This is a genomic window from Agrobacterium leguminum, assembly GCF_015704895.1.
Taxonomy (GTDB): domain Bacteria; phylum Pseudomonadota; class Alphaproteobacteria; order Rhizobiales; family Rhizobiaceae; genus Agrobacterium; species Agrobacterium leguminum.
Genome location: NZ_JADQWB010000002.1, coordinates 341,850 through 396,903, shown reverse-complemented (window position 1 = coordinate 396,903; position 55,054 = coordinate 341,850). Strand labels below are relative to the sequence as shown.

59 protein-coding genes and 2 pseudogenes (1 of these 61 running past the window's edge) are annotated in these 55,054 nt (G+C 59.6%); 25 read left to right on the top strand and 36 right to left on the bottom strand.

The genetic code is table 11. The annotated features are described in order from the left end of the window. Window positions 1–858: the 3' portion of an iron exporter MbfA gene (mbfA, locus tag I3J13_RS04850; protein ID WP_196378145.1), read on the top strand. It extends 126 nt beyond the left edge of the window; 858 of the gene's 984 nt are visible here — the last part of the coding sequence; its start codon lies beyond the left edge, outside the window; it ends in the stop codon at window positions 856–858. 56 nt (window positions 859–914) lie between these two features. Here mbfA and I3J13_RS04845 read toward each other — a convergent pair whose 3' ends face one another. Both I3J13_RS04845 and I3J13_RS04840 read right to left on the bottom strand, forming a co-directional pair. Beyond that, complete coding sequence (locus tag I3J13_RS04845) at window positions 915–1,529, bottom strand: transglutaminase-like cysteine peptidase (RefSeq protein WP_003524508.1); 615 nt, start codon at window positions 1,527–1,529, stop codon at window positions 915–917. A 118-nt stretch (window positions 1,530–1,647) separates the two neighbouring features. Further along, on the bottom strand, window positions 1,648–2,436 hold the full coding sequence (locus I3J13_RS04840; protein ID WP_142780041.1) for an alpha/beta hydrolase: 789 nt from the start codon (window positions 2,434–2,436) through the stop codon (window positions 1,648–1,650). Between the two features lie 187 nt (window positions 2,437–2,623). On the opposite strand from I3J13_RS04840, the gene infC reads away from it, so the two are divergent. The 6 genes from infC (at window position 2,624) to pheT (ending at window position 8,576) form a co-directional block, all read left to right on the top strand. After that, window positions 2,624–3,160, top strand: a complete 537-nt coding sequence (infC, locus tag I3J13_RS04835; protein WP_078051391.1) for a translation initiation factor IF-3 — start codon at window positions 2,624–2,626, stop codon at window positions 3,158–3,160. A gap of 190 nt (window positions 3,161–3,350) precedes the next feature. Continuing rightward, the gene (rpmI, locus tag I3J13_RS04830) at window positions 3,351–3,554 is read left to right on the top strand and encodes a 50S ribosomal protein L35 (protein WP_035264590.1); all 204 of its coding nucleotides are present in this window, start codon (window positions 3,351–3,353) and stop codon (window positions 3,552–3,554) included. Window positions 3,555–3,594: 40 nt separating this feature from the next. Next, window positions 3,595–3,999, top strand: a complete 405-nt coding sequence (gene rplT / locus I3J13_RS04825) for a 50S ribosomal protein L20 (RefSeq protein ID WP_003493358.1) — start codon at window positions 3,595–3,597, stop codon at window positions 3,997–3,999. A 175-nt stretch (window positions 4,000–4,174) separates the two neighbouring features. Continuing rightward, window positions 4,175–5,053, top strand: coding sequence for a phosphotransferase (locus I3J13_RS04820; protein WP_035264593.1), 879 nt, complete (start codon window positions 4,175–4,177; stop codon window positions 5,051–5,053). Next, complete coding sequence (pheS, locus tag I3J13_RS04815; RefSeq protein ID WP_003507467.1) at window positions 5,046–6,128, top strand: phenylalanine--tRNA ligase subunit alpha; 1,083 nt, start codon at window positions 5,046–5,048, stop codon at window positions 6,126–6,128. Before I3J13_RS04820 ends, pheS begins: the two co-directional genes overlap by 8 nt. 24 nt (window positions 6,129–6,152) lie before the next feature. Next, window positions 6,153–8,576 (top strand): phenylalanine--tRNA ligase subunit beta, encoded by a 2,424-nt coding sequence (pheT, locus tag I3J13_RS04810; protein WP_196378144.1) that lies wholly within the window; start codon window positions 6,153–6,155, stop codon window positions 8,574–8,576. A 58-nt stretch (window positions 8,577–8,634) separates the two neighbouring features. On the opposite strand, the gene I3J13_RS04805 is transcribed toward pheT, so the two are convergent. Next, a complete protein-coding gene (locus tag I3J13_RS04805; protein WP_196378143.1) occupies window positions 8,635–9,636 on the bottom strand; it encodes an aldo/keto reductase in 1,002 nt (333 codons plus the stop codon). A 117-nt stretch (window positions 9,637–9,753) separates the two neighbouring features. Between I3J13_RS04805 and I3J13_RS04800 the strand changes: the two genes are divergently transcribed. After that, window positions 9,754–10,644, top strand: a complete 891-nt coding sequence (locus I3J13_RS04800) for a LysR family transcriptional regulator (RefSeq protein WP_196378142.1) — start codon at window positions 9,754–9,756, stop codon at window positions 10,642–10,644. Here I3J13_RS04800 and I3J13_RS04795 read toward each other — a convergent pair whose 3' ends face one another. From I3J13_RS04795 to I3J13_RS04780, 4 genes are all read right to left on the bottom strand, one after another. Then, a complete protein-coding gene (locus I3J13_RS04795) occupies window positions 10,645–11,088 on the bottom strand; it encodes a GNAT family N-acetyltransferase (protein ID WP_196378141.1) in 444 nt (147 codons plus the stop codon). A 1-nt stretch (window position 11,089) separates the two neighbouring features. Then, window positions 11,090–12,040, bottom strand: a complete 951-nt coding sequence (locus tag I3J13_RS04790) for an aldo/keto reductase (RefSeq protein WP_196378140.1) — start codon at window positions 12,038–12,040, stop codon at window positions 11,090–11,092. Between the two features lie 108 nt (window positions 12,041–12,148). Further along, window positions 12,149–13,132: a GlxA family transcriptional regulator gene (locus I3J13_RS04785; RefSeq protein WP_196378139.1), complete on the bottom strand. Its 984-nt coding sequence runs from the start codon at window positions 13,130–13,132 to the stop codon at window positions 12,149–12,151. Continuing rightward, window positions 13,132–13,692 (bottom strand): cysteine hydrolase family protein, encoded by a 561-nt coding sequence (locus I3J13_RS04780; RefSeq protein ID WP_196378138.1) that lies wholly within the window; start codon window positions 13,690–13,692, stop codon window positions 13,132–13,134. The genes I3J13_RS04785 and I3J13_RS04780 overlap by 1 nt, the downstream gene beginning before the upstream one ends. A gap of 180 nt (window positions 13,693–13,872) precedes the next feature. Between I3J13_RS04780 and I3J13_RS04775 the strand changes: the two genes are divergently transcribed. Continuing rightward, window positions 13,873–14,856, top strand: a complete 984-nt coding sequence (locus I3J13_RS04775; protein ID WP_196378137.1) for a Gfo/Idh/MocA family protein — start codon at window positions 13,873–13,875, stop codon at window positions 14,854–14,856. On the opposite strand, the gene I3J13_RS04770 is transcribed toward I3J13_RS04775, so the two are convergent. Together I3J13_RS04770 and I3J13_RS04765 are read right to left on the bottom strand one after the other, a co-directional pair. Next, window positions 14,853–15,224: a hypothetical protein gene (locus tag I3J13_RS04770; RefSeq protein ID WP_196378136.1), complete on the bottom strand. Its 372-nt coding sequence runs from the start codon at window positions 15,222–15,224 to the stop codon at window positions 14,853–14,855. The two genes, I3J13_RS04775 and I3J13_RS04770, sit on opposite strands and share 4 nt — an antisense overlap. A 12-nt stretch (window positions 15,225–15,236) precedes the next feature. Beyond that, on the bottom strand, window positions 15,237–15,479 hold the full coding sequence (locus I3J13_RS04765) for a hypothetical protein (protein WP_196378135.1): 243 nt from the start codon (window positions 15,477–15,479) through the stop codon (window positions 15,237–15,239). 189 nt (window positions 15,480–15,668) lie between these two features. Between I3J13_RS04765 and xseA the strand changes: the two genes are divergently transcribed. Beyond that, window positions 15,669–17,267 (top strand): exodeoxyribonuclease VII large subunit, encoded by a 1,599-nt coding sequence (gene xseA / locus I3J13_RS04760; protein ID WP_196378134.1) that lies wholly within the window; start codon window positions 15,669–15,671, stop codon window positions 17,265–17,267. On the opposite strand, the gene I3J13_RS04755 is transcribed toward xseA, so the two are convergent. From I3J13_RS04755 to I3J13_RS04745, 3 genes are all read right to left on the bottom strand, one after another. Then, complete coding sequence (locus I3J13_RS04755; RefSeq protein WP_196378133.1) at window positions 17,268–18,470, bottom strand: mandelate racemase/muconate lactonizing enzyme family protein; 1,203 nt, start codon at window positions 18,468–18,470, stop codon at window positions 17,268–17,270. Between the two features lie 57 nt (window positions 18,471–18,527). Beyond that, window positions 18,528–19,235: a FadR/GntR family transcriptional regulator gene (locus tag I3J13_RS04750; protein ID WP_196378132.1), complete on the bottom strand. Its 708-nt coding sequence runs from the start codon at window positions 19,233–19,235 to the stop codon at window positions 18,528–18,530. Between the two features lie 107 nt (window positions 19,236–19,342). Further along, window positions 19,343–19,843 (bottom strand): MarR family winged helix-turn-helix transcriptional regulator, encoded by a 501-nt coding sequence (locus I3J13_RS04745; protein WP_196378131.1) that lies wholly within the window; start codon window positions 19,841–19,843, stop codon window positions 19,343–19,345. Window positions 19,844–19,924: 81 nt separating this feature from the next. Here I3J13_RS04745 and pecM point away from each other — a divergent pair, with 81 nt between their 5' ends. Beyond that, window positions 19,925–20,788 carry a 4-hydroxybenzaldehyde efflux transporter PecM gene (pecM, locus tag I3J13_RS04740; protein WP_127756734.1) on the top strand — a complete coding sequence of 288 codons (864 nt, stop codon included), beginning with the start codon at window positions 19,925–19,927 and terminating at the stop codon, window positions 20,786–20,788. Between the two features lie 6 nt (window positions 20,789–20,794). On the opposite strand, the gene I3J13_RS04735 is transcribed toward pecM, so the two are convergent. The 3 genes from I3J13_RS04735 to I3J13_RS04725 form a co-directional block, all read right to left on the bottom strand. Beyond that, window positions 20,795–22,033 carry an aminopeptidase gene (locus I3J13_RS04735; protein WP_142780054.1) on the bottom strand — a complete coding sequence of 413 codons (1,239 nt, stop codon included), beginning with the start codon at window positions 22,031–22,033 and terminating at the stop codon, window positions 20,795–20,797. 88 nt (window positions 22,034–22,121) lie between these two features. After that, entirely contained in the window at window positions 22,122–22,598 is a 477-nt protein-coding gene (gene ybaK / locus I3J13_RS04730) for a Cys-tRNA(Pro) deacylase (protein ID WP_020812408.1), read from the bottom strand. 12 nt (window positions 22,599–22,610) lie between these two features. Then, window positions 22,611–22,958: an ArsC family reductase gene (locus I3J13_RS04725; RefSeq protein WP_196378130.1), complete on the bottom strand. Its 348-nt coding sequence runs from the start codon at window positions 22,956–22,958 to the stop codon at window positions 22,611–22,613. A 237-nt stretch (window positions 22,959–23,195) separates the two neighbouring features. Here I3J13_RS04725 and I3J13_RS04720 point away from each other — a divergent pair, with 237 nt between their 5' ends. Continuing rightward, window positions 23,196–23,363: a hypothetical protein gene (locus tag I3J13_RS04720; RefSeq protein ID WP_196378129.1), complete on the top strand. Its 168-nt coding sequence runs from the start codon at window positions 23,196–23,198 to the stop codon at window positions 23,361–23,363. A 198-nt stretch (window positions 23,364–23,561) separates the two neighbouring features. Here I3J13_RS04720 and I3J13_RS04715 read toward each other — a convergent pair whose 3' ends face one another. Beyond that, window positions 23,562–24,278 carry a 2'-5' RNA ligase family protein gene (locus I3J13_RS04715; protein ID WP_196378128.1) on the bottom strand — a complete coding sequence of 239 codons (717 nt, stop codon included), beginning with the start codon at window positions 24,276–24,278 and terminating at the stop codon, window positions 23,562–23,564. 90 nt (window positions 24,279–24,368) lie between these two features. Then, entirely contained in the window at window positions 24,369–25,070 is a 702-nt protein-coding gene (locus tag I3J13_RS04710) for a methyltransferase family protein (RefSeq protein WP_196378127.1), read from the bottom strand. A gap of 359 nt (window positions 25,071–25,429) precedes the next feature. Between I3J13_RS04710 and I3J13_RS04705 the strand changes: the two genes are divergently transcribed. Both I3J13_RS04705 and I3J13_RS04700 read left to right on the top strand, forming a co-directional pair. Beyond that, entirely contained in the window at window positions 25,430–26,008 is a 579-nt protein-coding gene (locus I3J13_RS04705; RefSeq protein WP_196378126.1) for a TetR/AcrR family transcriptional regulator, read from the top strand. A 143-nt stretch (window positions 26,009–26,151) separates the two neighbouring features. Further along, window positions 26,152–26,640: a hypothetical protein gene (locus tag I3J13_RS04700; RefSeq protein WP_196378125.1), complete on the top strand. Its 489-nt coding sequence runs from the start codon at window positions 26,152–26,154 to the stop codon at window positions 26,638–26,640. 40 nt (window positions 26,641–26,680) lie between these two features. Here I3J13_RS04700 and guaA read toward each other — a convergent pair whose 3' ends face one another. The 13 genes from guaA to I3J13_RS04635 form a co-directional block, all read right to left on the bottom strand. Beyond that, window positions 26,681–28,258, bottom strand: a complete 1,578-nt coding sequence (gene guaA / locus I3J13_RS04695) for a glutamine-hydrolyzing GMP synthase (protein ID WP_003520133.1) — start codon at window positions 28,256–28,258, stop codon at window positions 26,681–26,683. An 83-nt stretch (window positions 28,259–28,341) separates the two neighbouring features. Beyond that, window positions 28,342–28,980 carry a 5'-methylthioadenosine/S-adenosylhomocysteine nucleosidase gene (locus I3J13_RS04690; RefSeq protein WP_196378124.1) on the bottom strand — a complete coding sequence of 213 codons (639 nt, stop codon included), beginning with the start codon at window positions 28,978–28,980 and terminating at the stop codon, window positions 28,342–28,344. Continuing rightward, entirely contained in the window at window positions 28,977–29,426 is a 450-nt protein-coding gene (locus I3J13_RS04685; protein ID WP_003520131.1) for a PaaI family thioesterase, read from the bottom strand. The genes I3J13_RS04690 and I3J13_RS04685 overlap by 4 nt, the downstream gene beginning before the upstream one ends. A 78-nt stretch (window positions 29,427–29,504) precedes the next feature. Continuing rightward, entirely contained in the window at window positions 29,505–29,957 is a 453-nt protein-coding gene (locus tag I3J13_RS04680; protein WP_196378123.1) for a TspO/MBR family protein, read from the bottom strand. Window positions 29,958–30,008: 51 nt separating this feature from the next. Then, complete coding sequence (locus tag I3J13_RS04675) at window positions 30,009–31,103, bottom strand: DUF1513 domain-containing protein (RefSeq protein WP_196378122.1); 1,095 nt, start codon at window positions 31,101–31,103, stop codon at window positions 30,009–30,011. Between the two features lie 4 nt (window positions 31,104–31,107). Beyond that, complete coding sequence (locus I3J13_RS04670) at window positions 31,108–32,229, bottom strand: imelysin family protein (RefSeq protein ID WP_196378121.1); 1,122 nt, start codon at window positions 32,227–32,229, stop codon at window positions 31,108–31,110. After that, window positions 32,229–33,752: a di-heme oxidoreductase family protein gene (locus tag I3J13_RS04665; RefSeq protein WP_196378120.1), complete on the bottom strand. Its 1,524-nt coding sequence runs from the start codon at window positions 33,750–33,752 to the stop codon at window positions 32,229–32,231. Before I3J13_RS04665 ends, I3J13_RS04670 begins: the two co-directional genes overlap by 1 nt. 58 nt (window positions 33,753–33,810) lie before the next feature. Then, window positions 33,811–35,088 carry an imelysin family protein gene (locus I3J13_RS04660; RefSeq protein ID WP_196378119.1) on the bottom strand — a complete coding sequence of 426 codons (1,278 nt, stop codon included), beginning with the start codon at window positions 35,086–35,088 and terminating at the stop codon, window positions 33,811–33,813. A 155-nt stretch (window positions 35,089–35,243) separates the two neighbouring features. Then, on the bottom strand, window positions 35,244–36,533 hold the full coding sequence (locus I3J13_RS04655; protein WP_196378118.1) for an RsmB/NOP family class I SAM-dependent RNA methyltransferase: 1,290 nt from the start codon (window positions 36,531–36,533) through the stop codon (window positions 35,244–35,246). Between the two features lie 61 nt (window positions 36,534–36,594). Further along, on the bottom strand, window positions 36,595–36,963 hold the full coding sequence (locus tag I3J13_RS04650; protein ID WP_003503862.1) for a septal ring lytic transglycosylase RlpA family protein: 369 nt from the start codon (window positions 36,961–36,963) through the stop codon (window positions 36,595–36,597). A gap of 428 nt (window positions 36,964–37,391) precedes the next feature. Beyond that, window positions 37,392–38,264: an SDR family oxidoreductase gene (locus tag I3J13_RS04645; protein ID WP_196378117.1), complete on the bottom strand. Its 873-nt coding sequence runs from the start codon at window positions 38,262–38,264 to the stop codon at window positions 37,392–37,394. A 3-nt stretch (window positions 38,265–38,267) separates the two neighbouring features. After that, window positions 38,268–39,419: a tRNA epoxyqueuosine(34) reductase QueG gene (queG, locus tag I3J13_RS04640; protein ID WP_196378236.1), complete on the bottom strand. Its 1,152-nt coding sequence runs from the start codon at window positions 39,417–39,419 to the stop codon at window positions 38,268–38,270. A 130-nt stretch (window positions 39,420–39,549) separates the two neighbouring features. Further along, entirely contained in the window at window positions 39,550–40,242 is a 693-nt protein-coding gene (locus I3J13_RS04635; protein WP_003520121.1) for a glutathione S-transferase family protein, read from the bottom strand. Between the two features lie 159 nt (window positions 40,243–40,401). On the opposite strand from I3J13_RS04635, the gene I3J13_RS04630 reads away from it, so the two are divergent. Further along, window positions 40,402–41,208: an undecaprenyl-diphosphate phosphatase gene (locus I3J13_RS04630; RefSeq protein ID WP_080852772.1), complete on the top strand. Its 807-nt coding sequence runs from the start codon at window positions 40,402–40,404 to the stop codon at window positions 41,206–41,208. Window positions 41,209–41,816: 608 nt separating this feature from the next. Here the strand turns inward: I3J13_RS04630 and I3J13_RS04625 are convergent. The 6 genes from I3J13_RS04625 to dnaN all read right to left on the bottom strand — a co-directional run bounded on the left by I3J13_RS04625 (window position 41,817) and on the right by dnaN (window position 46,536). Further along, window positions 41,817–42,797, bottom strand: coding sequence for a complex I NDUFA9 subunit family protein (locus I3J13_RS04625; protein ID WP_196378116.1), 981 nt, complete (start codon window positions 42,795–42,797; stop codon window positions 41,817–41,819). Between the two features lie 121 nt (window positions 42,798–42,918). Next, window positions 42,919–43,206 carry a DUF1330 domain-containing protein gene (locus tag I3J13_RS04620; RefSeq protein ID WP_003520118.1) on the bottom strand — a complete coding sequence of 96 codons (288 nt, stop codon included), beginning with the start codon at window positions 43,204–43,206 and terminating at the stop codon, window positions 42,919–42,921. 20 nt (window positions 43,207–43,226) lie between these two features. Beyond that, window positions 43,227–43,934: an orotidine-5'-phosphate decarboxylase gene (gene pyrF / locus I3J13_RS04615; RefSeq protein ID WP_196378115.1), complete on the bottom strand. Its 708-nt coding sequence runs from the start codon at window positions 43,932–43,934 to the stop codon at window positions 43,227–43,229. Between the two features lie 4 nt (window positions 43,935–43,938). Beyond that, window positions 43,939–44,535: a histidine phosphatase family protein gene (locus tag I3J13_RS04610; protein ID WP_196378114.1), complete on the bottom strand. Its 597-nt coding sequence runs from the start codon at window positions 44,533–44,535 to the stop codon at window positions 43,939–43,941. Window positions 44,536–44,630: 95 nt separating this feature from the next. Beyond that, on the bottom strand, window positions 44,631–45,224 hold the full coding sequence (gene pmtA / locus I3J13_RS04605; RefSeq protein ID WP_003520115.1) for a phospholipid N-methyltransferase PmtA: 594 nt from the start codon (window positions 45,222–45,224) through the stop codon (window positions 44,631–44,633). Between the two features lie 193 nt (window positions 45,225–45,417). Beyond that, on the bottom strand, window positions 45,418–46,536 hold the full coding sequence (gene dnaN / locus I3J13_RS04600) for a DNA polymerase III subunit beta (RefSeq protein ID WP_065654600.1): 1,119 nt from the start codon (window positions 46,534–46,536) through the stop codon (window positions 45,418–45,420). 267 nt (window positions 46,537–46,803) lie between these two features. Here dnaN and rsmI point away from each other — a divergent pair, with 267 nt between their 5' ends. From rsmI to gshB, 10 genes and pseudogenes are all read left to right on the top strand, one after another. Then, window positions 46,804–47,745: a 16S rRNA (cytidine(1402)-2'-O)-methyltransferase gene (gene rsmI, locus I3J13_RS04595; protein ID WP_196378113.1), complete on the top strand. Its 942-nt coding sequence runs from the start codon at window positions 46,804–46,806 to the stop codon at window positions 47,743–47,745. Beyond that, complete coding sequence (locus I3J13_RS04590) at window positions 47,735–48,103, top strand: YraN family protein (RefSeq protein ID WP_196378112.1); 369 nt, start codon at window positions 47,735–47,737, stop codon at window positions 48,101–48,103. The genes rsmI and I3J13_RS04590 overlap by 11 nt, the downstream gene beginning before the upstream one ends. Next, window positions 48,021–48,278, top strand: a pseudogene (locus tag I3J13_RS26040) (maltose acetyltransferase domain-containing protein); the annotation flags it as partial. The gene I3J13_RS04590 and the pseudogene I3J13_RS26040, both read left to right, overlap by 83 nt. Before the next feature lie 222 nt (window positions 48,279–48,500). Continuing rightward, window positions 48,501–48,665 (top strand): annotated as a pseudogene (locus I3J13_RS26035) (DapH/DapD/GlmU-related protein); the annotation flags it as partial. Between the two features lie 120 nt (window positions 48,666–48,785). Then, window positions 48,786–50,084: an extracellular solute-binding protein gene (locus tag I3J13_RS04580; RefSeq protein ID WP_020809799.1), complete on the top strand. Its 1,299-nt coding sequence runs from the start codon at window positions 48,786–48,788 to the stop codon at window positions 50,082–50,084. A gap of 83 nt (window positions 50,085–50,167) precedes the next feature. Next, window positions 50,168–51,136 (top strand): ABC transporter permease subunit, encoded by a 969-nt coding sequence (locus I3J13_RS04575; protein WP_170985783.1) that lies wholly within the window; start codon window positions 50,168–50,170, stop codon window positions 51,134–51,136. A gap of 11 nt (window positions 51,137–51,147) precedes the next feature. Continuing rightward, on the top strand, window positions 51,148–51,990 hold the full coding sequence (gene ugpE / locus I3J13_RS04570; RefSeq protein ID WP_003520108.1) for a sn-glycerol-3-phosphate ABC transporter permease UgpE: 843 nt from the start codon (window positions 51,148–51,150) through the stop codon (window positions 51,988–51,990). A gap of 10 nt (window positions 51,991–52,000) precedes the next feature. Next, entirely contained in the window at window positions 52,001–53,101 is a 1,101-nt protein-coding gene (locus tag I3J13_RS04565; protein WP_196378110.1) for a sn-glycerol-3-phosphate import ATP-binding protein UgpC, read from the top strand. Window positions 53,102–53,210: 109 nt separating this feature from the next. Beyond that, window positions 53,211–53,723, top strand: a complete 513-nt coding sequence (locus I3J13_RS04560; RefSeq protein ID WP_174055919.1) for a cupin domain-containing protein — start codon at window positions 53,211–53,213, stop codon at window positions 53,721–53,723. A 243-nt stretch (window positions 53,724–53,966) separates the two neighbouring features. Then, window positions 53,967–54,926, top strand: a complete 960-nt coding sequence (gene gshB / locus I3J13_RS04555; protein ID WP_196378109.1) for a glutathione synthase — start codon at window positions 53,967–53,969, stop codon at window positions 54,924–54,926. The last annotated feature ends 128 nt before the right edge of the window (window positions 54,927–55,054 follow it).

Sequence of the window (55,054 nt, the reverse complement as noted above, 5' to 3'; positions counted from 1 at the left end):
CTGCGTGCGCAATATCCGCAATCGGCGAAAGTTTTCGATGATATGGCGGAGGTCGAACAGCAGCATCGAAATATCCTGATCGACATGCATCGCCGCCGCTTCGGAGAAACCATCCCGCTGATCCGCCGCGAACATGTGCGTGGTTTTTACGAGCGTACCCCAGACTGGCTGGTGAAGAATCTGTCGCTCGAAAAAATCCGCGCCCAGGCCGAATTGATGGAAGCCCAGGCGATCCGTTTTTACGACGAGGCCGTCAAGCGCACCAGCGATGCCTCGACGCGCAAGCTCCTCGGCGATCTGGCCGAGGCGGAGCGGGGTCACGAAGACATCGCGCAGATGCTGGAAGAAAAACACCTGGATGAAAACGGCAAGACCGAAGAGGCAGAAACCGCAAGGCGGCAATTTCTTCTGACCTATATTCAGCCGGGTCTTGCGGGGCTTATGGACGGCTCCGTCTCGACGCTCGCGCCGATTTTCGCGGCCGCCTTTGCCACGCAGGATACCTGGCAGACCTTCCTCATCGGCCTCTCGGCCTCCGTCGGTGCGGGTATTTCCATGGGTTTCACCGAGGCCGCCCATGATGACGGTAAGCTTTCGGGTCGCGGTTCTCCGGTAAAGCGGGGCCTGGCCTCGGGCATCATGACGGCCATAGGCGGTCTCGGCCACGCATTGCCCTATCTCATTCCGCATTTCTGGACGGCAACGGCGATTGCCGCCGTCGTCGTTTTCGTGGAACTCTGGGCCATCGCCTTCATTCAGAACCGCTTCATGGAAACGCCGTTCCTGCGCGCGGTGTTTCAGGTGGTCCTCGGCGGCTCACTGGTGCTGGCGGCCGGCATTATCATCGGCAATGGCTGAAAAAGAAAGAGCCCGCGATGGCGGGCTCTTAATTCCATCAAACATGGAACCAGACGTTAGCGCAATGCACCGACCAGCACGTCGCGGCCATCCTCGATGGAGACCCAGCGGCCCGTATTGAAGGACGCCTGCCGCTTCAGATAGGTGTAGTTGGTGTCGGTCCACAGCTTCACGTCGTCGGTGAGATTATCGAGAATATAATCGCCGTCGGTGGTGCGAAGGGTCAGCACGGCATGGCCCTCGCCATCCGGCTTGCGCACGACGGTGATCAGAAGATCAGCCACGGAAAAACCGCGCTCAACCAGCTTCTTGCGCTTCAGCAGCACGAAATCTTCGCAGTCGCCGGCGGTCGTCGGATATTCCCAGACTTCGTCCTTGCCGTAGATTTCCTGGTCGGTCATCGCCACGATGGTGGTGTTGACGGACGTATTGACCTCGCGGATGACATCCCAGCCATAATCCGTGACGCGCGGCGGCGGCGTCGCCTTGCTGCGAATATTGCACTCGTCGGCATATTTCTGACAGAACTCATAATGGCCGATCGGCTGGGATGTGATCCCCCCCGTCACCATGGAAGGGCTTCCCTTGGTTTCCGCCGTGGCGGAGGCAGCAGTCATTAGCCCGGCGGCAACTGCAAACAGCAGCGCACGCGCCAGCGGTGCGTTCATCATGAAACCCGTCCCTTAATTCTTAACGAAAAGTTAAGAGGGATAGGGGGCTTGAGTCAATCACTAGCAATCGGCGGCGCGCAAGACTCGTCGAATATGGTTAAGAGCGTTGCGCAAATGCCTATATTGCAAGGGCTTTGACCGCGGCGAGCATCCGCTCGATATCCTGCGGCCGGGAAAGCCGATGGTCGCCGTCGCGGATCAGCGTCAGCACGACGTCGTCGGAGGGAAGATGTTCGAGAAGCTTCAGCGCATGCTGATAGGGAACATCGGGGTCGCGCATGCCCTGCAGGATGTGAACGGGGCAGCCGGTGGTGATGATACCCTGCAGCACGCGGTTCTGCTTCCCGTCCTCCATCAGCGCGCGGGTGAAGATGTTGGGTTCGGGGCTATATTCCGAATGTTCCTCGAAATATCCCTTTTCCGCCAGAGAGGTTTTTTCCGCATCCGAAAGGCTGGGCTCTATCAGCTCCTGCGTGAAATCCGGCGCTGGCGCAATGAGGACGAGACCGGAGACGGATGGCGCGCCACCCGCCTTGCGCAGCTCCTCGACCATGCGTAGCGCAATCCATCCGCCCATGGAGGAGCCGATGAGAACGACGCGCGATGGCGCCTTTGCGCGCACCACGGCAAGCGCCTCTTCCAGCCAGCGGGAAATCGTGCCCTTCCTGAAGTCGCCGCCGGAGGCGCCATGGCCGGAATAGTCGAGCCGCAGGCAGGCAAGACCGTTTTCAGCGGCGAAGCGATCGAGTTCAACCGCCTTGGTTCCGGTCATGTCGGAACGATAGCCGCCGAGCCATACCAGCATCGGCATATTCTCGCCCGACGCCGCCGGGCGATGAAGGAAAGCAATGTCGCGAGTGTCGTTGTCGGGGCCTACACGCAGGAATTCAGCGGCTTGTTCGGTCATGTATATGCAATTCTCCTGATTTTGGTGCAACAACGGCGGCGTATTTGCAAAAACCGTGACAACAGGTGATCTTTTCGGGCAGATATGCTATTGACTTCGCCACGGCAATAACGACATTTCCGCCGCTTGTACCAAACAAGCTGTTTTTTGCTGACGTGATCCAGAAACAGATCAGGAGAATACGACCATTCGCAGACCTTTCAAAGCCGATGCCCCCGTCAAGGAGGGGCCGCGCTCCAACCGGGAAATTCGGGTTCCCAGAGTTCAGCTTATTGATGAAGAGGGCCAGAACCTCGGTAGCATGCCGACGGATCAGGCTTTGAAACTGGCGGAGGAGGCCGGTCTCGATCTCGTTGAGATTTCGCCGAACGCGGAACCGCCGGTATGCAAGATCCTCGATCTCGGCAAGCTGAAGTACTCGACCCAGAAAAAGGCCGCTGAAGCGCGCAAGAAACAGAAGATCGTCGAAGTTAAAGAAATCAAGATGCGCCCCAACATCGACACGCATGACTATGACGTGAAGATGAAGGCGATGGGCCGTTTCTTTGACGATGGCGACAAGGTGAAGGTAACGCTGAAGTTCCGCGGCCGCGAAATGGCCCACCAGGAACTCGGCATGAAGCTTCTCCTCCAGGTGAAGGAAGACACCCAGGCGATTGCCAAGGTGGAAGCCGAGCCGAAGCTGGAAGGCCGTCAGATGATGATGGTTCTCGCCCCGAAATAATCTTTTTACGCGCTCACATCACCGGCGCGTATCCCACCGCAAGGGGAAATTCTCATTCCCCGTTGCGCTTTTAGCCGACTGCGGTTATAAGCGCGCGTCCGAACGGTCCGGCAGGGCATGCCGAGGCCGTTCCTGAATAGCTTGAAATAGGCCTCGTCTGCCTGTTTCGATACAAAAACGGAGTAGCAAAATGCCCAAGATGAAGACGAAGTCCGCTGCAAAGAAGCGGTTCAAGATCACTGCAACCGGCAAGGTTGTTGCAGCCGCCGCCGGCAAGCGCCACGGCATGATCAAGCGTACCAACAAGTTCATTCGCGACGCGCGCGGAACCATGGTTCTCGCCGACGCTGACGGCAAGAAGGTCGTCAAGAACTACCTGCCGAACGGTCTCTGAGACTTTTCCGCACATTTGGACACTTTAAGGAGATCATGACATGGCACGCGTAAAACGTGGCGTAACTTCCCGCGCCAAGCACACCAAGACACTCAAGGCAGCCAAGGGCTTCTACGGCCGCCGCAAGAACACCATCCGCGCAGCAAAGGCTGCCGTGGATCGTTCCAAGCAGTACGCTTACCGCGACCGCAAGGTCAACAAGCGCAACTTCCGCGCTCTGTGGATTCAGCGTATCAACGCTGCTGTTCGCGAATTCGGCCTGACCTACGGCCGCTTCATCGACGGCCTGAACAAGGCTGGCATCGAAGTCGACCGCAAGGTTCTGTCCGACATGGCTATCCATGAGCCGGCAGCATTCGGCGCGCTCGTCGAAGCAGCGAAGAAGGCGCTTGAGTACCTCAAGGATGCTGGTACGGCCAACGAGTTTGAAACCGCTGTAAAGTAATTACGGCGCGGACAATCTGTTGTTCATTTGAAACCCGCGCCGGTTCTCCGGCGCGGGTTTTCGCTTTTTGGAATTCACGGCAGTTTCGGCAAAGGCGTGGAACGCTTTTGCGTTGAGGTTGCCAAAAGGGTGGGGCATCCGGCTCTCGGTCGGCGGGCTCCATTGGGGGCGGAAAATGCTGGTTGCCGCAAGCGAGGCGGAAAAGGCGAAGGGTTTCCACGTCCATCTCGAAGATGGCGATATCGCAGCCTTGATGCGGGCTTTGCTTAAGAGCGAGCGCCGCGTGCAGAAACTCGAGCTTTCCGCAACAACCGTGTGGATCAAGCGCCAGGGTACCGAAACGCCATCCTGGTGGATAAAGCTGCAGACCTTTCTCGCAAAGCTGCTTCCCTACACTTTCATGCGCCCATCGCCGCCGCTCGATGGCGCAGGCCTGATGCGCCGTGAACTCGAAACATTGCAGGTCTTCAAGGCCCGCGGTTTTCCCGTTCCTCCCATCATCTATTCTTCGTTGACGGCCGTTGTCCTGGGTGATGTCGGCCCCACCATCATGGAGCATATGGACGCGATTAAAACCGCGAGGCCGGCAGAGCATGATGCCCTGCTGGTAAAATCTGCCGAGGCACTCGGCGAATTGCATGCGGCAGGCCTTTGCCATGGGCGACCGCACGTGCGCGACTTTTTTCTCGAGCATGGCCGCGTCGGTTTCATGGATTTCGAGGAGCGCCCGCAGGAAGTCATGCCGCTCGAGACGGCGCAGGCCCGCGATATCTGGCTGCTGTTTCTGCAGGTCGCGACACGCGCCTGCGATGCGCGGAAAACCTGCGATGCCGCCTTTGCCCGCTGGCGCGAAAACGCCCCGCCCCGGGCGCTGGAAGAATTGTGCCGTCTGACCGGCATTCTGGGGCGTTTTTTACCGGTTGCCCGGTTGATCGGGCGCGTGCGGATGGGTAGTGATCTGCGACGCTTTATCATGGCGACCGACTATCTGATGAATGCTGTGAACCCCGAAGCCGCTGTTAAAAAGACCGGCAAGGCAGGAAAAGATGACTGAACTTGATACCTTGAAATCGCAATTGATGTCGGAGATCGCCACGGCTGCCGATGAGCCGGCCATCGAAGCCGTGCGTGTTTCCGCGCTGGGCAAGAAGGGCTCGGTTTCGGAGCTTCTGAAGACGCTTGGCAGCATGACGCCGGAAGAGCGCCAGACCCGCGGCGCCGCCATCAACCAGCTCAAGACCGAAATCACCGACCTCATCGGCGAGCGCAAGAATGCGCTGAAGGACGCTGCCATTACCGCGCGCCTGAAGGCGGAAACGGTGGATGTCAGCCTGCCGGTCCGCCAGTCTCCGGCCGAGCGCGGCCGCATTCATCCGATCAGCCAGATCGTCGATGAAATCACCGCGATCTTCGCGGATATGGGTTTCTCGATCGCCGAAGGTCCGGATATCGAAACCGATTATTACAACTTCACGGCGTTGAATTTCCCCGAAGGCCATCCGGCTCGTGAAATGCACGACACCTTCTTCTTCCAGCCGGATGAAAACGGCGAGCGCAAGGTGCTGCGCACCCACACCTCGCCGGTGCAGATCCGCACCATGGAAAGCCAGAAGCCGCCGATCCGCATCGTCATTCCCGGCAAGACCTATCGTCAGGATTCCGACGCCACCCATTCGCCGATGTTCCATCAGGTCGAAGGCCTTGTCATCGACAAGAAGGCGCATGTCGGCAATCTGCGCTGGATTCTGGAGGAATTCTGCAAGACCTTCTTCGAGGTCGACAGCGTGGTCATGCGCTTCCGCCCCTCCTTCTTCCCCTTCACGGAGCCGAGCTTCGAGGTGGACATCCAGTGTGACCGTTCCGGCCCCATCGTCAAGTTCGGCGAAGGCAAGGACTGGATGGAGATTCTCGGCTGCGGCATGGTGCACCCCAATGTGCTGCGCGCCGGCGGGCTGGATCCGGATGAATATCAGGGCTTTGCCTGGGGCATGGGCCTCGACCGCATCGCCATGCTGAAATATGGCATGCCGGACCTGCGCGATTTCTTCAACGCCGATGTTCGCTGGATGAACCACTACGGCTTCCGCCCGCTCGACATGCCGACGCTGTTCGGCGGTTTGAGCGTTTAATCCGGTTAGCCAAGGAGCAAAGACATGAAATTCACTCTTTCCTGGCTGAAAGAGCATCTCGATACCGACGCGACGCTGGACGAGATTTGCGAGCGGCTGACGGCGATTGGCCTCGAAGTCGAGGACGTTGACGACAAGGCGGCCTACAAGCCTTTCGTCATCGCCAAGGTGCTCTCCGCCGAGAAGCATCCGGAAGCTGACCGCCTGAAGGTTCTCTCCGTCGATGCCGGCGACGGTAAGCCGATGCAGATCGTCTGCGGCGCGCCGAATGCACGCGCCGGCCTCGTCGGTGCGCTCGCGCGTCCGGGCATGTATGTTCCGGGCATCGACGTCACCCTTGCCGTCGGCAAGATACGCGGCGTCGAAAGCCATGGCATGATGTGCTCCGAAAAGGAGCTGAACATTTCCGACGATCACGACGGCATCATCGACCTGCCGGAAGATGCGCCGGTCGGCACCTCCTTCGCCGCCTATGCCGGGCTCGACGATCCGGTCATCGAAATCAACCTGACCCCGAACCGCCCGGATTGCACCTCGATCTACGGTATTGCCCGCGATCTCGCCGCTTCCGGTCTCGGCAAGCTGAAGACGAGACCCGCGCCGTCCTTCAAGGTGGAAGGTGCAACACCGGTCGACGTGAAGCTGGAGCTGGACGACGCGGCGCTCTGCCCCGGCTTTTCGCTGCGGATCGTTCGCGGTGTCAAGAACGGCCCCAGCCCGAAATGGATGCAGCAGCGTCTGATGGCAATCGGCCTGCGCCCCATCAATGCGCTTGTCGACATCACCAACTACATGACCTTCGATCAGGGACGGCCGATGCACGTCTTCGACGCCGCCAAGGTCAAGGGCGATCTGACGGTTCGCCGCGCAAAAGAGGACGAGACGATCCTCGCGCTCGACCAGCGTGAATATAAGCTCGGCCCGAACAATGTCGTCATCGCCGACGAGAAAGGTCTCGAATCCATCGGCGGCGTCATGGGCGGCGAACATTCCGGCTGCGATGACAACACCGTCGACGTGCTGATCGAATCCGCTCTCTGGGATCCGATCAACATCGCCAAGACCGGCCGTTCGCTCGGCATCATCACAGATGCGCGTTATCGCTTCGAGCGTGGCGTCGATCCTGAATATATGGTCCCGGGTCTGGAGCGCACCACCGAACTGGTCCTCGAACTGTGCGGCGGCGTCGCCGGCGAAGCCCGGGTCGTCGGTTACAAGGGCCATCAGCCGAAGGTCGTGGATTTCCCGCTGGCGGAAGTAAAGCGCCTGACAGGTCTGGAAGTCTCTGCGGAAGAGAGCCTCGCCATTCTCAAGGGTCTCGGCTTCGGCGTCGAGGGAACGGGCGAGCGTGTGTCCGTCACCGTGCCGTCCTGGCGTCCGGATGTCGATGGCAAGGCCGATCTGGTGGAAGAGGTCATGCGCATTCATGGCGTCGACAATATCAAGCCGGAACCGCTGGAAAGTTTTGGGGCCGTCAACGGCCGTATCCTGACCACGCTGCAGATCCGTACGCGTACCGCGCGCCGTGCGCTGGCAAGCCGTGGCATGCTCGAGGCTGTCACATGGTCCTTCATCCCGGCAGCGCAGGCAAAGCTGTTCGGCGGCGGTTCACCCGCGCTGAAACTCGCCAACCCCATCGCAGCCGATATGTCGGACATGCGGCCTTCGCTGCTGCCCGGCCTTCTGACCGCCGCGCAGCGCAATGCCGACAAGGGCTATGGCGATGTCGCAATCTTCGAGGTCTCCGGCACCTATGAGGGCGATACGCCTGATGCGCAGCGCCGCGTTGCCGGCGGTGTTCGCCGTGGCACGGCCTCGCTCGCAGGCAGCGGCCGCATGTGGTCCAATGCTTTGAAGGGCGGTGGCAAGCCGGTGGATGTCTATGACGCCAAGGCCGATGCGCTTTCGGTGCTGGAAGCCTGCGGCCTGCCCATGGCCAATGTGCAGATCGAAGCCGGCGGCCCCGGCTGGTATCACCCCGGCCGCTCCGGCACCATCAAGATGGGTCCGAAGGTCGTGCTCGGCTATTTCGGCGAGTTCCATCCAAAGACGCTGTCCGAACTGGATGTCTCCGGCGCCTATAGTGGTTTCGAGATTTATCTCGACGCCATGCAGGAGCCGAAGAAGAAAGCGACCCGCACCAAGCCTGCGCTCGAGCTTTCGCCCTTCCAGGCGGTGAAGCGCGATTTCGCCTTCGTGGTCGACAAGTCTGTCGAGGCAGGCGCCATCATCAAGGCTGCGACCAGCGCTGACCGCAAGCTGATCACCGGCGTCAATGTCTTCGATATTTTCGAAGGGGCATCGCTCGGTGAAAACCGCAAGTCGGTCGCCATCGAAGTGCAGATCCAGCCGGTCGACAAGACGCTGACGGACGAGGATTTCGAGGCGCTGACGGCCAAGATCGTTAGCAATGTCGAGAAATCGACGGGCGGCGTCCTGCGCGCCTGAGCCTGAAGGCATCTGTCGGAATGAAAAAAGCCGCGGCGGTTGCCGCGGCTTTTTGTTTTTAGCGATTGGCCATCCGTGACATCTGTTCTGGGTAACGCGCGCCGGCGACTTTTGCAGGCGAAAGCAGCGCGCCGAGGCTGGCGGCTTCTTCTGCTGTCAGCGACACCTCCGCTGCGGCAACGTTCTTCTCCAGATTGGCGATTTTTGTCGTGCCGGGAATAGGAACGATGAAGTCGCCCTGGGCCAGAACCCAGGCCAGCGCCAGTTGTCCGGCGGTCACGCCCTTCTCAGTCGCCATGTCCTCCAGAAGCTTGATGAGCGCCAGATTGGCGTCGAAGTTTTCGCTCTGGAAGCGCGGCAGACCGCGGCGGAAGTCGTCGGATGCAAGGCTGTCGAGTGACTTCAGCGCGCCCGTTAAGGCACCGCGCCCGAGCGGGCTGAAGGGGACGAAACCGATGCCAAGCTCACGGCAGGTTTCCAGCACGCCGTTTTCCTCCACGTCGCGGGTCCACAGCGAATATTCGCTCTGAATTGCCGCAATCGGATGAACGGCGTGCGCTTTGCGAAGTGTTTCGGCGCTCGCTTCCGACAGGCCGAGATGCTTCACCTTGCCCTGCCGGACCAGTTCGGCCATGGCGCCTACCGTGTCTTCGATCGGAACATTTGGATCGACGCGATGCTGGTAGAACAGGTCGATCTCATCGACGCCAAGACGTTTGAGAGAGGCTTCGGCGACGGCGCGCACATTTTCCGGGCGGCTGTCGGTGCCCACCATCATCTGGCCAGCGGGTTTGCTGGTGTCGATTTTGAAGCCGAACTTGGTGGCGATGACCACCTTGTCGCGATAGGGCTTCAAACCCTTGCCGACAAGGATTTCGTTATTGTAAGGCCCGTAAACCTCCGCCGTATCGAAAAAGGTGACGCCGAGTTCGACGGCGCGGTGCAGCGTTGCAATTGCGCTGCTCTCATCGCCGGTCGGGCTATAGGCATGTGTCATGCCCATGCAGCCGAGGCCAAGCGCCGAAACGGAAAGGTTGTTTCCAAGGGTTCTTTTTTTCATCTGTTCGTCCTTCCATAAGGAACCGCCCATCGCTAAGGGCGTGATGAGAAAATAGCGTCTCATGGCGGTAAAAATAATCGCTGCAAATCCGCTTGGGTTGTTCTATCATTTAGAACAATGAACCGTGTGCAACTCTCCCAGCTGGCCGTTCTCGCCGCCGTTGCCGAAGGCCGCAGCTTTCGCAAGGCTGCCGCCGAACTTGCCATTGCGCCTTCCGCCGTCAGCCATGCGGTGTCGTCGCTGGAGGCGAGCCTTGGGCTGCGCCTGCTTCATCGTACCACCCGCAGCGTTTCTCCGACAGAGGAAGGCAAGCGGCTTCTCGAGACGCTTGGTCCGGCGCTTGCCGATATCGATGCGGTCATCGAGACGCTTGCCGAGCAGGGCGGAAGACCGGCCGGCCCCCTGCGCATCACCCTGCCACGGCTTGCTGCCGAGGACCTCATCGTGCCCCGGCTGGGTGAGTTCCTGCGGCTCTATCCCGACATTTCACTGGAAATTTCAACGGATGATCGCTTCGAAGATATCGTCGCGAAAGGTTTTGATGCGGGCCTGCGGCTCGGAGAGCACCTCGATGCGGATATGATTGCGGTAAAAGCCAGCGGCGCATGGCGCGGCGCGATTGTTGGCGCCCCCTCCTACTTCGCAGAAAATCCACCGCCAATTGACCCAAGGGATCTCATCCGGCATCGCTGCATCCGCCGGCGTTTCGCCAGCGGCCTTATCTATCGCTGGGAACTGGAGAAGAATGGCAAGCCGCTGGTGGTCGATGTGCAGGGACCGCTGATCCTTTCGGACCAGAGCCTCATTCGCAGGGCTGCCATCGACGGGGCAGGGCTTGCCTTTGTTTTCGAGCAGCGTGTCGAGGACGATATCAGGGAGGGAAGGCTGATCCGCGTGCTGGAGGACTGGTGCGCGCCCTTCGATGGTTTCTATATCTATTATCCCTCGCGCCGGCAGATGCGGCCGGCGCTGAGAGCCTTTGTGGATTTCTTCCGCTTCAGGAGTTGATCAGAACTTGATGCGATAGCGGATATGGCCGTCGCTTTTCACGTAGCTGTCGTAGAGCTTCTGGGCGCGGTGATTATCCTCGCCGGTGTGCCAGTACAGCCGTGACCAGCCCTTGTCCTTGCAGATGGCGACAAGATCGTCCATCAGCGCCCGACCTGTCCCCTTGCCACGGATTTCGCCATCGACGAACAGATCTTCCAGATAGCAGTCGGGCGTCTTCACCCAGGTGGAATCATGGAAGTGGTGAATGGCGAAACCGGCCATGCGGTCGCCGAGCAGCGCCACCCGCATGGAAACGCGGGATGCGGGATCGAGAATGCGCGCCCAGGTATGCTCGGTCACCTCATCGGCAAGATCGACATCGTAAAAGGTGAGGTAGTCGGCCCACAGGCGCAACCATTCCGCCCGGTCAGCCGGCTGCGCGTCGCGAATTCTAAGCTCCATGTTACGCGCCCGCCTTGTCGAGCAGCGTCATCATCTCATCCGTCAGCTTCAGATCGACGGCGCGTTTGAAGCTTTCGAGCTGCGACAGGCTGGTGGCACTGGCGATCGGCGCGGTTATCGCCTTCTTTCGCAACAGCCAGGCTAGCGCAATATCTGCGAGCTTCGCGCCGGTTTCCACTGCCACCGCATCCATGGCGCCTAAGACGGCAAGACCGCGCGTATTGACATATTCGCCCACGCGATAGCTGCGGGCGACGCCTTCCGTATCGGCCTTGGCGCGATATTTCCCGGTGAGGAAACCGGCGGCGAGGCTGTAATAATTGATGACGCCGATCTCTTCCTTCTGGCAAAGGTCAGCAAGCGGGCCTTCGAAATCCGCGCGGTTATAGAGATTATACTCCGGCTGCAGCACGTCATAACGGGGAAGATTGTTCTTCGCAGCCGTATCCAGCGCGTCCTGAAGCTGGCTTGCGGAATAGTTGGAGCAGCCGATGGCGCGGATTTTCCCCTGCTCCTTCAGCTTGCCGAAAGCGGCGAGTGTTTCCTCCAGCGGCACATCCGCGTCCGGCTTATGGGCGAGGTAAAGGTCGATGTAGTCGGTTTGCAGGCGCTTCAGCGACGCCTCCACGGCCTCTGCGATCCACTTGGCGCTGAGGCCTGTCTTCTGGCCGCGATTGTCAAAACCGACCTTGGTGACGATTACCGCATCCTCACGCCTGACGCTCGACTGCTTCAGCCATTTGCCGATAATGGCCTCGGATTCGCCGCCCACATGCCCGTCCACCCATGCGGAATAGACATCCGCCGTGTCGATGGCGTTGAACCCGGCGTCGAAAAAGGCGTCGAGCAGGGCAAAGGAAGTCTTCTCATCCGCTGTCCAGCCGAACACGTTGCCGCCGAAGACGATCGGGGCGATGGAGAGGCCGGTGCGGCCGAGGCTTCGTTTTTCCACGGGGAATGCTCCTGTTGCTGTCTTGGTGGCAAGGTAGCAACTGCTCATCCGCATAACCATTCAATTCCTTTGATGGCATTCATCAGGAAGCAGCGGGGTCTGAGATTATCAGGCCTGAGAGCCGCGATAGTGGCTGGGCGGAAGGCGATTATGCTGTTGCCACACGCGCCGCAAATGCCGGGCGGAAGCAAAGCCCGCCCTCTCGGCGATGGCTTCCATATCGAGACGGCTGTTGGCAAGAATGTCGCGCGCGAGATTGACCCGCATAAGGTTGACATAGTCGATGACGCTGATGCCGGTATGCTCGCGAAACAGACGCGATAAATGCCGTTCACTGAGCGCCGCAATATCGGCCAGCCGCTCCAGCGACCAGTCCTGCGCCGGTTCGGCCATCACCCGGTCCTGAACCCGGTGAATGGCCGGGTGGATGTGGTTGCGGCCGGTCATCCAGGGGGAGATTTGCGGATCGCTGCCGCTGCGCCTGAGATAAACCACCATGGTTTTGGCAATACGCGCCGCGACCGCCGGGGATGTCAGCCGGGAAACCACATGCAGCATCAGGTCGATGCCGGTGGAAATACCGGCGCTTGAGAAGCGGTTGCCATCCTCGACGAAAAGGCGGTTTTCGGCGACCTGGGACAGCGGCGCGATGCGGCGCAGCCCCTCAACGCAGTCGGCATGGGTCGTGCAGTTGCGCCCGTCAAAAAGCCCGGCTTCGCCCGCCAGCAGTGCGCCGGAGCAGATGGAAATGACTGTCGTATCAGGGCGCACCGCACGGCGCAGCCATGCCGCCAGCGCCTGTCGCTCTCGTCGTGTCTCCGGATCGTTGTCGAAGCGTGATGTGCTGCCCGAGATCAGCAGGAAAGCCTTTTCCGGCAGGGTCGCAGGCAAGTTCTCCAGCCCTGAAAGCGCAAGGCCGATGGAAGATTGTTGTTTGTCATTCGCAGCAATGTAGCGGCAGTCGAAATGGATGTCCCGTTGTTCCCCGTTGGCATAACGGATCACTTCGAGCGGGCCGGCAATATCGAGCAACAGTGCATGTGGCGGCACAAGCGTATAAAAGGGAATGGTGCGCGTGCCGCCTTTATCCATCAGGCGGCCTCTTTCACGGTGGCAAGTGCGTCGTCGACGGTCACGATGCGCGCGAAGCGGCCGGCCAGCACCAGCTCGGTCCGCTTGCGGATATCGTCCGGGCTGAAGACGGTGCCGGAAGCATGTGTCATAGGGAAAGTCAGCGTCGCTTCGGTGACGTAATCGACGCTGTAACCAAGATCGGAAGCATGCCGGGTAGTGGTTTCGCAGCATTGTTCGGTACGGATGCCGGAGACGATCAGCCGGTTGATGCCCTTCTGCGTCAGCCAGATTTCGAGGCCGGTGCCTGCAAAAGCCGAATGGCGGTTCTTGTGAAAAGTGACATCTGGGGCAATCCGCACACCCTCCAGCGCACGGATATAGCCGCTGTCTTTTGAAAAGGCCCGGTCGCCATCGACGTGGAAGATTTGCACGATGGGAATGCCCGCAGCCCTTGCACCGTCGATCAGTGCCTGCTGCTTCTCCAGATAGGCGGCAAGCTCGCTTTCCTCGAAGTAAGGGGCGTGCCGAAAGGATTCCTGAACGTCGATGACAAGCAGTGCTGTATGGGAAGAGGACATTTCATGTTTCTCCATTGGGTTCATGCATAGCATAATTCCCCTTATCCAGATCGGAGAAAAGCAGGCATACCGACAAAGACAGGACAAATTCAGCCATACATTATTCTGTCATTCATCTGCGGCTTGCCAGACCGTGTGACGATGGTAAGTTTCCGATGGATGGCAGAGCGGGAGAACGGAATGCTGCGCTTCGGAATAATCTCAACGGCGAAAATCGCTCAGGATCACGTCATTCCGGCGATACAGGATGCGCAGAACTGCGTGGTCAGCGCCATCGCCAGCCGTGACCATGCCAAGGCCCGCGCGGTGGCGGATCGTTTTTCCGTGCCACACGCCTTCGGCTCTTATGAGGAGATGCTGGCCTCGGATGTCATCGACGCCGTCTATATTCCGCTTCCGACCTCGCAGCATGTGGAATGGACCATCAAGGCCGCCGATGCAGGCAAGAATGTTTTGTGTGAAAAGCCGATTGCATTGAAGGCGGGGGAGATCGACACCCTCATCGCCGCGCGTGACCGCAACCGTGTTATCGTCTCGGAAGCCTTCATGGTCACCTATGCGCCCGTCTGGGAGAAGGTGAAGGAATTGCTGGCATCCGGCGCGATAGGCACACTGAAGCATGTTCAGGGCGCTTTCAGCTATTTCAACCGCGATCCCGGCAATATGCGCAATATTCCCGAACTGGGTGGCGGCGCCCTGCCGGATATCGGCGTTTACCCGACCATCGTTACCCGCTTCGCTACCGGCGCGGAGCCCCGGCGCGTACAGGCCACCGTCGAGCGCGATAAGGAATTCGGTACGGATATCTATTCCAGTGTCAGGGCCGATTTCGGCGATTTCGAACTGAGTTTTTATCTGGCCACACAGCTGGCCGCCCGTCAGCTCATGGTTTTCCATGGCACTGAGGGGTACATTGAGGTCAAGTCTCCCTTCAACGCCAATCGCTGGGGTGCGGAAGAGATCGAACTGACCAATCAGGCCCATAACCAGTCGCAAATATTCCGGTTTCAGGATAGCCGCCAATATAAGCTGGAGGCGGAGGCCTTTGCCCGTGCGGCGAAGGGCGAGGGCGACGTGGTTACGCTGGAAAGCTCGAGAAAGAACCAGCTTTTCATCGACGCTATCTACCGGGCAGCGGAAAAGGATGGCTGGGAGACGGTTTAGTCCTGATCTTGCCGTTGCTTTTGAAGCCGCCAATAGCCGTAGAGCGCCAGCGCCAGTGCTGCGATTATTGAAAAGGCAAGCGGGACGAGCGGCTGTACCAGCGGGTTGCGCCATTGCAGCAGGGCAAACAGCCCGACGCTGACGATACGTGAGGTGAGTGTGACGGCATTCATCAGAAAGCTGTTCAGCCTGGCCGATGCCTCACCATTTGCACGGTTCAGCCGCCAGCTTGTTGCAAGCCCCGTTGCCGCGCCCGGCAAGCGGGCGGCCAGCGGATCGACGCCGAGATAGAAAATAAGCAGACAGGTAACGGCAAGGTCGGCGGCCAGTCCGCATGTTTCGGTCAGCGCAAAGTGCGGAGGCTTCAAGACCGTGGGCTTTTAGAGGGTTGGCTGGGTGGAACGCGGGCGCTGCAGCACCACAAGGCCGAGGACGACACCCACGACACCGAAATTGTAACCGGCGAGCGCCAGAAGCAGCGACATCAAGGGCACGGCCGTGGAAGAAAGTGCAATCGCCACGCCATAGGCACCGATAATCATCATGCAGATGAAAACGATGCTGAAAACCGAACGGAGCGCAACTGCGGTTACGCCGAGCGCTGTGGCGGTAAGAAAAATCATGATGCCGCCTCCTCTTTGGTTGTCGGGCCTGGGGCAAGACGTAACGCCGTTTTCCCTAACGAACCCTTGTTTCCTCCTCCAATCCCCATTTTCCAAACTCGTTAGTTGAGGATATGGTTTCATCGCCGTTAAAATGAGGCTGGCCGGCGCCGGCATTTCCGAATCGACGGGTTTTGGTTACAAACGGGCATGAGCGATATCTTCTCCCACGCAGCATTGAGCAATCTTGCCGAGTTCTCGGTCTCTGAACTGTCGGGTTCCATCAAGCGTACGGTGGAGACGGCTTTCGAGCAGGTGCGGGTGCGCGGCGAGATTTCCGGTTATCGTGGGCCCCATTCTTCCGGACACGCCTATTTCTCGCTGAAGGACGACCGCGCCCGCATCGATGCGGTGATCTGGAAAGGCACCTTCTCGCGGCTGAAGTTCCGCCCGGAAGAGGGCATGGAAGTCATCGCCACCGGCAAGGTCACAACCTTTCCCGGCTCGTCGAAATACCAGATCGTCATAGAAAGCCTCGAGCCTGCCGGCGCCGGCGCGCTGATGGCGCTTCTCGAAGATCGTCGCCGGCGTCTGGCGGCGGAAGGGCTGTTCGATGCGGCCCGCAAGCGCCGGCTGCCCTTCATGCCGCATGTCATCGGCGTCGTCACTTCGCCCACGGGCGCTGTCATTCGCGATATTCTTCACCGCATTTCGGATCGCTTTCCGGTCCATGTGGTCGTCTGGCCGGTCAAGGTGCAGGGGGAAGGTTCGGGCGAGGAGGTGGCGAACGCCATTCGCGGTTTCAACGCGCTTCAGCCCGGCGGTGAGATTGCGCGGCCCGACGTACTGATCGTCGCGCGCGGCGGCGGCAGTCTGGAGGACCTCTGGAGCTTCAACGACGAAATCGTCGTACGCGCTGCTGCCGAAAGCGAAATTCCGCTGATTTCCGCCGTCGGACACGAGACTGATACGACCTTGATCGACTACGCCGCCGATGTGCGTGCGCCGACCCCGACGGGGGCCGCCGAAATGGCCGTGCCGGTGCGTGCGGAACTGGAAGCGCAGCTTTCCGGCCTTGCCGCGCGTCTTTCAGGCTCGGTATCGCGGCAGATGGACAATCGCCGTCAGGGTGTGCGGGCGCTGGTGCGCGCGCTGCCGTCGCTCGATCAGCTTCTGGCCCTGCCGCGCCGCAGGTTCGACGAGGCCGCGAGCGGTCTCGGGCGTGGACTGGAATTGACAACCCTCAACAAGCGCCGCGCCTTTGAGCGATTCGCCTCGGGTCTCAGGCCGGAAACCCTGCTGAACGGTCTCAAACAGCACAGGCAACGGATTACCGAGCGCATGCACCGGGCCGAAACCCTGGTGGAGCGCCGTCTGCTGCAAGGAAAAGGCCGTGTCGATGCCTTCGATTCCGCGCTGCGTTCGCTTCCCGCCCGGCTGCTTGGCCAGGTGGAGCGGCAGAAGGAGCGGGTCGTCACCGGCGCGCGCCGGGCCGATACCGCCGTATTGCACCGCATGGCGCAGAACCGCGCAGGCCTTGCCGCCCATGACCGCATCCTGCAATCGCTCTCTTATAAAAACGTGCTGAAACGCGGTTATGCCGTGATCCGCGACGAGGAGAACCGGCCGCTGACCCGCGCTGCCGCTGTCGCTTCAGGTGCTATGATCTCGATGGAATTTGCTGATGGCCGCGTCTCGGCCATCACGACGGGGGAGGGGGCGCCGTCCCCTGATAACCCCATAGTACCAAAAAAGAAGCCGGCGAAACCGGCTTCTTCCGATCCGGGCAATCAGGGCAGCCTGTTCTGATCAGATCGACGTCGCATCCGAAAAACGCCGGCTGACGGTGAAGGTCTTTTCGATATCGGGATGCAGTTCCATGCCAAGGCCGGCGCCCGGCGGCACGGTTATCATGCCGTTCTTCACCTCAGGCAATGCGGTGACGAGATCGCGATACCAGGTTTTATAGAAGGCGCGCACGCTTTCCTGCACCAGCGCGTTCGGCGCGTTGAGCGACAGATGGGTGGAGGCGCAGAGCACCACCGGCCCGGTGCAATCATGCGGGGCGACCGGCAGATGCCAGGCTTCCGCCATCGAAGCGATCTTGCGCGCCTCCGAAAGCCCGCCGCACCAGCTGATGTCCAGCATCACCACACCGGCAGCACCTGTCTCCAGCAGATCGCGGAAGGCCCAGCGTGAACCGAGCGTTTCCGAGGCGGAAATGGGTGCAGGCGAAACGGCGGCATAACGCGCCAGGCTGGAAAGACTGTCCATCTTAATCGGGTCTTCATGCCAGAAGGTCTGGTAGGGAGTGAGCGCCTTGGCTATCTGCATGGCGGGCAGAAGCTGCCACATGGAGTGAAACTCCACCATGATATCCATCCTGTCGCCCACCGCCTTGCGGATTTTTTCGAAAGGCTCAAGCGCGCTTTTCAGGTCCGGCATCGAGATATATTGCCCGCGCGTCTTTTCCGCCGCCGCATCGAACGGCCAGATCTTCATGGCCGTGATGCCCTCTTCCAGCAGCGAATGGGCAAGCTCGTCAGCGCGGTGCAGGAAGCCGTTGAGGTCGTCGTAATCCTTGCCGCTGGAGAGGCCATAATTAGCCGTCTGCTGCCCGGTGGCCTTCTTGATATATTCGGTGCCCGCGCAGGTATTGTAGGTGCGAATTTCCTTGCGGCTGAAACCGCCGAGCAGCTGGGCGATGGGCTGATTTGTGGCCTTGCCGAAAATATCCCACAGCGCAATATCGAAGGCTGAATTGCCGCGCACTTCCGCGCCCGATGAACGGAAGCCGAGATAACCGACGAGGTCTTGCGCCAGAAGGTCGATCTGCAGCGGATCGCGCCCGATCACGCGGGGGGCGATATATTCATGCACATAGGTCTCCACCGTCTCCGCTCCGAAGAAGGTTTCGCCGAGCCCGGTAATGCCCTCATCCGTATGGACCAGAACCCAGAGCAAGTTCGTCCGTTCCGCCACGCGGACGGTCTCTAGTTTTGTGATTTTCATGAAGTGTCTCCTCCTCCAGAGGCAGGTCGTGTTCCGTCTGGAACCGTGTTTGAAAAATCAGGCGATGCCGGCCGCCAGAAGCGCGTGCACGCTTTCATCGAAATGCCGCGCCATCAGTGTTGAAGCCGTTTGCGGATCGCCGGCGGCAATGGCCTGTCCGATGGCGATGTGAAGCTCGCTTGCGGCATGGCGCTGCGCATCGGATGTGCGGCTTTTCCAGCCGATCGGCCATGTCTGGCGCGTCACGTTCTGGAAAGCGCCGAGAATGAGTTCGAAAACCGGGTTCTTGGAGGCCCTGGCAACGGCGATGTGAAAAGCGAGGTCGTGTTCCATGACCTTGTCGTTGTCGCCGAAATCCCGCTCCATATTGTTGGCATGGTCGAGAATGGTGAGCGCTTCCGCATCCGTGCGCCTCAGTGCCGCCAGAGCTACGGTTCTGACTTCGATCGTGCGGCGCACATCGTAGATCTGCTGAATGTTGATCTGTTCGGTGTGAATGCCATGTTCGAACATCAATGACATTGCACCGTGATCCAGCGTCGCCACCGTCGCGCGCTTGCCGGCGCTTACGTCGATCAGCCGCATGGCCGACAGAGAACGGAAAGCTTCCCGAACGACGGTACGGGAGACACCGAGCTGCTGCGAGAGCGAAAGCTCGCTGGGGAGCTTCGCTCCCGGTGCAAGTTCGTTTTCGCGGATATGGCGGGTGATAGCGCCGATCGTGCTGCTGACGAGACCGGATTCATGCGAAATGGCAGTTAACATTTTTCCTCCAACCTGTAGTACAGGTTTATGGAAAATTGCTTACAGGATTTTTTGGAGCGAAACAAGCGCCATCACGGAGCCATTGTGTGTTTGTCGGGCCGAAAAGCCTATTCTTCGAAATCCCGCAAAAACCGTTTCAGCAGCCGGTTCAGCGTCACGCGCTCTTCTTCGCTGAGACCGGCGACCAGGCGGTGCTGGTTTTCGACGTGAGCGCCTGCCGCTTCCTCGACAATGGCAAACCCCCGCTCCGTCAACAATATCAGGACGCTGCGCCGGTCGTTCGGGTTATGGATACGCTCCACCAGTCCGGCTTTCTCGAGCTGGTCGATCCGGTTGGTCATGGTGCCGGAACTCACCATCGTCATGGCCAAAAGATCGCCGGGGGAAAGCCGGTAAGGCGAGCCGGAGCGCCGCAATGTCGCCAGCACATCGAAAGCGGAAGAGGAAAGCCCGTGCTTCAGCAGCACCGCCTCCACCTCCCGGCCGAGATGGGTGGTGAGACGGTTCAGGCGCCCGAGCAGCCCCATGGGGCCGACATCGAGATCGGGCCGTTCCCTGCGCCATTGCGCCAGAATGTGATCGACGTGGTCCAACGGTTCTTTGCTCATCACCAAGGCATAACAATTGATGTCTTGACGTCAAGATAAAATCGGCTAGATTGCATTTATCTTGATATAGAGATTCTTGAAATGAAGAAAAATACGACCTATGCCGCCGATGTGCTGGTGACCGCCCTTGCCCCCGCCATCTGGGGAACCACCTATTTCGTGACGACCGAATTTTTGCCGCACGGCTATCCCTTTCATGTCGCAATGCTGCGCGCATTGCCGGCCGGCGTGCTTTTGCTGCTTTTCGTAAGAAAGCTGCCGCACGGTATCTGGTGGCCGCGCAGCTTCATTCTCGGAGCGCTGAATTTCTCGTTCTTCTGGGCGATGCTTTTCGTGTCGGCCTATCGGCTGCCGGGCGGCGTGGCGGCGACGGTGGGCGCAGTCCAGCCCCTGATCGTGATTGGCCTTTCCCGGCTGTTTCTCGCCGCACCCGTCCGGCCGCTGGCCATCGCGGCCGGTTTTCTCGGCATTGTCGGCGTTGCGCTTCTGGTTCTGGCGCCGGGCGCTGCGCTGGATGGTATCGGTGTGGCTGCAGGTCTTGCCGGTGCCGTCTCCATGGCTTTTGGAACGGTGCTGACCCGTAAGTGGCGGCCGCCGGTGTCGAACCTCACGTTTACCGCCTGGCAATTGACGGCGGGCGGCCTTCTGTTGCTGCCGGTCGCCTATTTCCTGGAACCGGCCCTGCCGACGCCGACAGCGGCCAATATTCTCGGCATGGCCTATCTGGGACTTATCGGTGCCGCTCTGACCTATTTTCTGTGGTTTCGCGGGCTTGCCCGCATCGAACCTTCCGCCGCCGCATCGCTCGGTTTTCTAAGCCCGGTCGTTGCAACCCTGCTCGGCTGGCTGGCGCTCGGCCAAAGCCTTACGCCAGCGCAGATCGCCGGTTTCGTTGCGGTGCTTTTCAGCATCTGGCTCAGTCAGCGCAGCCAGTTGCCGAGATAGGTGTCGTCAGGCCCATTCGCCCTTGCGCATCACCGGAACCGTGGAGCCGTCCGGCTTCACACCGTCAATATCCACTTTGTCGGAACCGATCATCCAGTCGATATGGATCAGGCTTGAGTTGCCGCCCTGCGCCTTGATCTGATCTTGCGACAGCGAAGCGCCGTCGAGGAAGCATTTCGAATAGCATTGGCCAAGCGCAATGTGGCAGGAGGCGTTTTCATCGAACAGCGTATTGTAGAACAGGATACCGCTTGCCGAGATCGGCGAGGAATGCGGCACCAGCGCCACTTCGCCGAGACGCCGTGCGCCCTCGTCGGTGTCGAGCACCTTGTTCAGCACCGCTTCGCCCTTCGAAGCCTTGGCTTCGACGATGCGGCCGGCTTCGAACTTCACCTGGATGTCGTCGATCAGCGTTCCCTGATGCGAGAGCGGCTTGGTGCTGGAGACGTAACCGTCGACACGCAGCGCATGCGGGGTGGTGAAGACTTCTTCCGTCGGGATATTCGGGTTGCAGGTCACGCCATTCTTGGCGGTGGAGGCGCCGCCATGCCATTCATGGCCGTCCGCCAGGCCGATCTTCACATCCGTGCCGGGGCCGGTGAAATGCAGCGCAGAGAAGCGCTCGCCGTTCAGCCATGCCGAACGTTTGGCGAGATTGGCATTGTGCTCGGCCCATGCCGCGACCGGATCGGCCAGATCCACCCGCGATGCGGCGAAGATGGCATCGGCAAGCTTGCGGACCGCTTCGTCTTCCGCGAGACCGGGGAAGACCTGCTTTGCCCAGGAGGGGTTCGGATAGGAGATGATGTTCCAGTTGATGTCGAAATTGGAAATCTTCTCCAGCGCCGGCTTGTAGGCCGTGGAGTTGGCCTTGTTGGCGCGGGCTACCTTGGCGGGGTCCTGTTCGGCCAGCAGCATGGGGTTGTCGCCGGCAATCGCCAGCCGCGCCGCGCCATTGGCATAGGCTTTCGCCATGCCTTCATAAAGCCAGCCGGAAGCCCGGTCGAAATTGGCGTCGCTGGCGTGGCGATAGCGGGCAAGCGTGGTTTCTTCGTCAGAATAGAAGGTGGTGACCAGCCCGCCACCCGCCATATAGGCGTGTTTGGTCAAAAATCGCACCAGCGGCAGGGCCGCCAGCGGTGCGGTAATCACCAGATCCTGATCCTTCTGCAATTGCAGGCCGACCTTGACGGCGACTTCGGCCAGTTTTTCGAGTTTGACGGGATCGATGGGGGAAACGGTCATGATCTGCCTTCGTCTATTTCAATAGGAGGCGCCGACCATAGCCCATTCCTTCCGAAAGCCAAATGCTTTCAGGCGCGTCTCCTGCGCTTCAATCGGCGACCAGCGGCGCGGCAATCGCCTTCAGCGCGCTTTGGGCATCGCGGGGCGAAAGCCTCACCTGCAGGCCGCGTTGCCCGCCATTCATGTAGACATAATCATGCGCCATGGCCCCGGCCTCGATGGCCGTCGGCACCTGTTTCTTCTGCCCGAAAGGGCTGATGCCGCCGACATGATAACCGGTGGCCCGCTCCGCATCGGCAGGCTTCATCATGCTGGCGGATTTGCCCCCGAAGGCGGCGGCCAGCTTCTTCATGCTGACCTCGCGATCCGAAGGGACGACGACGCAGACCGGTTTGCCATCCAGCTCCGCCATCAGCGTTTTCAGGACGAGATGTGGTGGCTCACCGATCGCCTCGGCCGCCTGCAGGCCGATGCGGTCGGCATTCGGGTCGTAATCATAGGTGACGGTGGTGAAGGCAACGCCGGCCTTGGTCAGCATTTGGGTGGCACGGGTTGTTTTGGACATGGCGGGCTGCGTTCACGCAAAAAGGGTCTGGTAGATTTCCGGCTTGAAGCCGACGGTTATCCTGTCCTTCGCTTCCAGCACGGGACGCTTGATCATGGAGGGCTGTTCCAGCATCAGCTCGATGGCCTTTTCACGGGTGAGATCGGTCTTCTGGCCGTCGTCGAGTTTTTTGAAGGTCGTGCCGGCGCGGTTGAGAACCGTTTCCCAGCACGCGGCATCGCACCATGTTTCCAGATGGGCACGGTCGATACCGGCCGCCTTATAGTCATGGAAAGAATAGTCGACACCGTTGGCTTCCAGCCAGCTTCTGGCCTTCTTCATCGTGTCGCAGTTCTTGATGCCGTAAATCGTGACCGTCATGCCTTCTGCCTCTTCGTCTCTAAAAGCACTTCCGGCATAACAAAATATCCGTCTTATTCAACCCGCCTGCTGAAGTGCCCTGCGCATATACCCGGTCCTGGTGCTTAAGCCATGCAAAATCGCAATGGCTGATATCCAAACGAGCGCGAGCAAAGCTGCATGGCTTCCCTGCTGCATCATGAGTTGTAGAATGGGCCGGAAATGCCCATTATCTGGGCATCAAAGATGGAGAGAAAAATGCGTCAGGTTGCAAAGACATCGCGTAACTTCTTCGGTGAAACTTTCGCCGTTCTCGGTGCAGCGCTCTCGGTTTCGGCCGCTGTTCGCGCACATCGCAAGCCCGCCCGCGCCGATCTCGAAGCCCTCGGCATCGACGGCAAGGCTTTCGACAAGGTACGGCTCTAAGCTGGTCATTATCCGTTGCGAGGCGATAGCGCCTCGCTTGCGCTCGGGATCGATAACCGGATCGGTTTTCGGCTGGCGCGGCGGATGTGCGACTGGCGCGAAAAGCGTCGGATTCGCACAACAAGGTTCCGTATAATTCTCAATGGAGAATGCGGAAAAATTGTAGGCGTGGGAGCGCTATGCCGCTTCAGGTGTATGTTATCGCACCGACGCCCTTTGTGTCGGCCGTTTCGAAGGTCCGATCACTTTTTCCGGCAAATGTAGCTGGCTTTCAGGCCGTTCATAACGCTCCGCTTTCGGCGAGAGTGCGAAGCGCCCAAGCAACTCATGCCGTGTTTCGCCATTGTGGCTGAAAACGAGTTCGAAGCTCCCCGCCAGCCAGCTATAGGGTTTGTCAGCCGGCATAAGCTCAATTTTCCCGCAGCCGTAGATAACGGTGAGATGTGGCGTAAACGACGATGCGGCGACATAGGGCAGGTTTGCCCGCCGCAGGGCGCGCTGCACCATTTTCGCCAGAGCCTTAAGTTCCTGCATCTCGCGGCTGCTGCGTAGCGCCAGACTGTTGCGATTGCCGAAAAGCGATGTTCCATCGAATGTGATCGGAACGGGCCGCGCCTTGATCTCCCCCAGCGCTGCTTTCAGCCTCTTTACCAGCCCGTGAGGTACGGTCTCGAAACCTCCGATACAGAGCAGGGTTATATGCAGAAGCTCCGGCGGATAGGCCTCACGCTTCGTCCGCCCTGCGGCATGGTGCGACGCATCGGCAAAAATTCGTTCCGCCAGGGCTGCCGGCGGTTTCACCGTGATCAAGAGCTTGCTGCTAAATCGCGGATTGAAACGCCGTATTTTCTCCGGCTCCCATCCTTCGAAGAAAAGCTGCCTTAAACCTCCTTCATCTGCCAACCCGAAACCCATAGCGATGCTCCACGGCCTTTGCCCGGGCCGGGATATTATCACCAATGGCAATAATTAAAAGAACAAAAAGAGAACAAAAGCATTAGGCGCTTACCAGATGCCGGGAAATAGCCGGTAGCGCCTTTCACGGGCATAATCAGCATAACCGGGCAATTCGGCCTGGAGCAGACGATCTTCCCAGCCGGTGCGCAGGATCAGCAGGGCGATGGCCAAGGCGGCGGGGAGCAGAGCCGCCCAGGAACCCAATGCGAGCGGTATGCCAGTGAACATGGCGATTGCGGCCGTGTAGCCGGGGTGGCGCACGATACCGTATGGGCCCGACGTGATCACTCGCTGTCCGCGCTCGCTTTGGATGCGGACACCCGGCTCGAAGAACGGATTGACGGCCTGGGCCCATGCCGTAACCCCAATGCCGCCGACGAGCAGGATATACCCGAGCAGAATGGCCCAAAGCGGCACGACGGACCACCCCATCCGGGCGGCATCGAGTGCCGCAACCGGGATTTCAGCGGCAAAAGCGAGAAGGATTCCGGTGACGAGGAATAGGTCCCATGTCTTGGTGCCCGGCTGGAACCGGCTGCGCGCGCGGAAAATGACCGGATTCACACGCGCCAATACCAGCGCGGAAAGGCCAAAGGCGACGACGACGACCGCGAGGAAAACCCAGCCCGGACACCAGCCGATCCGACCCGCAGGCAGAAAGATCACGGCCATCAGGCTGAGCGGTGAAATAATGGCGTAGAGGATCGCGGCCGCGCGTGACATTGGCTTCGGATCGACATTGTGTGTCATCGATGGGCTCCTCCCATTGTCCTTTGCAGGCGAACGTAGCCTGCCCTAACGGACTGTATGATACCGGCCCAAAGCCGTGCCGGACCGACGGTGCTCTGCGAAGGACGGTCGAAATACTGGCTAAAAAGGGCGCAAAGTCAAACGTGCAAGCGGCGTCGTGGCTCGTCAACCGCATGACACGAGCTTCTGGACACGGACGATGCGGCCTCGGTTCGGGGCGTGGATCAGCTGCCATCGGCCTTGGAATAGGCCCGCCATATCCGTCACGCGCATTCGGTCTCCGGCACGCTCTTGTCAGCGGTCATAGGCTAAAATCGCCTGGCGTTGACATTCTACCTACTAGTTGGTAGGTAGTTCTCATGAAAAATCCACAAACCAAGGCCGATGAAATCCTCCGTTGCGCACGCTCCCTGATCATAAAGGGCGGCTACAACAGTTTCAGCTATGCCGACATTTCCGCCGTGGTCGGCATTCGCAATGCGAGCATTCACCACCACTTTCCCGGCAAGTCCGATCTGGTCCAAAAACTTGTCGCTCAATACAGGCAGGAGGCCGAAGCCGGTATCGCCGAACTGGAGCGAAACATTTCCGACCCGCTCGAACAGCTCCGCGCCTATATCGGCTATTGGGAGGGCTGTATCGCCGAGGCCACTCATCCCTTCTGCGTCTGCGCTCTGCTCGCCAGTGAGATTCCGGTTCTTCCTGAAACGGTCGCTCTCGAAGTGCGCGCGCATTTTCGAAGTCTCTCCGACTGGCTCACCGCCGTTCTGGAACGTGGCGTTGCCCAGGGGCGCCTTGTGCTGAGCGGGACCGCCAGAGCGAATGCTGAAATCTTCATGGCCACCGTGCACGGCGCGATGCTTTCCGCCCGTGCCCATGGTGATGCGACGACTTTTGGCGCAATAACCCGTCCCATGCTGGAGCGCATGACCGCTTAAGCTCGCAGTTTCGCGAGGGAGCTCGATGCATGACCTGAGCGGCACGCCACCGAAAAAATAGACCTTATCAAGCTGGCAGATTTGTCGATGACGGTCTGCTTCCCGGACCATCACGTCCTTCTGGACGAGAAAGGCAATCTCTCATGTTCGGAATTTCTCCGCTCGGCTGGATCCATACGCTTGGAAGCCTGCCGGCCATTCCCGTCGCCATTTACATGTTTGCCCGCCACGGTCGAATCGTTCCCCGATCAGCGCCAGGCACTCTTTATCTTGTCTCCATGCTGATTGGCGCTGCGACGGTCTTCCTCGTGGCGCATCAGCCGATCAGTTACGGCGTTGGCGTCCTGACCATCCTGTTCCTGCTCGCAGGTTACGGCATTGAAGGCGTTCTGGGTTCAACGCGCATGGCCAGATATATTGAAACCATCTGTCTCAGCATCAGTGCGTTTCTTTTGATGGTCCCGACGGTCAGCGAAATCCTGCGCCGTGTTCCAGACGGTCACCCTCTGGTTACGGACCTGAAATCGCCGCTGCTTCTTGGCGCTCAGGCAGGGTTGCTGGCGATCCTCGTGGTCGGCCTGACCGCCCAGATCATCTATCTCGCACGACAAAACAGAAACGCCGCGAACTAGTCGCGGCGTCATCTTTACAGGACCGTGTCGAGTATCGTCCTTATTCCCACTCGATCGTGCCGGGCGGCTTGCTCGTCACGTCATAGACGACGCGATTGATGCCGCGTACTTCGTTGATGATGCGGGTTGCCGCGCGGCCAAGGAAATTCATGTCGTAGGGATAGAAATCCGCCGTCATGCCATCCACCGAGGTCACGGCGCGAAGCGCGCAGACGAAGTCATAGGTGCGGTAATCGCCCATGACGCCCACGGTCTGCACCGGCAGCAGCACGGCGAAAGCCTGCCAGATGGTGTCGTAGAGACCGGCCTTGCGGATTTCATCGAGATAGATCGCATCCGCCTTGCGCAGAATATCCAGCTTCTCACGGGTAATCGCACCGGGGCAGCGGATTGCCAGGCCCGGACCGGGGAAGGGGTGGCGGCCGATGAAGCTGTCCGGCAGGCCGAGTTCACGGCCGAGCGCACGCACTTCATCCTTGAAGAGTTCGCGCAGCGGCTCGACGAGCTGCATGTTCATCCGCTCGGGAAGACCGCCGACATTGTGGTGGCTCTTGATGGTGACCGACGGGCCGCCGGAGAAGGAGACGCTTTCGATGACGTCAGGGTAAAGCGTGCCCTGCGCCAGGAAATTCGGTGCGCCCTTGCCATCGGCGGCGATCTTGGCCGCTTCGGCCTCAAAGACCTCGATGAACAGGCGGCCGATGGTCTTGCGCTTCACTTCCGGATCGGAAACGCCCGACAGTTCGCCGAGGAACAGGTCGGCGGCATCCACATGCACCAGCGGAATATTGTAATGGTCGCGGAACATGCCGACGACCTGCTCGCTTTCGCCAAGCCGCATCAGGCCGTGGTCGACGTAAACGCAGGTGAGCTGGTCGCCGATCGCCTCATGAATGAGGATGGCCGCAACCGAGGAATCGACGCCGCCGGAAAGCGCGCAGAGCACGCGGCCGGTGCCGACCTGTTCGCGGATCTTGCGGATCATTTCGGCGCGATAAGCCGCCATCGTCCAGTCGGATTTGAGCCCGACGATCTTGTGCACGAAGTTGGACAGCAGCTTGCCGCCGTCAGGCGTATGCACCACTTCCGGGTGGAACATGGTGGAGTAGTAGTGACGCTTCTCGTCCGCGGCGATGGCGAAAGGTGCGTTCTCGGAGGTTGCGATGACCTCGAAACCTTCCGGCAACTTCGTCACGCGGTCGCCATGGCTCATCCAGACGGGGTAGCTCTTGCCCTGTTCCCAGAAGCCTTCGAAAAGCGGGCTTGCCTTCTTGATGTCGATATCGGCGCGGCCGAATTCCGCCGCATGGCCACCCTCGACCACACCGCCGAGCTGCGTGCAGAGCGTCTGCTGGCCGTAGCAGATGCCGAGGATCGGAACCTTGCTGTCGAACACCGCCTGCGGTGCGCGCGGGCTTCCTTCCGCCGTGACAGATGCGGGGCCGCCGGAGAAGATCACGCCCTTGGGCTGAAGCTTCTCGAATGCCTCTGCGGCATTCTGGAACGGATGGATTTCGCAATAGACCCCGGCTTCGCGGATGCGGCGCGCAATCAGCTGCGTCACCTGGCTGCCGAAATCGATGATGAGAATGCTGTCGGGATGGGCTATCTGGGTCATGGCGAGCCTTTAAAGAAAATGGCGGCTTTAGGCAACCCGGAAGCGGGCGTCAAACAGCGGAAATTTGCGAAAATCGCGAGGTTCTAAAGGGCAATCATGCCGTCCTCGATGGCGCGGCAAAGCCGATGGACGGCATCCGCCAGCTTTTCATCGATGATGTGCAGGTACTCCGTCCAGTCGTCCACATGGTTCACATCCACCTTGCCATCGGAAATGCCGCGCAGACTGACGAGCGGTACGCCGAAGCGCTGGCAGGCTCTTAAAACCGCGAAGGTTTCCATTTCCACCATATCGGCGTCGATCAGCCCGTAGGCCTCGCCCGAAACGACATTGGCGCCCGTGGAAAGCCGCGCCTCGGCAATTTCAGGTATTCGCAAAGGCAAGGCCACTTCGGCGGGCAGATCGAGCAGCGGCGTGCAGCCCTTTTCGAAACCGAAGGCGGAGGCGTCCATGTCGCGATAGGAAACCGAAATCGCCTGATAGATGCCGGTTTGCTCCAGCGTCCGCGAACCGGCGGAACCGAGCGAAACGACGAGGTCGGGCAGGTGATCGGCCGCATCGAGACCGGCAAGAACGGCCGTGACCGCAATCGCCGCCTCGACCGGGCCGATACCGGTCATCAGCGGCGCAATGCGTGCCTGAAGATGGGGACCGTATTCGGGGGAAGCCGCCATGACGAAGAGGACGGATTTATCCGCAACATGCAAAAGCCGGTAGCTCATCCGGTAATATCCTCGCGCCCCTTCACCACCATCATCGTGCCCGTCATGGAGGCGATCAGCTTCGCCGGTCCGTCGGACAGCGCATAGGCGCGGCCATCGGCGACGATCAGGTTGTTCCCTGGCTTGATGATCTCGCCGCGAAACAGGAACCGCTCGCCGCGCCCGGGCGACATGAGGTTGACCTTGAACTCGATGGTCAGCAGCGAGGCTTCCGGCTCGATTATCGTATAAGCGGCATAGGTGCAGGCCGTATCCAGACCGGCGGCGATGACGCCCGCATGCAATATGCCGTGCTGCTGCGTCAGCTTTTCATGAAAGGGGAGTTCGATTTCCACCAGCCGGTGTTCGATACGGCTGATCTCGGCGTTAATCGCCTGCACTACGCCCTGCCGCGCAAAGCTTCTTTCTATCCGCTGACGAAAATCGCCGGGATCCGTGATCTCCATGGCCTACCTGCCTGCTTCTGCCTCATCGCAAACTGACATGGCGTGCGGCGGCAGGCAAGGCAAGGGCGGTGCGGGGATTTAGTTCAACATGCCGATGCTTGCATTCAACACCGTGGCAAAGGCGACCCATACGGCATAGGGCACGAAAAGCCACATGGATATGCGGTCACGGCGGTAGGTGAGCGCCACGAAGGCGACGATGCAGATCAGCATCGGAATGATGATGATGAGCGCCCCCGCCGGGCTTTGCATTCCGAAAAAAATCGGAGACCACAGGAAGTTCAGCACCATCTGCGTGAACCAGAGCCGCATGCGCGTTCCCATCGGCTTGCGGATCCATGTCCGTGCGCCGGCAATGCCGATCAGCACGTAAAGCACGGTCCAGACGGGTCCGAAAATCCAGTTGGGCGGATTGAAGAAAGGCTTCTGCAGCGATTGATACCATTCGCCGGGCACATTGTTGACGCCGATCAGCCCCCCCACGGCAACAACAGCAACCACAAAAACGACATAGACGGCAAGGTTTCTCATGATCCGTCCAATGCGCCGGCCGGGCTTTTGTTCCCCTTTCTTTTCAGTATTTTAGCTGGACAGACGCACGATGTGCTGGTCCCACGCCACGTCGCTGCGCCGGGTCTCGAAAAAGCCGTCATAGGAAGAAACCGCAATGCCTCTCGCGGCGGGCGCGACGCCTGCCGCTTCCCGCACGGTCGTCTCGGAAACGACGCGCCCGGTTTTCGCATCCAGCGTCACGGCGGCGTTGCCGTTGGGCGAGGTCAGGCCCACCAGCCCATCGCGCCGGTTGACGGCAATGGCCCCGACATAATTGGCAAGGCGCACCGTCGTTTCTTCCGGCAGATCGACAAAGGTGAGAGCCTCACCCTTGGAGAAATGGCCGACAAGCGGCGGGAGATCGTTGCGCGGTCCCTCATATTGGCAAGCGAACCAGATACGCCCGTCATCGCCGAGATCGACATGGCGGGTGGAAAGCTGCCGCAGCTGCTCCGGCATGGCGTGTTTCTGGATCAATAGCCCGGTCGCCGCATCCAGAAGCACAAGGGACGGCTGCATATTGTCGATATTGAGCTTGGTTCGGCCGAAATCCGGATGGGTTTCGATGCCGCCATTGGCGATCACGATCAGCCGGCCGTCATCGCTCACCGTCATGTCATGCGTACCGATGCCATGAGCATCATATTCGCCGATGCGGGCAAAGCCGTTGCGGGCGTCATAGAGCCCGATAACGCCGCGATTGCCGTCGAAGTCGTTTTCGCTGGCATAGAGGATTGCCCCGTCAGGGGAGAATTGCCCGTGGCCGTAGAAGTGGCGGTTTTCCGGCGTGTGCATCACGATCGGTTCGCCGCGCCGCGCGGGGTCGAAGGCCATGAAGAAGGTGCCGGGCCGGCGCGCAAAGGCCACGGTCATGCCGGTCGCATGGCTCGTCGCCATTCCATGGGCGCGGGCAGGAAGCGCGACGCGGTCGATGATCTCGCCGCGCTCGCTCACCGTCGCAATGCCGTAGGACCCGTCGCGGGCGCGGAAGGCGGAGGCAAAGACCGCGTCTGTCCGCTCAAGCGCATAAAGTGAACGGGGAGCCAGCGCGGCGAGGAAGGGAACTCCCGCCGCTTTGATGAAGCTGCGCCGATCTATCAGCATCCGTTTGGTGCCGGAGATCATCGGCTCAGTCCCCATCGGCGAAGGAAAAGCCGGAGCTGAGGCCGATGGCGCCGCCATATTGATCGTTCAAGCGGTAGATCAGGTCTTTGCCATTGAGCAGCAGATAATCCACCTTGGCGCGCTGATCGTCCTGATTCAGCGCCTTTTGCACATCTGTATCGATGGTCCCGGCAACGCGGATCATCGATTTGGCGATGAAATCGATGGAGTTGACGATGGAGCGTTGATCGGGCGGTACGAGTTCGACCATATCCGCCGTGTGCAGCAGGGTCTGAACCGCCTTGATATTGGTGGAAATGCTTTGCCATGTCAGGCCGGAGCGCCAATAAATGGCGGTGCGGGGAAATCTTGCCTTGTCCGGTCCCTTGTAGAAGGTTTCGATCCGCTGATCGCGAATGGCTTCGGAGCCATGGACGAGAATGCCGAGCAGGGCAACAAGCGCCTCGCGCTCGTCACGAAAGGCGGGGTTGTCCGCTCCGGGCTGCGTCCAGTTTTTCTGCGCGCCGTTAGGCGCATTCCAGCTGTCGGAAAGTTCCGCCGCCACATTGGCGATATTGCCGGCGATGGCCGCACCGTAACGGCAGCGGAAATCACCCTTCCTGTCGAGCAGTTCTTCCGCTCCGGTTCCGTAAAGCACGAACTCAAGAGCGCCGAGGCCCTGCGCCGCAACGCTCTTGCCGCTGAGGCCATCCGCACTCGTGACGCTTTCATCCTTTTCGGTGAGATAACGCTGCACCTGTTTCAGCCCGAGACCCTTCTTGTCGGGGTAATAAAGCACGCGTTCGAAACGGTTCTTCTCGATGACAGGACCGACACGCACAATCTCGATGGTCGACCAGCTTGACACCGTATCGACAAAGGCAGTCTTGGCCGCCGCTGCGGTCGTTTCGGAAGGAGCGGTGCAGAAAGCTTTCATGCGGCCTTCCAGCGTTTCCGCCGACTGCCGGAAGCGATCATAGCCGGGACGGATGAAGCCGTTCACCGCCTTTTCCATCACACCCCGCACCTCAACCGGGTCGAGCGGCGGCGGCGGCATCAGTTCCACATCCTGCGCCCTCGCCGGCGGCGTGGTCAGAAGCAGCAGCACGGACATGACGCCGGAAATTTTTCGCATGGCATTTTTCATCAAAGGGACTCCAGAAAGGCCAGCAAAGCCTGCCGGTCGGATTTTTGCAAGGCGGCAAAGGCGTCGCGCGCTTTTTGCCCTTCGCCGCCGTGCCACAATATCGCTTCCGTCAGGCTGCGCGCCCGCCCGTCATGCAGGTAAAAACCGTTGCCATTGACCTTTTGCGTCAGGCCGATGCCCCAGAGCGGCTGGGTTCGCCACTGCCGTCCGCTGGCTTCGCCCACCTGCTGGCCATCGGCAAGTCCTTCGCCCATGTCATGCAGCAGAAAATCGGAATAGGGCCAGATCAGCTGGAAAGAATGCATGGGGTCGGCGGCGTCGCGGCGAGTGACAAATTTCGGGGTGTGGCAGGCCGTACAGCCGGAGGCGTAGAAAAGCTGCTTTCCCTGCAGGACCGTCGGATCATCGACATTGCGGCGGCGCGGCACGGCGAGGTTTTCGGTGTAGAAGGTCACGAGATCGAGAACCGGATCGGGCGCCTCCGCAGGTCCGAGCCTGGCCTGCACGCCTGTCGGCATGGCAAGACAGTCCTTCTGGACGCCGGTACAGTCGCCATAGGCATTCGGCGCATCCGGTGTGGAAATGCCGATATCGTGCGAGAAGGCGCTGGCGCTCTGGTCTCGCACGCTCGCATTCTGCGCTTTCCAGCCAAACCGCCCGAGCTTCACCTCGCCGGTGCGATTGTCTTTGACCCATGCGGGACGCCCGGCAATGCCGTCGCCATCATTGTCGTCCGGGTCGGCCTTCGCCAGAATATCGGCCTCGGCAATGGCCTCGATCAGGCCAAGACCGAGGGTGGGCATGGCAATGCGCGCCGAAAGCGTCGTGTCGGCGCCAAGCGGACCATATTGCAGGTTCGCCACGGCATAGTCTGGCTTGCGCAGCATCGCCACCTCGCCATCCGCCACCTGAACCGGCTCTTCCGTATAGGCGATGACCGGTTTGCCCTCGGCGGCGAGGCCGGGAATGGCCAGGCTCTGAAGCTGCCGGCCATAGGTCTCATCGGGAAAATTCAAGACCTGGTGACTGGCAATGGCCTGTCGTTCGGCTTCATCACGTGCCGGTCGCGCCAGCCGCAGAAACAGCGAAACGGCGTCTTCTCCGGCAAGAGGCGGTCGACCCCTGCCATCCTTCACATGGCAGGTCTGGCAGGATCGAGCGTTGAAGAGCGGCCCGAGACCGTCCGAGGCCTGTGTGGAGGACGGAGAGGAGACCCAGAGCTTCTGGAACAGCGCATTGCCGAGCTTGAAATCCTGCTTCCGTTCGAGCGGCATGGTGGCGGAAGGGTGTGAAAACGCGCCGCTGTCGGCCTTGCTGACGCTGGTCGTCGCGCCGCCGGACATGGCTTCGAAAGGTTCCGGCCCCGTAAAATCCGCCGTTGGCGCAGTCACGGCCAGCACGCGGCTTCGATCTTTCTCCGTCAGGTCGCCCCGCAGCGGTTCGGCAAGCGCCATCGACGCCACAAGGCAGGCTGCCCCGGCGAAGAAGAATGGCTTGCGGATCGGCGGCAGCAAAAATTGCATGACAATAAGGGCGGATGGAGAGTAACGGGCCGCAGCGATCTGCGGCCCGTTTTACCGCTTATTTGAAGACGGCGTTCGGATTGTCGAGGCTGTCGGAGCCTTCAAGCTCGATCTTGCCGAGATCGAGCGCCGCGATGACGCGTTCGACAGTCTTTGTCTGGTCGAGAAGGCCGTCTATGGCCGTCTGAACCACGGCGTTGCCTTCCTTGTTGCCTTCGCCGATCATCTGGTCATAGGCCTCGACGGTCTGCGCGCGCTTTTCCATCGCATGCATGGCGTCGAGCGTCTTGTTCAGCTTCGCCAGCATCTCGTCGTTCAGCGCCTTGTCCTTGGCGCCGACCAGTTCCGACAGCGAGGCGCCCGTCATCTTCGTTCCGTCCACGCGGGTATAGTCGCCGGTATAGGCCGAGGCGATGCCGATCGCGTCGTAAAGATGCGAATTGTAGGTGTTGTCGGAGAAGCAATCATGTTCCTCTTCCGGATCGTGCAGCAGAAGGCCGAGCTTCATGCGCTCACCCGCCAGCTCACCATAGGAGAGCGAACCCATGCCAGTGAGAATGGCGGTCAGGCCCGCTTTCGGATCGGCTTCCACCGTTTTCGTGGCTTCGCCTTCCGGCGCCCAGGCATCCACCATCTCCTGAAGATCCTTGACCAGCAGGGTCGAGGCGGATTTCAGGTAGTCAGCGCGGCGGTCGCAATTGCCGTTCGTGCATTTCGCCTTGTCGTAATCGGTGTAGGGGCGGTTGCCTGCGCCCGGTCCGGTGCCGTTCAGATCCTGACCCCAGAGCAGGAATTCGATGGCGTGGTAACCGGTCGTCACATTGGCTTCGACATCGCCCGCCTCGTGCAGACTTTCGATCAGCTCGGGGGTGATCTTGGAGGCGTCGACCTCTTCACCGCTGATCTTGATCTTCGGATTGGCGATGATGTTGGCAACGTAAAGCTCGTTCTCGTCGCTTTCCGTGCCGTAAGAACCGTCGACATAGTCGATCAGGCCTTCATCCAGCGGCCAGGCATTCACCTTGCCTTCCCAATCGTCGACGATCGGGTTGCCGAAACGGTAGACTTCCGACTGCTGATAGGGAACGCGGGCCTTGATCCATGCTTCCCGGGCGGCCTTCAGGGTTTCTTCGCTCGGCGTTGCGATCAGCGCATCGATGGCCTTGTCCAGCGCCTTCGCCGTGGTCAGCGAATCCTCATATTTCGCATGCGCGACATCGGCATAATGCTTGACGACGGCGGCCGCGTCGGTGGCGGCCCGGGCGGGAAGCGCGGTGAAAGCCGCAGATGCGGCAAGAAGCGCAAAAGAAGCGCTGAGAATGGTTTTGCGGATCATGATCCCTCTCCTTCGGCAGGCGCGAAATGACTTCGCGCCGCGGCAAGCGAGTTCTGACCCAATCACAAACTTGTGTCAAACATTCTAGTTTAGAATGCTTTGAAACAAGACCTGGTGTTGTTTCCCAAGTAAAATCAGTGCTTGCAAAGACGGTGTTATGCTTTGCGTTTCATCAAGCAGAAGAAGAAGCCATCCGTATCTGTGGTTGCAGGCGTCAGCGTCACTGTCTTGCCGTCGGAAGAATGCGGTTTATTCGCGTTGCCGCCGAAAGTCGTCTGCCAGCGTTCCAGTGCGGAGCCGATGGAAAATTCCGGATTTTCCGCGCAGAAACGCCTTACCTGCTGTTCGTTTTCTTCGGGCAGAACCGAACAGGTGACATAAAGCAGTTCTCCGCCCGGGCGTACGAACCCCTTGGCCTGCGAAAGCGCCTCGCCCTGCTGCTGCACGCGCTCTTCCAGATTGCGGGCCGTCAGCCGCCATTTGGTGTCGGGCCGGCGACGCCATGTCCCGGTGCCGGTGCAGGGCGCGTCCACCAGAACGCGGTCGAATTTTTCCTGAAACGGCGTCAGGCCGGAAGCGCGGTCGTGTACCTGCACATTGCGCGTGCCAGCCCGCTTCAGCCGTTCGATGATCGGCGCAAGGCGCTTGCGGTCGGCGTCGAAGGCGTGGACCTGGCCCTTATTGTTCATGCTGGCCGCCATGGCCAGCGTCTTGCCGCCGCCGCCCGCGCAATAATCGAGGATCTGTTCGCCTTCATGCGCGCCGGCAAGATCGGCAACAATCTGGGAGCCCTCGTCCTGCACTTCGAACCAGCCCTTCTGGAAGGACAGTTCGGCAGTGACGTTCGGCAGGCGGGAAGGACCTTCGCCGGCGGGAATACGCACGCCCTGCCGGGCGATATGTGTGGCTTCCGCGCCGCTTTCCTCCAAAGCCTTCAGCACCTTGTCGCGCGTCGCTTTCAAGGTGTTGGCGCGCAGATCAAGCGTGGGTCGCTCATTCAACGCCTGAGCCTCGGCAAGCCACCGCTCTCCAAAGGCGGTTTCAAAGGAGGATTGCACCCATTCGGGTATGTCGCCCTGAATATGGGCCGGTGCATCGCTGAGGGAACGGGAGAGAAAGGCCTGCTGCCTTTGTTCATCCGGTGCGGCGGGGGCGAATTTGTCGCCGTCGAATTCCGCCGAAAGGTCCGAAAAGCTTTTGCCCCATTGGCGCAGCAGCACGGCATAACCAAGCGAGGCGGCGCTGTCGTCATCCATCAGCCAGGCGTGCGACAGTTTCATGCGCAGCGCGTCATAGACGATGTTGCCGATTGCAGCCCTGTCGCCGGAACCGGCGAAACGATGGGCAAGGCCCCAATCTTTCAGAGCATCGGCGACGGGACGCCTGCGTCCCTCAATATCCGCTAATACTTCGATTGCTCCGGCCAAACGCCCGCCTAAACGCATTGTCTACCTCGTTCTTGTGCTAAGCCCGGTTGGTAGACGCGAATGGCGGCGAGGGCAAGGCTCAATCGGCCTTGACGATCTCGTAGCAGACCTTGGCGGTGCCGGAGTTGATCATGCCGATGTTCTTGGCGGCTGCCTTGGAAAGATCGAGAACGCGGCCCTTGATGAACGGCCCACGGTCATTGATGCGCACCACAACGGCCTTGCCATTGCGCGCATTGGTCACCTTGACCTTGGTGCCGAACCGCAGCGAGCGGTGGGCGGCGGTCAGGTTGGCGGCGTTCATGCGCTCGCCCGAAGCAGTCTTGGAGGTCAACGCATACCACGATGCGCCTCCACAACCATTTGCCGCATTCGCCTGAAGAGGCGCAATGATGGAACAGGCGGCGATAGTTGCAGCGGTGAAAGTTATACGACGGATATTCAACAAACTGTGCTTCCCTGAAAATCGGCCCCGCGCCGATTGATTGTGCCCTTGCTAAACGGCCATGAACTGGCCTGAACGCCTTTTGATGCGAGATTGTAGGGCGAGGGAAAAATGGCGAAAAAAAGCTGACCTCAAATCACGAACTGTTACAGTCTGTAATATTCGTGATCGTTAGCCGGAAAGCTGTCGGCAGGACATCCTGGCCAAAAGATGGAAAAAATAACGCAGAATCAATGGATAACGGAAATGCTGTTGCAGGTCACGGCTTCGTGAATCCAGTTCACGAAATGTGAGTGAAATATTTTTCTAATGACTACGATTTTAGTGATTTTTGGATGGTTAATAAAATCCTAATTGGCTGAAATAAGACGAAAACCATCCGCAAAAGCGGGATTGGAAGGATTTTTCATCGCTTTTCAGGGTGGGGTTCTTCAGCCTCGCCAGAGGCCGTTTTCCCACAATTGTCTGAGGGAGAACCTGTACTCCGGAAAGCGGAAATCGAAGCCGAGATCGCGTATTCTGGCGTTGGAAACGCGCTTGTTCTCGCCATAAAAAGAGCGCGCCATCGGTGTCAGATCGGCGGTCTCGAAGGCCTGCTCGGGTGGCGGTTCCGCACCCATCAGCGCTGCTGCGAAGCTCACCACATCCTGCGGCGGGCAGGGTTCGTCGTCGGTCACGTTGAAGATGCCGCGTTCGTTTTTCCGTGCCAGAAAGGCAAGTGCGGCGCCGATATCCTCGACCCGAATGCGATTGAACACCTGATCTTTCTTGACCAGCCGCCGTGCCGTTCCCTTCTCGAAATTCATGAAGGCATTGCGTCCGGGGCCGTAAATTCCGGACAGACGCAGGATGGAAAGCGGCACATCCGCCTTTTCCGCTGCCGCAGTCCAGGCGGTTTCCGCAGCCACCCGTTCCACGGATCGCGCGGAGACCGGGCGGCAGGGCGTTGTCTCGTCCACCCAGGCGCCGCCATGGTCGCCATAAACGCCGACGGTGGAAAGATAAGCGACCCATTTCAGATTGGGCATGAGCTTTTTCAGATCGCCGCCCAGAAGCGCAAGCAGCGGATCGCCATCCTTGCCCGGCGCGACGGATTGTACGAGATGCGTGATATTGCCTATTGCGGTGACGAGCGCGTCACTGAGCTGAACGCCGTCGAAGAGGAACGGCGTCATGCCTGCGGCGGCGAGGTTTGGGAACTTGTCCTGGCTGCGTGTGGTGCCGGAAACGCTCGCTGCTTCGGTTCTCAGCGCTTTAGCGATGGCTTTGCCCGAATATCCCGCGCCGAAAATCATCACATGCATGCGTCACGCCTCTGCCAGTTGCCATTCCATTTCCGCCTCCGGATCAGGCTCCGGCGCGCGACCGGCAGAGTATGTACGGAATTCGTCCCTGTCCATAAGCCGTGACAAAGCCCATGCGGCCATGCCGCGTACTTCGGGCGAAGGGTCGGTTTCGGCAAGCGCCTTGCATCGTTCCACGAATTGCCGGTCTGCGGAGTTGCCCGCCGCGATCAGCACGTTGCGGATGAAGCGATTGCGGCCGATGCGCTTGACGGGCGAGCCGCTGAAGAAACCGCGAAAGGCGGCGTCATCGAGCGTGAGCAGGAAGGCGATGGAAGGTTCCTTCAGATCCTCGCGCGCCTGCAATTTCATCTCGGAGGCGCTGGCCGCGAACTTGTTCCATGGACAGGCGGCAAGGCAGTCGTCGCAGCCATAGATGCGATTGCCGATCATCGGCCGGAACTCGTGCGGAATCGGCCCCTTGTGCTCGATGGTGAGATAGGAAATGCAGCGACGCGCATCCAGTTGATAGGGCGCGGGGAAAGCGGCCGTCGGACAGGCATCGAGACAGGCGCGGCAGGAGCCGCAATGGTCCCTCTCAGCCTCGTCAAGACAGAGTTCGGCCGTGGTGAACATGCTGCCGAGAAACAGCCACGAACCATGGGTGCGGCTGACGAGGTTGGTGTGCTTGCCCTGCCAGCCGAGACCGGCGGCGGCGGCAAGCGGTTTTTCCATTACCGGTGCGGTATCGACAAAGACCTTCACATCCTCGCCGGCGCGCGCGGCAAAACGGGTGGCGATTTCCTTCAGCCGCCCCTTGATGATGTCGTGATAATCGCGATTGCGGGCATAGACCGAAATGGCAGCCTTGTCGGGTTTGGAGAGCAGGCTGCGTGGGTCTTCCTCGGGGCCGTAGTTCAACCCGAACATGACGATGGAGCGCACGTCTCCCCAGAGCGTTTTCGGCTCTGCCCGGCGGGCCTCGGTTTCCTCCATCCACGCCATCGTGCCGTGATAGCCATTGTCGAGAAACTGTCTCAGCCGTTCGGGTGCGAGCGGAATGCTGTCCGGCGCGGTGATGCGACACAGATCGAAGCCGAGCGAAAGCGCTTCCTGACGAACGAAGTCCGTCAGTTTATGCGCGCGTATTCGCTGCTTTTCGCTCGCGACGTCGATGGTCGTCTCTCCCGCGGGTTATTCTGCGGCATATATAATGCATGTCGCCCGAAAGTGTGCAGCGGTTTCGGGACAACGACATGTTTTAGATACAGCCGCAGGCCACAGCAAACGACCGGGAGGCCAGACCTTAAAAGTCCAGATCGGCGTAGTGGGAGGAAGGGGCAAGGCGCGGAATGCGTTCGCTGAGGAACGGCCGGAAGGAAGGCCGGGATTTCACCCGCTGATACCATTCCTTGGCAATCGGCGCTTCGAGCCAGTTGATCTCACCGAGATAATCCAGCACCGAGACCGCGGCAGCCGCGGCAAGATCGGCATAGCTCAACCGGTCGCCGGCGAGCCAGGTGCGCGAACCGGCCAGCCATTCCAGATATTTGATGTGCTGGCGAATGTTGTTGCGGGCGGTGCGCAGCAGCTTGGAATCCGGCGGTCCGCCACCCTGCGCTGCCGTCATCTGCAATTTATAGACCCGTTCCCGCACCAGCGGCCGGGTCACGTCGTTTTCCATCTTCTGCAGAAACCATTCCGTCAGGCGGCGGATTTCCGCGCGCTGAAAGGGATCTTCGGCAAGAAGCCGACGGTCGCGCTTCAGAACCCCGTGCGTTTCATCGAGAAATTCCGCAAGCACATAAGGCCCGCTCAGCGAGCGCATATTGTCGTCCAGATAGACCGGCAGGGTGCCGGCCGGATTGAGCGCCAGAAACTCCCGCCGTCTTTCCCACGGCTGCTCTTCCACGAGATCGGTCTGGAACCCGTATTCCGCGAGGATCAGACGAACGAACCGGGATGCGGTCGACATCGGAGAGTGATAGAGAGTTGGCATCGGTACTCAATTTTTACGATTGGTTGTCATGATCGGCATTTGCCGAAAAACTTTTTCAGTTTCGCTTCATCAAGACGCTATAAGAGCTTGGCTACTTTAAAACAAGTTTAACGCAATTGCCTTCCATTGCCACTTTCCCCCTGAAAAGAAGGATACCTCATGGGTGACCAATCGATCATCAGCGCGCTTCTGCTGGGCATTATCGAGGGTCTGACGGAGTTCATTCCCGTCTCCTCAACGGCGCACGTGCTGCTGGCCGGGCATTTCCTCGGCTTTAAATCACCCGGCAACACCTTTGCCGTTCTTATTCAGCTTGGTGCGATCCTTGCGATCCTTCTTGTTTATTTTCAAAAGCTTGTGTCGATTGCACTCGCTCTGCCGACAAGCGCGAAAGCGCGCCGCTTCGTGCTGGCCGTTGCTCTCGCTTTCCTGCCGGCGGCGATAATCGGCGCTTTGGCGCATGACTTCATCAAGACCGTGCTGTTTGAAACGCCGATGCTTATCTGCGTGGTGCTGATCATCGGCGGCGTCATTCTGCTCGGCGTCGACCGCATGCCGCTGAAACCGAAATATACCGACATCATGGATTATCCGCCGTCGCTCGCCTTCAAGATCGGCCTCTTCCAGTGCCTTGCGATGATTCCCGGCACGTCGCGGTCCGGCGCTACAATCGTCGGGTCGCTGCTGATGGGAACGGACAAGCGCTCCGCCGCTGAATTTTCGTTCTTCCTGGCGATGCCGACCATGCTTGGCGCTTTCACGCTCGATCTTTACAAGAACCGTGATGCGCTGAGCTTCGATGACGGTGCGCTGATCGCCGTGGGTTTCATCGCCGCTTTCGTCTCCGGCCTCTTCGTCGTTCGCTCCCTGCTGGATTTCGTGTCACGGCGGGGCTTTGCACCCTTCGCCTGGTGGCGCATCGCCATCGGTTCGCTGGGACTGATCGCGCTTCTGGTTCTGGGTTGAACCAGGGGCGGGAATAATCTCCGTTCGCGACGAACGAACAGAAAAAGAAAAAGCGCCCCCGGAGAACCGGCGGCGCTTTTTCTTTGAAACTTTTAAAGGCCGATCAGTTGGTGCTGATCGAAGCCGTTGCACAGGGGTCGACGCCATAGGCGGGAGCGCAACCGCTCTTACCCGCTGCAACCGTTCCCGGCGCCATGAAAGAACCCGCCAGAACCACCAAAGCCGCACACGCAAAAAAGAGTGCGATAGATCTGCCCATTTTATGATTGCCTTTCAGACGTTCGTTCGCGCGGATCATGCCGCCGTGTGTGAATTGAGTGGTCGGGATATGTTTGGAATGTGGCGAATATCAATAAAGCAGCTTGTTGAATACCGGGTTAATACGAAGTCTTTTCCACAGTTGCGCTTGTGCCACGCTTGCCTGTGGAGGCCCAACCGCCGTTAACTTTTACCCGGCTTTGCAAAACAGCCCTGGTTCATTCAATACCTCCCCTGCAGTTGAGGGGAAAATGCACGAATAGCGGTTTGGTTGCAATTGAATTGCGCAAAAACAAAAAGCGGGAATGGCTCCCGCTTTCGTTTATGATCGATGAGGCTGAAGATGGGCTTCAGGCCGCTTTTCCGGCATTGGAGAACTGGCCGTGCGGGCGATATTGCACCATGTAGGAAGGCAGAATCGACGCGACGCGAACGGGGGTGATGCCGATGCCTTCCAGCGTCAGGCCGTTCTTTTCGGCGTCAGTGGAAACGACATTGTCCTTTTTCAGCATGGTCACCTGATCGGGTGTCAGCGGCGGTGTAATCAGCGGCACCATTGAAGCGATCTTGCCAATCATCGACGCGACGCCGAAGGGCAGGTTGACGAAGGGACGCTCCCGATAGGTCGCGGCAAGAACCGCCTCGAGACAGTCACGGAACGTCATGACATCCTGACCGCCGAGTTCGTAGATAGCGCCGGGCTTCAGCTTGCCATCGACGCCAAGGGCGACGGCTTCCGCGACATCCTCGACATAGACCGGCTGGAACCTGGTTTTTCCGCCGCCGATCAGCGGCAGGAACGGCATGCCGCGGGCCATCTTTGCGAACTTGTTGAAGAAATCGTCTTCCGGTCCAAAAATGATCGACGGGCGCAGGATCACGGCGTCAGGCAGAATGGAATGGATGGCGGCCTCGGCGCGGCCCTTGGTGCGGCCATAGCCGGTCGGCGAATTGGCATCCGCGCCGATGGCGGAGATATGCGTCAGCGTCGCACCCGCGTTGCGGGCCGCCTCGGCAATGGCTTTCGCGCCGAATTCCTGTACGGCGTCAAAGGTGTTGCGACCGCTTTCGGTCAGGATGCCGACGCAATTGACCACATGGTCGGCGTCTTCCACGGCTTTGACGATGGAATCGCGATAACGCAGGTTCGCCTGGGCGAAGGAAATCTGGCCGACATTGCCGAGCGGCTGCAGAAAACCGGCGAGATCCGGGCGGCGCACGGCGACGCGGATGCGATAACCGCGCTTCGCAAGTATCCGCACGACATGCCGCCCGACAAAACCCGAACCGCCAAAAACGGTGACGAGGGGTGGAAGGTTGGCCAAGGTCATGGGAGGCTCCTCAGAAGTTGTCGATAAAGCGTTTTTCAGTCTCTTAGCCCAAAGCCGCGCGCGCGTGAAGAGATGTTGTCGCGAGGCTAAAAGCCGGTTCGGGAAATGCGGTTGACGGTCGTCAAATTCCTTCGACGATCATCATCTCCGCATCCGCAACTTCCTGGCGGATTTTAGCGGCTGCTTGATATTCGGGAGAATTATAGCAGTCTATGGCGTGCTGCACCGACGGGAACTCGATAACGACATTGCGTGCACGCGCCTTGCCCTCCAGCTCGGTCAGCGCGCCGCCACGGGCCAGGAAATTGGCGCCGAACCGCTCGAAAGCGGGCTTAGCCGTCGTGACATAGTCCTTGTAACGCTCACTATCGCGCACATCGACGCGGGCGATCCAATATCCCTTTGCCATTTCATCTCCTCCGATTGTCGTTACTGATTGGCCGGAAAGCTGGCGCGCAGCATGTCGTCAAGAATGGCGCGGGCCGCCGCTTTCGGGTCTTCCGCCCTGACGATCGGGCGGGCGACGACCAGATGGCTCGACCCGGCCTTGATGGCGTCGTAGGGTGTCATCACCCGCTTCTGATCGCCCAGATCCGCACCAGCCGGGCGAATGCCGGGGGTGACGACGGCAAGGTCCGGACCGAGGATTTCGCGCACGGCGGTCGCTTCTTCCGCCGAACAGACGATGCCGCCCATGCCCGCCTCGCGTGCCTGCTCCGCCCGGCGCAGCACCAGCGAACGGGCGTCAGAGGCATAACCCGCCTCGGCGAGATCGACGTCGTCCATCGAGGTCAGCACGGTGACACCCAGCAGGCAGAGACCGGAGCCTTCGGCGGCCTTGACGGCAGCGCGCATCGCTTTGGGATAGGCATGCAGCGTCAGCATCGACATGCCCATGCGGGCGATGTTTTCGACACCGGAGGCGACGGTGTTGTCGATATCGAGCAGTTTCATATCGAGAAAGACCTTCTTGCCGCTCTGGACAAGGTCGCGCGCAAATTCGAGACCGCCGGCAAAGACCAACTGATAACCGATCTTGTAGAACAGAACCTCGTCGCCGATTTTCGACACGATGTCTTCGGCCTGCTGCACAGTCGGAACATCCAGCCCGACGATGAGTTTTTCGCGCGCGGTCATTGTCTTATCCCTGCCATGTTTCCATTGCCGTCCAGTCGCATGTGGGGGACGCGGCTGCAAGTGAAAACTCGGCGATGGGGAAGCGAAAGAGATTGCCGCCGCCGGGTGGCTGGTCCTTGCTGCGACTGATGCCGCGGCCTTCGATATGGCATTTCAGAAGCGTACCCACGCCACCATGGCCGACAAAGGCAATCGGCTGCTGCGGGTCGTGCCGGTCAAGAACCGCTTTGACCGCCCCGACGATCCTTGTCTGAGCGTCGATTGCACGCTCCCAGCCGTGAAAACTTTCCTCGGGATGGGCGAAGAACCAGTCCGCCGCCTTTTCGAATTCCGGCGGCGGCAGGAAGCCGGTGGCGGACCGGTCGTTTTCATGCATCGCCTCGACGATATCCATTTCCGCCCCGGAGGTTTCAGCCAGGATGCGGGCGGTTTCGATCGCCTTGGTCTCGGCGCTGGAAACGATGCGGCGCAATGACCGTGCCCAGGGCAGGCGGCTTGCCTCGCGCGTCCGCTCGGCACCCCTGTCCGAAAGCCCCCATTCGGGAACGGGAACAGCCGGATCGATCTTGACCTGGGGGTGGGTGATGTAGAGCGCATGCATGGCAATCGGTCCTCAAGGGCGATGGAAAGGGCAAATCGACACCCTAACCATTCGTCACGACCGGGAAATGACGGGTTCCGGCACTCTGTCGAAGATCAGGCCCGCGTATAGGTCCACAATTGCGCCGGCGGAATATTGCGCACGATGAAGTCGAAATGGCGGATGTGGTAGAGATGCGGCTGCGCGACGATAGGGGAAATCGGACCGTAGGATATCTGCACGACAGGGCGGCCATGGGGCACGCGCTTCAGCAATTCGTCGAGAAGCTTGATACGGGCGGCCATGGGGAAATTCAGCATCGGCACGGCGGAAACGACGCTGTCGAACATCTGGCCCTTGTGTTCGCCAAGCGTCGCATCGAGATCGAAGGCGTCGCCATTGACGAAATTGACGCCCGGATAGCTCCTGAGCAGCTGATTGTAGAAATCGGTCGAATATTCGATGGCGGTCAGGTTCTCCGGCTTGATGCCGCGCGCCAGAATGGCCTTGGTGATGACGCCGGTGCCCGGGCCGAGTTCGAGAACCGGCAGGCCGGAATGGGGATTGATGACACTCGCCATTTTTTTCGCCGTGATGGACGATGTCGGCACAATGGCCCCGACTTTTTTCGGCTGGCTGACCATACCCTTGAAAAAGCGGATTTCTTCTTCAAATTTCTGTTCAAGCCGTTGCTTCAGGTTAAGTGCCATAGTTCCCTCAGATGCTTTTGGTCATTGTCAAAAAACTGTTACGCAATGTTGATCCCATTTGGCGCAAAAACAAGGCAAAATGTCGTAACTGGAAAAATTCGCTTACGGTTTGAAATACACCGTCGCCGAATCAAAAAAAGCCGGTGAAGCGTTCCACCGGCTTTTTTGATGAAATTTGCGGTAAATTCCCGCTTCAAACGCGCATCGGCATCAGAACATAAAGCGCATCGTCGCCAGCGGTGTCGCGAACGAGCGTCGGCGAGCCGGCGTCGGCCAGCAGGAAAATCGCGTCGTCGCCGGAAAGCTGCGAGGTGATGTCGAGGAGATATTTGGCGTTGAAGCCGATTTCCATCGAATCATTGTCGTAACCGACAGCCACTTCTTCCGTAGCACTTCCCGAATCCGGGTTGTTGACGGTCAGCGTCAACTGGCCGTTGGTGAGCGCGAGCTTCACGGCGCGGCCGCGCTCGGAAGAAATGGTCGAGACGCGGTCGACAGCCTGCGCGAAGGTCTGGCAATCGACGCGCATTTCCTTGTCGTTGCCGGTCGGGATCACGCGCTGGTAATCCGGGAAGGTGCCGTCGATCAGCTTCGAGGTCAGGACGACCGAACCGATGGTCAGGCGGATTTTCGCATCCGAGACTTCGACGGTGACTTCCAGCTCAGGGTTGTCCATCAGCTTCTGCAACTCGCCGACGGTCTTGCGCGGAATGATGATGCCCGGCATGCCTTCGGAACCGGAAGGCGCATCCACATCGGCGCGCGCCAGACGGTGGCCATCGGTCGCGACGGCGCGCAGCTTCAGGTCGCCATTGCTTTCGATGGTATGGAAGAAGATGCCGTTCAGGTAATAACGCGTTTCTTCGGTCGAGATCGCAAATTGCGTCCGGTCGATCAGCATCTTCAGGTCGGTCGCCTTCAGTTTGAAGGTGTGGCTGAAGGTGCCGGCCGTGAGGTCGGGGAAGTCCCCTTCCGGCAGGCATTGCAGCGAGAATTTCGAACGGCCGGAGGCAACCGTCATCGAGGAGCCGTCCGGATTGGTGGCCAGAAGCACCTCGGAACCGTCCGGCAGCTTGCGCACGATTTCATAAAGCAGATGCGCCGGCACGGTGGTGGCGCCTGCCTGCTCCACCATGGCTGGCGTCGCTTCGGTGATTTCGAGATCGAGGTCGGTCGCCTTCATGTCCAGATTGGCGCCGGAGGCGCGCAGCAGGACGTTGGACAGGATCGGGATCGTGTTGCGACGCTCGACGACCCGGTGGACGTGGTTCAGCGATTTCAGAAGGTTCGACCGCTCAAGAGTAATACGCATGGACGCTACCGCTTTCAACCGTTGCGAACCGGCCACCGCCGGATCGGCAAGAAGAGTCTTCACCGGCCAGAAAGCCGGATAATGTGGACGGGCAAAATGGCAGAGTTATTGCAGGAAATGCAAGAGCCGAGTGCATCTGCCACGGGTCATTTTGCTGCTATACAGCATGATCCACAGGCTGGGGGCGTCCGTGGACCTTGTTCGCCGGTTTTCTATTGCCCATAAAGAGAGGAAACCAGAGCGACCGGCCGCGAGCAATCGGCCAGAATGATTGGAAGCCGTGTGACGGAAGAAATATCGAACAGCGACTTGAGAGATGCGACAAAGAGTTTCAGGATCGGCACGGCCACCATTCCGGCGCGGCCGCTGGAGCCGGCGCTTTATCTCGTGGCCACACCCATCGGCAATCTTGGCGATATCACCATCCGCGCGCTGGAAACGCTGGCCTCGGCCGATGTTCTCGCCTGCGAGGATACCCGCGTCACCCGCATCCTGCTCGAACGTTACGGCATCCGCACCCGCCCGCTCTCTTATCATGAGCACAATGCAAACGAAGCGGGGCCGAAGCTCATCGCGGCGCTTGAGGCGGGAAAATCCGTGGCGCTGGTCTCGGATGCCGGAACGCCGCTCGTTTCCGATCCCGGTTACCGCCTCGGCCAGCTTGCGCTCGAGGCCGGGCATCGTGTCGTGCCGGTGCCGGGGGCATCCGCGCCGCTCGCCGCCCTTGTGGGTTCGGGAATGCCGAGCGACGCTTTCCTGTTTGCCGGCTTCCTGCCGGTGAAGGATCGCGGCAAGCGCGACCGTTTTGCCGAACTCGCGAAAATCCCGGCCACGTTGATCTTCTTTGAATCACCGCATCGCATCGGCGCTTCTGTCAAGGTCGCGGCCGAAGTGCTCGGCCGCGATCGCCGCGCTGTGGTCTGCCGCGAGCTGACCAAGACCTTCGAGGAGTTCCGGCGCGGCACGTTGGGCGAGCTTGCGGATTATTACGATGGCGACCGCGTGGTGAAGGGTGAGATCGTGCTTCTGGTGGAGCCGCCTTCCTATGATGAGATTCCCGATATTGAGGATGTCGAGAAGCTGCTGAAGGATCTCGTCGCGACCATGCCCGCCGCCAAGGCGGCAGGCGAAGCCGCCAAGCTGACGGGCCTTCCGCGCAAGGAGCTTTATCAAAGGCTGCTGGATATGAAGGAAACGGATGGCCGCTGACGGGCAAAGCAATAAAAGGCGCAAGGCCGAGCGACGCGGCCATGCCGCGGAATATTGGGCGGCACTTTATCTGCTGCTGAAGGGATATCGCATCCTCGCCATTCGTTATCGTACCCGGCTGGGGGAAATCGATCTCATCGCCCGCAAGAAGGACCTCGTCGCCATCGTCGAGGTCAAGGCGCGAACGTCCGGCGAAGGTGCCGTCGATGCCGTCGGTTTCCATTCGCAGCAACGCATTCGGGCGGCGGCCGATCTATGGCTCGCCCGTCGCAAGGATGCCGCGCGGTTTTCGCTGCGTTTCGATATTGTCGCGGTCCTGCCGCGACGCCTGCCGCAGCATTTTATCGACGCCTTTTGAGGGGAGGGAGACAATGTCCACCGAGCGGGAAAAAATGGCCGCGGGCGAATGGTACAGCTGCATGGATGCCGAGCTGGATATATTGCGCTGGCGGGCACGAGGGGCCGTCCACCAGCACAATACGATGCCGCCGGATGAGCGCGGGGCAATGGCCCCCTTGCTACGGGCTCTGTTCGCTTCTGTTGGTGAAGGGGCATTTATCGAAGCGCCGTTTCATTGCGCTTACGGTTTCAACATCACGCTGGGCAAAAATGTCTATCTCAATGCGGGCTGCACCATTCTCGATTCCGCGAAAATTACGATAGGCGATGGTGCGATGCTCGGGCCTGCGGTGCAGATCTATTGTGCGGAACACCACCTGGACCCGGTGCCACGTGCGCAAGGCATTGAAATCGCAAAGCCTGTCACGATCGGCCGTGATGTATGGATCGGCGGCGGAGCAATCCTTCTGGCTGGCATCACCATCGGTGACGGAGCGATTGTCGGCGCCGGTTCGGTGGTGACGCGCAATGTGCCGCCGGGCGTGACGGTGGTCGGAAATCCCGCTCGGCCCATAAAGCGCATGACCGACTGAGATTTTCGTCAGTTGCTGTAATAAATCTGACATGGAACTGTCAAAGAGGCGTCATGGAACGCCTCTATTCGCATCCTCATCCCAATAAATGGTGGAGAGGATTTAGTAATGTTGAAGAAGATTTCCATGGCCGCAGTGGCCGTCAGCATTTCGGCGACGTCTTCCATGGCCGCGACCAACATCACCTGGTGGCACGGCATGGGCGGCCGCAATGGCGAAGTCATCAACGAAGTCGCCCAGAAGTTCAACGAAGCCCAGAAAGAATGCGCTCTGACGCCGGTTTCCAAGGGTTCCTACGAAGAAGCCCTGGCCAGCGGCATCGCTGCTTTCCGCTCTGGCGAACAGCCGAACATCCTCCAGGTTTTCGATGCTGGCGCCGCTACCATCATCAACGCCAAGGGCGCCGTCATTCCTGCCGAAGACCTTATCAACAAGGCCGGTTACAAGTTCGACCGCGACGCCTTCATCAACGGCGTGCGTTATTTCTACGCTGCCGCTGACGGCAAGTTTGTCGGCATGCCGTTCAACTCCTCCGCCCCCATCATGTACGTCAACGACGAAGCCCTGAAGAAGGCCGGCGTCGAAGCCCCGAAGACCTGGGAAGAGTTCGAGCAGGTTGCGCCGAAGCTGAAAGAAGCCGGCTACATTCCGCTCGTTCAGTCGCAGCTCACCTGGCAGTTCACGGAGAACTTCTTCTCCCGCAACAACATCCAGTTCGCCACCAACAATAACGGCTACGACAGCGTCACCGACACCAAGCTCAAGGTCACCGACCCGAACCTCGTCATGATGTTCGACAAGCTGAAGGACTGGAAGGACAAGGGCCTGTTCGCCTATTACGGCGCTGGCTGGAACGACAACCAGAAGCCCTTCGAAGAAGGCAAGGTCGCGTTCTGGATCGGTTCTTCGGGCTCCTTCGGCGGCCTGCAGAAGACGGCGACCATGCCGTTCTCGGCAACCTTCCTTCCCTACTGGGGCTCCATCAAGGGTGCTGGCACCAACTCCTTCATCGGCGGCGCTGCGCTCTTTGCAATGTCGGGCAAGTCTGAAGCCGAAAACAAGTGCGTGGCCGACTTCTTCCAATTCCTGACCTCGCCGGAAATCCAGGTCTTCTACCACAAGGCAACCGGTTACGTCGCCATCACCAAGGCCGCTTACGAAAAGGCCAAGGCTGAAGGCTTCTACAAGGAAAAGCCGGTCGCGGAAGTCGGTATCCAGCAGCTCTCGCTGCCAGGCGGCGAATGGTCCAAGGGCTACCGCCTGGGCTTCTACCCGCAAATCCGCGCCGTCATGGAACGCGAATATAACCGCATCTTCTCCGGCGAAGTTACGCCGAAGGCTGCTTTCGAGATCATCGAAAAGGAAGGCAACGACCTGCTCGCCCGTTTCGCCAAGACGGCCGGCTGATCGCCTGTTTCGAAACCAATGACCATTGCCGAGCCTCCTTTCCCACGGAAGGGAGGCTCGCTCTCGGATAAGGAAGCGCAAGCGTGGCCTATACATCGTCTCAACCGCGCCGGTTTTTGTCCGGCTGGTCCGCAAAGGCTGGAAAGCCAGCCAAACCTGCCGACGCCGGCATGAAGCGCGTGCAGTTCTCCTCGTCCTACGTACCCTACCTGTTTCTGGCGCCACAGCTTGCGGTGATTTTCATCTTCTTCTACTGGCCATCGGTTCAGGCCATACATTCGTCCTTCTATATCGAAGACCCGTTCGGTTTCGGCGCTTCCTTCGTCGGGCTTGCCAATTATTCGGATGCGATCTTCAGTCCCGAATATCTCAGCATCGCCAAATTCACGGTTGTCTTTACCGTGCTGGTCACCTTCTTTTCGCTGGCGCTCGGCCTGCTGCTCGCCGTCAAGGCCGACGCGGTCATTCGCGGCAGCTCGACATACAAGACGCTGTTGATTTCCGTCTATGCCATCGCGCCGCCGGTCGCCGGTCTCATCGGAATGATGTTTTTCGACCAGCATATCGGCCCCTTCGTCAAGATGGCCGCATTCCTCGGCTGGGACATGAAGGTCGGCCTCAATTATTTCGATACGGCCTTCGCCATGATCGTCGTCGCGGTCTGGAAGCAGATCCCTTACAACTTCATCTTCTTCCTTTCGGGTCTTCAGGGTGTGCCGGTCTCGGTGCGCGAGGCTGCCGCCATCGACTGCCGCTCGGGCTTTCGTCGGTTCTGGACGGTGATCATGCCGCTTCTGGCGCCCACGGCCTTCTTCCTGCTCATCATCAACATCACCTATGCGCTCTTCGACACATTCGGCGTCATCGACGTGATGGTGAAGGACAAGGCCGCCAACAACCCGATCACGCTGGTCTACAAGGTGTTTCTGGACGGTTTCCGCGGCAATGACATCGGTGGCTCCTCGGCCCAGTCCGTCATCCTGATGCTGGTCGTCTTCGTTCTCACCATCATCCAGTTCCGCTTCATCGAAAAGCGCATCCATTACAATTGAGGGAAAAGACCATGTACAAGACAAAACCCCTCGATCATCTGGTGCTGATCATCGGTGCGCTGTTCCTGATCTTGCCGGTCATCGTGGCCTTCATGACCTCCACCCACACCGCTGCGGAAATCCACCGCAGCGGTCTGACGATGGTTCCCGGCGATAATTTCATCGAGACTTATGAAAAGGTCCTGACCCAGAAGGGCGGCTTCACCGGGCAGATCACGGGTCTCAACATGGTGCTGAATTCGCTGATCCTCGGCATCGGTTTTGCCGTCGGCAAGATCGTCCTGTCGATGACGGCGGCCTATGCGATCGTCTATTTCCGCTTCCGGTTCGCAACGCTCGCCTTCTGGATCATTTTCACCACGCTGCTTCTGCCGCTCGAAGTGCGCATCATGCCCTCCTACGAGGTGATGAGCAAACTCGGCCTTTTGAACTCCTATACTGGCCTCATCGTGCCGCTTCTCGCTTCGGCGACGGGCACCTTCTATTTCCGGCAGTTCTTCAAATCCGTGCCGGAGGAGTTGCTGGAGGCTGCCCGCATTGACGGCGCAGGGCCGGTGAAATTCTTCATCGATGTTCTCATCCCGCTGTCCCGCACCATGATGGCGGCGATCTTCATCATCATGTTCGTTTATGGCTGGAACCAGTATCTCTGGCCCATGCTGATGACGACGGATGAGGGCTTCTTCACCCTGATGCGCGGTATCAAGTCGATCCTGCAGGTCTGGGTCGGTTCGCAAATTCCCGACTACAACGAAGCTTTCGCGCTCGCCGTGCTGGCCATGCTGCCGCCGGTGCTGATCGTCGTCATTTTCCAGCGCTGGTTCATCAAGGGCCTGACCGAAAGCGATAAATAAGGAGACCGAAATGGCCGCGATAGAAATCAGTCAGGTCTGCAAGGATTATCATGGTGGCGTGCGCGCCGTGCACCACGTCGATATCGACATCAGGGACGGCGAGTTCATCGTTCTGGTCGGCCCCTCCGGCTGCGGCAAATCCACGCTTCTGCGCATGGTCGCAGGGCTTGAGGATATTTCCGAAGGCACGGTGAAGATCGGTGACAGGGTGGTCAATCAGGCCGATCCGGCAGACCGGGATATCGCCATGGTGTTTCAGAACTATGCGCTTTATCCGCATATGTCGGTGCGCCAGAACCTGGAATACGGGTTGAAGAACCGCAAGACGCCGAAGACGGAGATCGATGCGCGTGTGGCCGAAGCCGCGCGTATGCTGCAGCTCGAACCCTATCTGGACCGCAAGCCGCGCGCCCTTTCCGGCGGCCAACGGCAACGTGTCGCCATGGGTCGCGCCATCGTGCGTAAACCGGCGGCCTTCCTGTTCGACGAGCCCCTGTCCAATCTCGATGCCAAGCTGCGCGTTTCCATGCGCGGCGAGATCAAGCGCCTGCAAAAGCGCCTCGGCACCACCTCGATCTACGTCACCCACGATCAGCTGGAGGCCATGACGCTGGCCGATCGTCTTGTGGTGTTGAATGGCGGCCGTATCGAACAGATCGGCGCACCGCTCGATGTCTATCACACGCCTGCCTCGACCTTCGTTGCGAGTTTCATCGGCTCTCCCGCCATGAACCTGCTGAACGCCGAGTTGCATGGCGATAGCCTCGCCATCGGTCCGTCGCTCTTTGCGCTCAACGGTTTCGCACCTGCCTCCGGCCCCGTGACGGTGGGCATGCGGGCGGAAGATTTCCGCCTCGCTGCGGCAGGTGAGCAGGGCTTCCCGCTTCGGGTCGATTATATCGAAGAACTGGGGTCGCAGCGCCTTATCCACGGCATGATCGGCGACCAGAACCTGACAGTTGCTTTCCCGCCGGATGTCGAGGTTCCGTCTGCGCTCTCCGTCACGATCGCGCCGGAGAAACTGCATTTCTTCTCCAGCGAAACCGGCAAGCGCATCGCCGGCAAAGCGGAGCAGCTGGCGGCGCAGCCCGCGCAAATGGCGACAGCCTGAGTGCTTCGCAGAAATCGGCGCGATGACTAAAATTGCGCCGATTGTCAAAACCGCTTCGTTACGATCCCGATGATAGAAGACCTCCAATATTTCACGGGGGTTTTCTAATATGTCCTTCAAAATGATGTTCGCTGCCGCGGCAACCATGGCGATCCGCACGGTGCCGATATTGCCGGCCTATTTGCGCCGGTCAAAAGACGAGGCCGTCGTCAGCGCATCCTGCACCGATCTGCGGCTTCAGCCGGCCCCCATCAATCCGGAATGGATCATTTCCGGCAACCCCCAGGCGCGCGCGGCGGATCATTCCAGAAGCGGCGACCGTGCCTCCAGCACCGCCATGTGGGATTGCACGGCGGGTGAGTTCCGCTGGTTCTTCGGCTGGGATGAAACCGTCTATATTCTCGAAGGCGAAGTGCATGTGACCGCGGAAGACGGTTCCATCAGTATCCTGCGGGTCGGCGATGTCGCCTATTTCCCTGCGGGAACATGGGCCACCTGGCGGGTGGATGATTATGTCCGCAAAGTCGCCTTCATGCGCCGTCCGTTCCCCAAGGCGCTGGCTTTTGCCTATCGTGTCAAGAACAAGCTGTTTGCCGGCCGTTCCTATAAGCTGGCGGCCTGAACCCATAAAACATTCCAGTCGGCGGCGCCTGCACGGCTTCGCCGACGGAATTGTGAAGGTTCAATAAAACTCACACAAACCACCGCTTGCAGCAGTTGCCTTTGAATGGTCGCTGCCCTACATCTTCAGGGTTTTCTGAAGCATTTCCGGGTTTCTACCGGTCCTGCAGGGAAGCTTGAAAAGGCGAGGCAATGGGCACCGCGGGCCAACAAAGCGTCCGCATGCTGCAAGAGGAACATGCGCATGGCGAAGATCAAGAACGTCGCGATCCAGATGGATCATGTCTCCGGCATCAATATCGTCGGCGACTCCACCTTCGCCATGAGCCTTGAGGCGCAGGCGCGCGGATACCGGCTGTTCCATTATACGCCCGAGCGCCTTTCCATGCGCGATGGCAAGATTTACGCCACCGTCGAGCAGATGGAACTGCGCGACATCAAGGGCGACCATTTCTCGCTGTCCGAACCGGAGCGCGTCGATCTGTCGACCATGGATGTCATCCATCTGCGTCAGGATCCACCATTCGACATGGCTTACATCACCTCGACCCATCTGCTGGAGCGCATTCATCCGAAAACGCTGGTGGTCAACGATCCCGCCTGGGTGCGCAACTCGCCGGAAAAGATTTTCGTCACCGAATTCGCCGATCTGATGCCGAAGACGCTGATCACCAAGGATGTGGAGGAAATCGCCCGCTTCCGCAATGAAATGGGCGATATCATCCTCAAGCCGCTTTATGGCAATGGTGGCGCCGGCGTCTTCCATTCCGCGCGCGACGACCGCAATTTCTCCTCTCTGCTGGAGATGTTCGGCCAGATGTTCCGCGAGCCTTATATCGCCCAGCAATATCTGCCTGACGTCCGAAAGGGCGACAAGCGCATCCTTCTGGTAGATGGCGAGCCGGTTGGCGCAATCAACCGCGTGCCGGCGGAAAACGACGCCCGCTCCAACATGCATGCCGGCGGCCGGCCGGAACCGACGGAACTGACCGCGCGCGAGAAGGAAATCTGCCGCCGCATCGGCCCTGCCTTGCGGGAACGCGGTTTCCTCTTCGTCGGCATCGATGTGATTGGCGACTATATGACGGAAATCAACGTCACCTCGCCGACCGGCATTCGCGAAGTGCGGAAATTCGGCGGTGCGGATGTCGCAAGCCTGTTGTGGGATGCGATCGAGAAAAAGCGCGAAGCCCAGGATTTCTGAGGCGAGCTTTCGCCGGTCCAGCTTTGTTCCGCGAGTACAACTAGATACAACTAAAATACATCGTCAGCGAGAAATTGTTCGCTGGATGTTCTTGTTTTATTCTTTGCCCTGTGGCACGTTGCTTGCGG

Coding starts and splice junctions, on each gene's coding strand:
- I3J13_RS04590 (WP_196378112.1), top strand. CDS start 47,735: ATGGCCGCTGACGGGCAAAGCAATAAAAGGCGCAAGGCCGAGCGACGC.
- I3J13_RS04785 (WP_196378139.1), bottom strand. CDS start 13,132: ATGGATAAAGGCGGCACGCGCACCATTCCCTTTTATACGCTTGTGCCG.
- I3J13_RS04715 (WP_196378128.1), bottom strand. CDS start 24,278: ATGGGTTTCGGGTTGGCAGATGAAGGAGGTTTAAGGCAGCTTTTCTTC.
- pheT (WP_196378144.1), top strand. CDS start 6,153: ATGAAATTCACTCTTTCCTGGCTGAAAGAGCATCTCGATACCGACGCG.
- I3J13_RS04620 (WP_003520118.1), bottom strand. CDS start 43,206: ATGGCAAAGGGATATTGGATCGCCCGCGTCGATGTGCGCGATAGTGAG.
- rsmI (WP_196378113.1), top strand. CDS start 46,804: ATGATTGGAAGCCGTGTGACGGAAGAAATATCGAACAGCGACTTGAGA.
- I3J13_RS04800 (WP_196378142.1), top strand. CDS start 9,754: ATGAACCGTGTGCAACTCTCCCAGCTGGCCGTTCTCGCCGCCGTTGCC.
- I3J13_RS04680 (WP_196378123.1), bottom strand. CDS start 29,957: ATGAGAAACCTTGCCGTCTATGTCGTTTTTGTGGTTGCTGTTGTTGCC.
- pheS (WP_003507467.1), top strand. CDS start 5,046: ATGACTGAACTTGATACCTTGAAATCGCAATTGATGTCGGAGATCGCC.
- I3J13_RS04580 (WP_020809799.1), top strand. CDS start 48,786: ATGTTGAAGAAGATTTCCATGGCCGCAGTGGCCGTCAGCATTTCGGCG.
- I3J13_RS04775 (WP_196378137.1), top strand. CDS start 13,873: ATGCTGCGCTTCGGAATAATCTCAACGGCGAAAATCGCTCAGGATCAC.
- I3J13_RS04735 (WP_142780054.1), bottom strand. CDS start 22,033: ATGACCGTTTCCCCCATCGATCCCGTCAAACTCGAAAAACTGGCCGAA.
- I3J13_RS04765 (WP_196378135.1), bottom strand. CDS start 15,479: ATGATTTTTCTTACCGCCACAGCGCTCGGCGTAACCGCAGTTGCGCTC.
- I3J13_RS04625 (WP_196378116.1), bottom strand. CDS start 42,797: ATGACCTTGGCCAACCTTCCACCCCTCGTCACCGTTTTTGGCGGTTCG.
- I3J13_RS04665 (WP_196378120.1), bottom strand. CDS start 33,752: ATGCAATTTTTGCTGCCGCCGATCCGCAAGCCATTCTTCTTCGCCGGG.
- rpmI (WP_035264590.1), top strand. CDS start 3,351: ATGCCCAAGATGAAGACGAAGTCCGCTGCAAAGAAGCGGTTCAAGATC.
- I3J13_RS04820 (WP_035264593.1), top strand. CDS start 4,175: ATGCTGGTTGCCGCAAGCGAGGCGGAAAAGGCGAAGGGTTTCCACGTC.
- I3J13_RS04780 (WP_196378138.1), bottom strand. CDS start 13,692: ATGTCCTCTTCCCATACAGCACTGCTTGTCATCGACGTTCAGGAATCC.
- dnaN (WP_065654600.1), bottom strand. CDS start 46,536: ATGCGTATTACTCTTGAGCGGTCGAACCTTCTGAAATCGCTGAACCAC.
- I3J13_RS04655 (WP_196378118.1), bottom strand. CDS start 36,533: ATGCGTTTAGGCGGGCGTTTGGCCGGAGCAATCGAAGTATTAGCGGAT.
- pyrF (WP_196378115.1), bottom strand. CDS start 43,934: ATGACCGCGCGCGAAAAACTCATCGTCGGGCTGGATGTTCCGACTGTG.
- ybaK (WP_020812408.1), bottom strand. CDS start 22,598: ATGTCCAAAACAACCCGTGCCACCCAAATGCTGACCAAGGCCGGCGTT.
- I3J13_RS04840 (WP_142780041.1), bottom strand. CDS start 2,436: ATGACCGAACAAGCCGCTGAATTCCTGCGTGTAGGCCCCGACAACGAC.
- I3J13_RS04630 (WP_080852772.1), top strand. CDS start 40,402: ATGGGTGACCAATCGATCATCAGCGCGCTTCTGCTGGGCATTATCGAG.
- I3J13_RS04705 (WP_196378126.1), top strand. CDS start 25,430: ATGAAAAATCCACAAACCAAGGCCGATGAAATCCTCCGTTGCGCACGC.
- I3J13_RS04795 (WP_196378141.1), bottom strand. CDS start 11,088: ATGGAGCTTAGAATTCGCGACGCGCAGCCGGCTGACCGGGCGGAATGG.
- I3J13_RS04690 (WP_196378124.1), bottom strand. CDS start 28,980: ATGAGCTACCGGCTTTTGCATGTTGCGGATAAATCCGTCCTCTTCGTC.
- I3J13_RS04720 (WP_196378129.1), top strand. CDS start 23,196: ATGCGTCAGGTTGCAAAGACATCGCGTAACTTCTTCGGTGAAACTTTC.
- I3J13_RS04670 (WP_196378121.1), bottom strand. CDS start 32,229: ATGAAAAATGCCATGCGAAAAATTTCCGGCGTCATGTCCGTGCTGCTG.
- I3J13_RS04565 (WP_196378110.1), top strand. CDS start 52,001: ATGGCCGCGATAGAAATCAGTCAGGTCTGCAAGGATTATCATGGTGGC.
- I3J13_RS04750 (WP_196378132.1), bottom strand. CDS start 19,235: ATGTTAACTGCCATTTCGCATGAATCCGGTCTCGTCAGCAGCACGATC.
- I3J13_RS04675 (WP_196378122.1), bottom strand. CDS start 31,103: ATGATCTCCGGCACCAAACGGATGCTGATAGATCGGCGCAGCTTCATC.
- I3J13_RS04755 (WP_196378133.1), bottom strand. CDS start 18,470: ATGAAAATCACAAAACTAGAGACCGTCCGCGTGGCGGAACGGACGAAC.
- I3J13_RS04685 (WP_003520131.1), bottom strand. CDS start 29,426: ATGGAGATCACGGATCCCGGCGATTTTCGTCAGCGGATAGAAAGAAGC.
- I3J13_RS04660 (WP_196378119.1), bottom strand. CDS start 35,088: ATGATCCGCAAAACCATTCTCAGCGCTTCTTTTGCGCTTCTTGCCGCA.
- I3J13_RS04645 (WP_196378117.1), bottom strand. CDS start 38,264: ATGCATGTGATGATTTTCGGCGCGGGATATTCGGGCAAAGCCATCGCT.
- gshB (WP_196378109.1), top strand. CDS start 53,967: ATGGCGAAGATCAAGAACGTCGCGATCCAGATGGATCATGTCTCCGGC.
- I3J13_RS04610 (WP_196378114.1), bottom strand. CDS start 44,535: ATGCATGCGCTCTACATCACCCACCCCCAGGTCAAGATCGATCCGGCT.
- I3J13_RS04635 (WP_003520121.1), bottom strand. CDS start 40,242: ATGCCAACTCTCTATCACTCTCCGATGTCGACCGCATCCCGGTTCGTT.
- pecM (WP_127756734.1), top strand. CDS start 19,925: ATGAAGAAAAATACGACCTATGCCGCCGATGTGCTGGTGACCGCCCTT.
- I3J13_RS04560 (WP_174055919.1), top strand. CDS start 53,211: ATGTCCTTCAAAATGATGTTCGCTGCCGCGGCAACCATGGCGATCCGC.
- I3J13_RS04725 (WP_196378130.1), bottom strand. CDS start 22,958: ATGACGGTCACGATTTACGGCATCAAGAACTGCGACACGATGAAGAAG.
- I3J13_RS04710 (WP_196378127.1), bottom strand. CDS start 25,070: ATGACACACAATGTCGATCCGAAGCCAATGTCACGCGCGGCCGCGATC.
- pmtA (WP_003520115.1), bottom strand. CDS start 45,224: ATGGCACTTAACCTGAAGCAACGGCTTGAACAGAAATTTGAAGAAGAA.
- I3J13_RS04805 (WP_196378143.1), bottom strand. CDS start 9,636: ATGAAAAAAAGAACCCTTGGAAACAACCTTTCCGTTTCGGCGCTTGGC.
- ugpE (WP_003520108.1), top strand. CDS start 51,148: ATGTACAAGACAAAACCCCTCGATCATCTGGTGCTGATCATCGGTGCG.
- I3J13_RS04745 (WP_196378131.1), bottom strand. CDS start 19,843: ATGAGCAAAGAACCGTTGGACCACGTCGATCACATTCTGGCGCAATGG.
- rplT (WP_003493358.1), top strand. CDS start 3,595: ATGGCACGCGTAAAACGTGGCGTAACTTCCCGCGCCAAGCACACCAAG.
- I3J13_RS04845 (WP_003524508.1), bottom strand. CDS start 1,529: ATGATGAACGCACCGCTGGCGCGTGCGCTGCTGTTTGCAGTTGCCGCC.
- xseA (WP_196378134.1), top strand. CDS start 15,669: ATGAGCGATATCTTCTCCCACGCAGCATTGAGCAATCTTGCCGAGTTC.
- I3J13_RS04700 (WP_196378125.1), top strand. CDS start 26,152: ATGTTCGGAATTTCTCCGCTCGGCTGGATCCATACGCTTGGAAGCCTG.
- guaA (WP_003520133.1), bottom strand. CDS start 28,258: ATGACCCAGATAGCCCATCCCGACAGCATTCTCATCATCGATTTCGGC.